50 protein-coding genes and 1 riboswitch (1 of these 51 only partly in view) are annotated in these 57,671 nt (G+C 68.4%); of the genes, 22 read left to right on the top strand and 28 right to left on the bottom strand.

What is annotated here, in order from left to right:
* The 5 genes from P9849_RS15250 to P9849_RS15230 form a co-directional block, all read right to left on the bottom strand.
* Positions 1–708: the beginning of a peptidoglycan DD-metalloendopeptidase family protein gene (locus P9849_RS15250; protein ID WP_278267560.1), read on the bottom strand. It extends 1,170 nt beyond the left edge of the window; only the first 708 of its 1,878 coding nucleotides appear in the window; the start codon lies at positions 706–708; its stop codon lies beyond the left edge, outside the window.
* Between the two features lie 161 nt (positions 709–869).
* A complete protein-coding gene (locus P9849_RS15245; RefSeq protein ID WP_278267559.1) occupies positions 870–1,187 on the bottom strand; it encodes a putative quinol monooxygenase in 318 nt (105 codons plus the stop codon).
* Between the two features lie 122 nt (positions 1,188–1,309).
* Positions 1,310–1,642, bottom strand: a complete 333-nt coding sequence (locus P9849_RS15240) for a CHY zinc finger protein (RefSeq protein ID WP_278267558.1) — start codon at positions 1,640–1,642, stop codon at positions 1,310–1,312.
* A gap of 348 nt (positions 1,643–1,990) precedes the next feature.
* Positions 1,991–2,971 (bottom strand): hypothetical protein, encoded by a 981-nt coding sequence (locus tag P9849_RS15235; protein WP_278267557.1) that lies wholly within the window; start codon positions 2,969–2,971, stop codon positions 1,991–1,993.
* Between the two features lie 151 nt (positions 2,972–3,122).
* Entirely contained in the window at positions 3,123–4,217 is a 1,095-nt protein-coding gene (locus tag P9849_RS15230) for a DNA cytosine methyltransferase (protein WP_278267556.1), read from the bottom strand.
* Positions 4,218–4,380: 163 nt separating this feature from the next.
* Here P9849_RS15230 and P9849_RS15225 point away from each other — a divergent pair, with 163 nt between their 5' ends.
* Genes P9849_RS15225 through P9849_RS15200 form a run of 6 tightly spaced genes read left to right on the top strand, consistent with a single transcriptional unit; the run spans position 4,381 to position 16,562 of the window.
* The gene (locus P9849_RS15225) at positions 4,381–7,203 is read left to right on the top strand and encodes a DUF1156 domain-containing protein (RefSeq protein ID WP_278267555.1); all 2,823 of its coding nucleotides are present in this window, start codon (positions 4,381–4,383) and stop codon (positions 7,201–7,203) included.
* 3 nt (positions 7,204–7,206) lie between these two features.
* Positions 7,207–10,602: a Swt1 family HEPN domain-containing protein gene (locus tag P9849_RS15220; protein ID WP_278267554.1), complete on the top strand. Its 3,396-nt coding sequence runs from the start codon at positions 7,207–7,209 to the stop codon at positions 10,600–10,602.
* 2 nt (positions 10,603–10,604) lie between these two features.
* Complete coding sequence (locus P9849_RS15215) at positions 10,605–12,128, top strand: ATP-binding protein (protein WP_278267553.1); 1,524 nt, start codon at positions 10,605–10,607, stop codon at positions 12,126–12,128.
* The gene (locus P9849_RS15210; RefSeq protein WP_278267552.1) at positions 12,121–13,092 is read left to right on the top strand and encodes a PD-(D/E)XK motif protein; all 972 of its coding nucleotides are present in this window, start codon (positions 12,121–12,123) and stop codon (positions 13,090–13,092) included. Before P9849_RS15215 ends, P9849_RS15210 begins: the two co-directional genes overlap by 8 nt.
* On the top strand, positions 13,089–16,100 hold the full coding sequence (locus P9849_RS15205; protein WP_278267551.1) for a Z1 domain-containing protein: 3,012 nt from the start codon (positions 13,089–13,091) through the stop codon (positions 16,098–16,100). The genes P9849_RS15210 and P9849_RS15205 overlap by 4 nt, the downstream gene beginning before the upstream one ends.
* 15 nt (positions 16,101–16,115) lie before the next feature.
* Positions 16,116–16,562 carry a very short patch repair endonuclease gene (locus P9849_RS15200; RefSeq protein WP_278267550.1) on the top strand — a complete coding sequence of 149 codons (447 nt, stop codon included), beginning with the start codon at positions 16,116–16,118 and terminating at the stop codon, positions 16,560–16,562.
* Between the two features lie 444 nt (positions 16,563–17,006).
* Here the strand turns inward: P9849_RS15200 and P9849_RS15195 are convergent, their stop codons facing one another.
* From P9849_RS15195 to P9849_RS15180, 4 genes are all read right to left on the bottom strand, one after another.
* Complete coding sequence (locus P9849_RS15195) at positions 17,007–17,996, bottom strand: aldo/keto reductase (RefSeq protein WP_278269172.1); 990 nt, start codon at positions 17,994–17,996, stop codon at positions 17,007–17,009.
* A 143-nt stretch (positions 17,997–18,139) separates the two neighbouring features.
* Positions 18,140–18,559, bottom strand: coding sequence for a MerR family transcriptional regulator (locus P9849_RS15190; protein ID WP_278267549.1), 420 nt, complete (start codon positions 18,557–18,559; stop codon positions 18,140–18,142).
* A 176-nt stretch (positions 18,560–18,735) separates the two neighbouring features.
* Entirely contained in the window at positions 18,736–19,530 is a 795-nt protein-coding gene (locus tag P9849_RS15185) for a 3-hydroxyacyl-CoA dehydrogenase NAD-binding domain-containing protein (protein ID WP_278267548.1), read from the bottom strand.
* A gap of 261 nt (positions 19,531–19,791) precedes the next feature.
* On the bottom strand, positions 19,792–20,055 hold the full coding sequence (locus P9849_RS15180) for a hypothetical protein (RefSeq protein WP_278267542.1): 264 nt from the start codon (positions 20,053–20,055) through the stop codon (positions 19,792–19,794).
* A 557-nt stretch (positions 20,056–20,612) separates the two neighbouring features.
* Here P9849_RS15180 and P9849_RS15175 point away from each other — a divergent pair.
* Genes P9849_RS15175 through P9849_RS15165 form a run of 3 tightly spaced genes read left to right on the top strand, consistent with a single transcriptional unit; the run spans position 20,613 to position 24,059 of the window.
* Positions 20,613–22,211, top strand: coding sequence for a circularly permuted type 2 ATP-grasp protein (locus P9849_RS15175; protein ID WP_278267547.1), 1,599 nt, complete (start codon positions 20,613–20,615; stop codon positions 22,209–22,211).
* 55 nt (positions 22,212–22,266) lie between these two features.
* Positions 22,267–23,193 (top strand): alpha-E domain-containing protein, encoded by a 927-nt coding sequence (locus P9849_RS15170; RefSeq protein WP_278267546.1) that lies wholly within the window; start codon positions 22,267–22,269, stop codon positions 23,191–23,193.
* A complete protein-coding gene (locus P9849_RS15165) occupies positions 23,190–24,059 on the top strand; it encodes a transglutaminase family protein (protein WP_278267545.1) in 870 nt (289 codons plus the stop codon). The genes P9849_RS15170 and P9849_RS15165 overlap by 4 nt, the downstream gene beginning before the upstream one ends.
* Before the next feature lie 130 nt (positions 24,060–24,189).
* Here the strand turns inward: P9849_RS15165 and P9849_RS15160 are convergent, their stop codons facing one another.
* From P9849_RS15160 to P9849_RS15125, 8 genes are all read right to left on the bottom strand, one after another.
* Positions 24,190–24,453, bottom strand: coding sequence for a hypothetical protein (locus tag P9849_RS15160; RefSeq protein WP_278267544.1), 264 nt, complete (start codon positions 24,451–24,453; stop codon positions 24,190–24,192).
* Between the two features lie 214 nt (positions 24,454–24,667).
* Positions 24,668–24,889 (bottom strand): hypothetical protein, encoded by a 222-nt coding sequence (locus P9849_RS15155; RefSeq protein ID WP_278267543.1) that lies wholly within the window; start codon positions 24,887–24,889, stop codon positions 24,668–24,670.
* Positions 24,890–25,103: 214 nt separating this feature from the next.
* Positions 25,104–25,367 carry a hypothetical protein gene (locus tag P9849_RS15150; protein ID WP_278267542.1) on the bottom strand — a complete coding sequence of 88 codons (264 nt, stop codon included), beginning with the start codon at positions 25,365–25,367 and terminating at the stop codon, positions 25,104–25,106.
* A gap of 243 nt (positions 25,368–25,610) precedes the next feature.
* Entirely contained in the window at positions 25,611–26,816 is a 1,206-nt protein-coding gene (locus tag P9849_RS15145; RefSeq protein WP_278267541.1) for an O-succinylhomoserine sulfhydrylase, read from the bottom strand.
* Positions 26,817–26,819: 3 nt separating this feature from the next.
* Positions 26,820–27,221 carry a rhodanese-like domain-containing protein gene (locus P9849_RS15140; RefSeq protein WP_278267540.1) on the bottom strand — a complete coding sequence of 134 codons (402 nt, stop codon included), beginning with the start codon at positions 27,219–27,221 and terminating at the stop codon, positions 26,820–26,822.
* The gene (locus P9849_RS15135) at positions 27,218–27,478 is read right to left on the bottom strand and encodes a DUF1737 domain-containing protein (protein ID WP_066216424.1); all 261 of its coding nucleotides are present in this window, start codon (positions 27,476–27,478) and stop codon (positions 27,218–27,220) included. The genes P9849_RS15140 and P9849_RS15135 overlap by 4 nt, the downstream gene beginning before the upstream one ends.
* A 236-nt stretch (positions 27,479–27,714) precedes the next feature.
* Positions 27,715–27,821, bottom strand: a riboswitch (SAM riboswitch).
* A 187-nt stretch (positions 27,822–28,008) separates the two neighbouring features.
* Positions 28,009–29,946, bottom strand: a complete 1,938-nt coding sequence (locus P9849_RS15130) for a prolyl oligopeptidase family serine peptidase (protein ID WP_278267539.1) — start codon at positions 29,944–29,946, stop codon at positions 28,009–28,011.
* On the bottom strand, positions 29,943–31,232 hold the full coding sequence (locus P9849_RS15125) for a hypothetical protein (protein ID WP_278267538.1): 1,290 nt from the start codon (positions 31,230–31,232) through the stop codon (positions 29,943–29,945). The genes P9849_RS15130 and P9849_RS15125 overlap by 4 nt, the downstream gene beginning before the upstream one ends.
* Positions 31,233–31,328: 96 nt before the next feature.
* Here P9849_RS15125 and amiA point away from each other — a divergent pair, with 96 nt between their 5' ends.
* From amiA to P9849_RS15090, 7 genes are all read left to right on the top strand, one after another.
* Positions 31,329–31,430, top strand: coding sequence for a streptamidine family RiPP (amiA, locus tag P9849_RS15120; protein ID WP_243874664.1), 102 nt, complete (start codon positions 31,329–31,331; stop codon positions 31,428–31,430).
* 97 nt (positions 31,431–31,527) lie between these two features.
* Positions 31,528–32,280, top strand: a complete 753-nt coding sequence (locus tag P9849_RS15115; protein WP_278267537.1) for a hypothetical protein — start codon at positions 31,528–31,530, stop codon at positions 32,278–32,280.
* A 20-nt stretch (positions 32,281–32,300) separates the two neighbouring features.
* Positions 32,301–33,341, top strand: a complete 1,041-nt coding sequence (locus P9849_RS15110) for a CocE/NonD family hydrolase (protein ID WP_278267536.1) — start codon at positions 32,301–32,303, stop codon at positions 33,339–33,341.
* Entirely contained in the window at positions 33,338–34,804 is a 1,467-nt protein-coding gene (locus P9849_RS15105) for a YcaO-like family protein (RefSeq protein ID WP_278267535.1), read from the top strand. Before P9849_RS15110 ends, P9849_RS15105 begins: the two co-directional genes overlap by 4 nt.
* Before the next feature lies 1 nt (position 34,805).
* The gene (locus P9849_RS15100; RefSeq protein ID WP_278267534.1) at positions 34,806–36,107 is read left to right on the top strand and encodes a hypothetical protein; all 1,302 of its coding nucleotides are present in this window, start codon (positions 34,806–34,808) and stop codon (positions 36,105–36,107) included.
* A 39-nt stretch (positions 36,108–36,146) separates the two neighbouring features.
* Positions 36,147–37,901: an ATP-binding cassette domain-containing protein gene (locus tag P9849_RS15095; protein ID WP_278267533.1), complete on the top strand. Its 1,755-nt coding sequence runs from the start codon at positions 36,147–36,149 to the stop codon at positions 37,899–37,901.
* Positions 37,898–39,574: an ABC transporter ATP-binding protein gene (locus tag P9849_RS15090; RefSeq protein WP_278267532.1), complete on the top strand. Its 1,677-nt coding sequence runs from the start codon at positions 37,898–37,900 to the stop codon at positions 39,572–39,574. The genes P9849_RS15095 and P9849_RS15090 overlap by 4 nt, the downstream gene beginning before the upstream one ends.
* A 51-nt stretch (positions 39,575–39,625) precedes the next feature.
* Here P9849_RS15090 and P9849_RS15085 read toward each other — a convergent pair whose 3' ends face one another.
* From P9849_RS15085 to P9849_RS15065, 5 genes are all read right to left on the bottom strand, one after another.
* On the bottom strand, positions 39,626–40,537 hold the full coding sequence (locus tag P9849_RS15085) for an NADP-dependent oxidoreductase (protein ID WP_278267531.1): 912 nt from the start codon (positions 40,535–40,537) through the stop codon (positions 39,626–39,628).
* Between the two features lie 261 nt (positions 40,538–40,798).
* The gene (locus tag P9849_RS15080) at positions 40,799–41,839 is read right to left on the bottom strand and encodes an ABC transporter substrate-binding protein (protein ID WP_278267529.1); all 1,041 of its coding nucleotides are present in this window, start codon (positions 41,837–41,839) and stop codon (positions 40,799–40,801) included.
* Positions 41,836–42,648, bottom strand: a complete 813-nt coding sequence (locus P9849_RS15075) for an ABC transporter ATP-binding protein (protein ID WP_278267528.1) — start codon at positions 42,646–42,648, stop codon at positions 41,836–41,838. The genes P9849_RS15080 and P9849_RS15075 overlap by 4 nt, the downstream gene beginning before the upstream one ends.
* On the bottom strand, positions 42,645–43,856 hold the full coding sequence (locus tag P9849_RS15070; protein WP_278267527.1) for an iron ABC transporter permease: 1,212 nt from the start codon (positions 43,854–43,856) through the stop codon (positions 42,645–42,647). Before P9849_RS15070 ends, P9849_RS15075 begins: the two co-directional genes overlap by 4 nt.
* A gap of 91 nt (positions 43,857–43,947) precedes the next feature.
* Entirely contained in the window at positions 43,948–44,481 is a 534-nt protein-coding gene (locus tag P9849_RS15065) for an SRPBCC domain-containing protein (RefSeq protein ID WP_107004254.1), read from the bottom strand.
* A gap of 96 nt (positions 44,482–44,577) precedes the next feature.
* On the opposite strand from P9849_RS15065, the gene P9849_RS15060 reads away from it, so the two are divergent.
* On the top strand, positions 44,578–45,144 hold the full coding sequence (locus P9849_RS15060; RefSeq protein ID WP_278267526.1) for a GNAT family N-acetyltransferase: 567 nt from the start codon (positions 44,578–44,580) through the stop codon (positions 45,142–45,144).
* A 54-nt stretch (positions 45,145–45,198) separates the two neighbouring features.
* Here P9849_RS15060 and P9849_RS15055 read toward each other — a convergent pair whose 3' ends face one another.
* Entirely contained in the window at positions 45,199–46,122 is a 924-nt protein-coding gene (locus P9849_RS15055) for an aminodeoxychorismate lyase (RefSeq protein ID WP_278267525.1), read from the bottom strand.
* 263 nt (positions 46,123–46,385) lie between these two features.
* Here P9849_RS15055 and cls point away from each other — a divergent pair, with 263 nt between their 5' ends.
* Entirely contained in the window at positions 46,386–47,852 is a 1,467-nt protein-coding gene (gene cls / locus P9849_RS15050; RefSeq protein ID WP_278267524.1) for a cardiolipin synthase, read from the top strand.
* A gap of 111 nt (positions 47,853–47,963) precedes the next feature.
* On the opposite strand, the gene P9849_RS15045 is transcribed toward cls, so the two are convergent.
* The gene (locus P9849_RS15045; RefSeq protein WP_278267523.1) at positions 47,964–48,788 is read right to left on the bottom strand and encodes a helix-turn-helix transcriptional regulator; all 825 of its coding nucleotides are present in this window, start codon (positions 48,786–48,788) and stop codon (positions 47,964–47,966) included.
* A gap of 287 nt (positions 48,789–49,075) precedes the next feature.
* On the opposite strand from P9849_RS15045, the gene ilvD reads away from it, so the two are divergent.
* Entirely contained in the window at positions 49,076–50,962 is a 1,887-nt protein-coding gene (ilvD, locus tag P9849_RS15040; protein ID WP_208187063.1) for a dihydroxy-acid dehydratase, read from the top strand.
* Between the two features lie 180 nt (positions 50,963–51,142).
* On the opposite strand, the gene P9849_RS15035 is transcribed toward ilvD, so the two are convergent.
* The 3 genes from P9849_RS15035 to P9849_RS15025 form a co-directional block, all read right to left on the bottom strand.
* On the bottom strand, positions 51,143–53,362 hold the full coding sequence (locus P9849_RS15035; RefSeq protein WP_278267522.1) for a chorismate-binding protein: 2,220 nt from the start codon (positions 53,360–53,362) through the stop codon (positions 51,143–51,145).
* Positions 53,362–53,904 (bottom strand): low molecular weight protein-tyrosine-phosphatase, encoded by a 543-nt coding sequence (locus P9849_RS15030; RefSeq protein WP_278267521.1) that lies wholly within the window; start codon positions 53,902–53,904, stop codon positions 53,362–53,364. Before P9849_RS15030 ends, P9849_RS15035 begins: the two co-directional genes overlap by 1 nt.
* A gap of 88 nt (positions 53,905–53,992) precedes the next feature.
* The gene (locus P9849_RS15025) at positions 53,993–54,616 is read right to left on the bottom strand and encodes a LysE family transporter (RefSeq protein ID WP_278267520.1); all 624 of its coding nucleotides are present in this window, start codon (positions 54,614–54,616) and stop codon (positions 53,993–53,995) included.
* 44 nt (positions 54,617–54,660) lie between these two features.
* Here P9849_RS15025 and P9849_RS15020 point away from each other — a divergent pair, with 44 nt between their 5' ends.
* Together P9849_RS15020 and P9849_RS15015 are read left to right on the top strand one after the other, a co-directional pair.
* Positions 54,661–55,851 (top strand): hypothetical protein, encoded by a 1,191-nt coding sequence (locus tag P9849_RS15020; RefSeq protein ID WP_278267519.1) that lies wholly within the window; start codon positions 54,661–54,663, stop codon positions 55,849–55,851.
* Between the two features lie 95 nt (positions 55,852–55,946).
* On the top strand, positions 55,947–56,309 hold the full coding sequence (locus tag P9849_RS15015; protein WP_243874662.1) for a DUF4190 domain-containing protein: 363 nt from the start codon (positions 55,947–55,949) through the stop codon (positions 56,307–56,309).
* Between the two features lie 68 nt (positions 56,310–56,377).
* On the opposite strand, the gene P9849_RS15010 is transcribed toward P9849_RS15015, so the two are convergent.
* A complete protein-coding gene (locus P9849_RS15010; RefSeq protein WP_144629452.1) occupies positions 56,378–57,193 on the bottom strand; it encodes a class I SAM-dependent methyltransferase in 816 nt (271 codons plus the stop codon).
* A gap of 152 nt (positions 57,194–57,345) precedes the next feature.
* On the opposite strand from P9849_RS15010, the gene P9849_RS15005 reads away from it, so the two are divergent.
* Positions 57,346–57,648: a DUF4193 domain-containing protein gene (locus tag P9849_RS15005; RefSeq protein ID WP_066216141.1), complete on the top strand. Its 303-nt coding sequence runs from the start codon at positions 57,346–57,348 to the stop codon at positions 57,646–57,648.
* Positions 57,649–57,671: the final 23 nt, after the last annotated feature.

Below are 57,671 nucleotides of genomic sequence, written 5' to 3'. Positions count from 1 at the left end.
CCTCGGGTTCCACGCCCCGGGGTTCACGGTGACGGTCTGACCGGGGGCGGGGACGCCCGTGATGACGGGCTGGACCGTGGCGATCGTCCCGCGCTGCAGGGCGGCCGTGGCGCTCGAAGTGCGCGTGGTCGTCGCGAAGCCCGCCCGGGAACCGGTGACGCGGACCGAGACGGTCTTGCCGAGCGCGGTGGCGGGCGGGGTCCAGGTGGATCCGGTAGCCCCGGCGACAGCGGCGCCTGCGAGGAGCCACTGGTACTTGAAGGTGGCGGCCGGGTCCCACGACCCGGGAACGGCGCGGAGTGCCTGGCCGACGGCTGCTGTGCCGGCGATGGTGGGGTTCGGCGCGGCGGTGAAGGGGTCCGTGCACGCAGGGGTCACGGGATCGTTCGAGTTGGTGCTGATGTCCACGTCGGCAACGAAGCCGTTGTCCGACGTCTTGTACCACAGGTCGTCGAGGCCGCCGTTCGGGAGCCAGGGACTGTAGTAGCCCGTGACGGCCTGGCCGCGCGCGTAGCACTTCAGCGTGAGCGACTGCCCGGCGTTGTACCAGCCGAGCTGGGTGCTGTTGAGGGTGGCTTTGGCCATGCGCTGCGTCTTGATCGCGACCTTACCGGTGGGGGTCGCCGCGCCGGCGGGTGCCGGGGCCGCGACGAGGAGGCCCGCGCCGAGCAGGAGGGCGGCAAAGGCCGCGGCCAAACGATTCTTCATGGTCCCTGTTCCTGAATGGGCCGAACGGCCGTGAGGTGAGAGTGAGTTCCCGCCTTCAGGATAGGGCTTCCGGGCCCGGCGCGGGGTTCCTCGAAGTCCTCTATGTGGACAACCTCGAGGAGCCCGGAAACCCCGCGCCGCGCCGGCTGAGGTGCGAAAGGTCAGCGGACGGCGAGTTCGCCGAGCTCGGACCAGCCATCGACCTTCACATTGACGATGTCCGGGGTCCGCGACAGGTACTGCGGAAGCTCAGCCTGCGCCTGCTTGAAGTGAGCGGAGTTCACGTGGGCGGCGCCGGCGTCGTCGTCCTTGAACGCCTCGATCAGCACGTAGGTGCTGGGGTCCGTCAGGGAGCGCGACCATTCGTAGAACAGGCAGCCTTCTTCGGCGCGGGTGGCCTCGGTGAAGGCGCGGGAGATCTCGGGCCAGGCGTCGGCGTGCTCGGGCTTGACCGGGAACTGGGCGGTGATGAAGATCAAGGTTCTCTCCTTCAATGAGGTGGTGCGGTCCTTCCAGCATGCCCGACGACGGCGGCGCGGGGCGCGTGGATGGGAATCCGTGCGGTGTGGCCGCACTCAGTGAGGGTAGGCGAGAGGTGTGATCAGTCGAAGTAAAGATGGGTGTGGAGGCGGCAGCGCTCGTTGAAGAGGCTGTGGCAGGCGGGGCAGCTGTCGGTGGCGAGGTAGGCGTCGATGCTCAGCTCGGTCCGGCAGACCCCGCACAGGATCGCTTTCTCGCCGCGGCGTTCTCGGGGCCACTGGCGTGCGGGGTGGTCAGCGGTTTCCTCGTGGCAGAGGTGGCACGGGTAGTAATTGCCGCAGCAGAAGAACTTGATGGCGATGATGTCGAGGGGCGTGCGGTAGTGAATGCACCGGGTCTCCTCGTCGACCGTGGGGCCGAGGACGGGCGGGGACGGTGTGGACGAGTGGGGCATGGGGGAATTGTGGCACGGGGCGTTTCCTCAAGCTTGCGATGAGCAACGCTTACTACAGAGTCGCGAAGTCCATTCCAAGTCCCTCGCTCGAGCTAGGCTCAGGGATCGAAGGGCGACGGTTCCAAGTGGCTTTAGTATCTCGCTTTGAGCCAGCTCCGAGCGGATGAACCGTGCGCACCATTGACGAAATCGCAAGCGCCTGCGTAGCCCTGAGAGGCCATTAATAAGAACCATTGGGACCACCCAGCCCAGGTGACGAGTATTCAAGTCAATGGTGAGTAGTAGAGGTTTGGTGCCAGTCATTACTGGGCTCCCGTATCCTGCCCGTTCAGTACCTGCGGGCTGTGACTAACGACTTCCAAGGGTAAAACTAATATCGGCAAACCGCAAATTGATGGAAGTTGACTCTTGGCGGGCAAAACGTGTCAGTTCGCTTATTGCGCGAGCGATATCAAATTGTCCGTCGAAATCCCCAATCTCGCCATCGATACGAATGGAATACGAGTTGGACATGGCCGTCAACCGGAAGCTCGCGGCGGGCAATCCGAGGCTCTCCAAACGTTCCTCAAGTTTCGGCGCAAGTCGTCTCAGGCGTGCCCTACTATCCTCGAGGTATGCCCTTCGAGATTCAGAAAGTAGAGAATCCATCTTTTGAGCTGCTTCGACGAAGGAGAGAGCGCCTTTCGCGGAAATTACTTCAGTCTCCAATGATGAATAGATGCGATCCAACCGTCGGGCTGGCTCGCTGGTTTCAATGGGGACTAAACCTCGTTGGGCGATTAGATTCACCATAGATCCCAAGTCTAAATAGGCGTAGCCGCTCACTGAGCCACCAGTATCCTGAAGAAGCCTCCTGGCCCCCAAGCGTAACCGCTGAAAAGCTTCCCTTACCGCTTCTTCCGGGGACGTCAATGCTAGCTGGCGGTAACCCTCATATTGCTTCCTCTTATCGATTGAATATCGATTTCTGTACTCCTCTAGGCGCGTTCCAAGAGAATTTGAGCTCGGGACTTCTGAAGGATATTCCAAATTGCTGAAATTTCTGGCTTCTCTTCTCTCGTCGCCGAATTGGATTGAAGGCTCTTCAGGTGTCTCAGTGCTCGGAAGCTCTGGGCCACAATTCTTCGCGACACCTTTCAAGTTGTCGTAGTCAGAATGGCCGATGGGCGTGACTTCATCAGCTCGATGCTCTACCAGATCGACCTCATCGACTTCGCTGGATGCTTCATCGGCCTCTGCGTCGAGGGACCCTCCCGGAAATCCAACTTTTCTGATCTTGCGGAGAAAGTCGCTGATTGGATTCCTGAACAGTAGCGCGAGTCCGAGCACTAGAGGTGGCCAACTGAATACCACTTTTAGATACTCGAGTACTATCGTTGCGATGTCCAATATGCTCCAATCTGGGATTAGCGGGGGGTTTGGCGCGTGAGGGTCAGTTCATTGCGCTTCGCTTTAAATTCGCAACGGCGGCGCAGATGACCTAGCTGATTGAAACTATTTGACGAGCAATAGCCTTTCCCAGTGGAATCGGTACCGCATTGCCGATTTGTCGAGCGATTGCGGTTTTTGACCCGACGAATTGGTGCGTGTCGGGGAACCCTTGGAGGATTGCCGCCTCGTAATGGGTGATCGCACGGTTCGCAGTGGGGTGGATGTATCGGCCCTTCTCAGGCTTGAAGAACTCAGTGCGGATCGTAACTGACGGCTTATCGTTGTGCAGCCTCCCCATCACATCACCGGATCCGGAGTTATGCGTGCGCCAGCACTTGGCTTTCAGCTCATCGGGCAAGTCGAAGCGGTTTCCTCCCGCTGGGATCGCTGCGAACCGCTTCCTGGACAACTCGGTGTAGTTTCGGCTCCAGTGAAGCTCTCGTGGGGTGAACGTCCCAGCGAACGTCTTGCCGTCACGCTCGTGGGTGCGCTCTTCGAACACCTCGTCCTTATCTGGAGTCATCGGCACTCCGAGCAGTGCCTGCCCGACAGTCCTGTACTGCTCCAAATCATTTGAGCCGTCGGCGTTGTGGGTTGCTGCGGGGAACCCAGGAAAGGCGAGTTCGCGGCGATGACCGATCAGGACGGCCCGCTTGCGAGCCTGTGGGGCGCCATAGTCGGCGGAGTTGAGGATCTTGTGCTGGAAGGTGTAGTCCTCCAGTTTGCCGCCCTTGTCGGTCGCCTTGACGAACTCCTGGAACTGTGGGGACTTGGCGAACGCGGCTACGTTCTCCACCACGAAGTAATTCGGCTTCACAGCAGTCAAGGTATTGGCGTACTGCTCCCAGAGGAAGTTCCGCTCGTCCTGCGCATCCTGCTTTCCGAGCTGAGAGAAGCCTTGGCACGGAGGTCCGCCAACCACCACGTCGATGTTCTCGGGCATCTCAGCGGTCTCGAGCCAGTCTTGGATCGAGCCGGCGTAGACGATCCCTTCGCCGAACGTGGCCTCGTACGATGCAGCCGCCGCTGGGTCCATTTCAACGGCTGTGACTGTCTCGAAGCGCTCCGAGGCAGCATGGAACCCGGCCGTCAGCCCACCGGCGCCGGCGAAGAGGTCCAGGACCCGGATTTTAGCGCTTCCCATGGACATCAATCCTATGGTTCCGGGCTCTGGAATCACGAACCAGAGGCCCACCGTGTTCGGATCGAAATCATGTCTGGCGCCGTCGGTAGACTGGGCCAGACGTGAACTATTGGGGTCGCGGTCCTCCTGTTATCGAGACAGTGGAGCGCTAGGACGGAGTGGAATGAAGAAGAAGCTGATCGAAGTCGCGCTGCCGCTGGAGGCCATCAACGCCCAGTCAGCTCGAGAGAAATCGATCCGCCACGGACATCCCTCCACCTTGCATCTCTGGTGGGCTCGCCGACCGCTTGCTACCGCAAGAGCTGTGCTGTTCGCTCAGCTCGTCGACGACCCGAGTGAGCGGGCGGAGGAGTTCCGTTCTGAAGCCCTGCAGAAGGGAGAGAGCGACGTCGAAGCGTACGTTGAGCAGCGCGTCGACGGCGAGCGGGAACGACTCTTCGGACTGATCACCCGGATGGTCGATTGGGACAACCTCAATGACGAAGCTCTCTTCGAACAGGTTCGCGCGGAGATCATGCGGTCGACCGACGGCAATCCGCCCGCGATCCTCGACCCGTTCGCGGGCGGAGGCACCATCCCGCTTGAAGCGCAGCGCTTGGGCCTTGAAGCTCACGCGAGCGACTTGAACCCGGTCGCCGTGCTCATCAACAAGGCGCTCATCGAGATCCCGCCGAAGTTCGCGAATCAGGCTCCTGTGTACCCGAAGGCGGCTGACCAGCGCCACTGGTGGCCGAAGGCGACAGGCTTGGCAGAGGACGTGCGCCGGTACGGTTCCTGGATGCGCGACGAAGCGGAACGGCGCATCGGCCACCTCTATCCGAAGGCGACCCTGAGCGATGGCTCGGAAGCCACGGTTATCGCATGGATCTGGGCACGGACCGTGACCTGTCCCAACCCTGCCTGCGGCATCGAGATGCCCCTGGTGCGCTCCTGGTGGCTCGGGAAGAAGAAGGGCAAAGAGGCCTACATCGTCCCGACGGTGGTGGACGGAAAGGTCGAGTATTCGGTCGGCCATGATGTGCAGTCAGCACCGACGAAGGAAGCCGACGGCACCATGTCGGGGCGGCGGGGTGCGACGTGCGTCTCATGCGGTGCCGCAGTCCCTGTCGAATTCATCAAGTCCGAAGGCCTGGCCGGTCGACTGGGCGCCACGCTGATGGCGACGGTGGCAGAAGGAAACCGTCAGCGGATCTACCTGGCGCCAACTGCAGAGCACCGAGCTGCGGCCGAAGTAGGTACGCCTAGCGATATCCCCATGCAGAAGCTCGGGATTGATCCCAGGAACATCTGGACCCCGTCGTATGGGCTTGACTCGTTTGCTTCCCTGTTCACCAACCGGCAGCTCACGGCGTTGACAACGTTCAGCGACCTCGTCGGTGAAGCGCGGGAGCGCGCACTTCAGGACGCACTTGCGGCCGACATGCCCGAAGGTGAACCTCTGGAACTGGGAGGAGCCGGCGCTGCCGCATACGCTGACGCGATTGCTTCGTACTTGGGCCTGTGCGCCTCCAAGATGGCTATGTTCCACTGCACGCTCGCGCGCTGGCGCTCCGACGCTGACAAAACAGCTCCGGCCTTTGGCCGTCAAGCAATCGCGATGGTTTGGGACTATGCGGAGGCACAACCGTTCGTGCGCGCTGGTGGGGAGTGGCTGGGCGTAGTAGAGGGGGCCGCTAGGACGCTCGAGAAGTTGGTGGCTTTGCCGGTAGCTCATGCCCAGCAAGATAGTGCTGCTTCCTTGACTGTTGGAAATCGACTTATCTCAACCGATCCTCCGTATTACGACAACATCAGCTACGCCGATCTCTCGGACTACTTTTATGTTTGGCTCCGCAAGTCCCTAAAGCGCGAGTATCCAGACTTGCTTTCCACGATGCTCGTCCCTAAAGCTGAAGAGCTAATCGCAAACCCATACCGACAAGGCGGAGATCGGCAAGCGCAAGACTACTTCAAGAGTGGCTTCGAGTCGGTGTTTGCTACGGCAAGGAAATCGGCAGTTGATGCATATCCGATAACCGTCTATTACGCATTCAAACAGACCGAGGAAGATGCAGACGGTGTTTCCTCGACTGGATGGGAAACGGTTCTCAGCGCCATGATCTCAGCCGGTTGGTCTGTTACCGCGACTTGGCCAATGCGTACCGAAAACGCCACCCGGCTGATCGGCCGAGGTTCTAATGCCCTTGCCTCTTCGGTCGTTCTCGCGCTCCGTCCACGTCCGGAGGATGCGCCGGTCATCGACCGCCGTGGTCTGCTGGCGGAGCTCCGTGCGACTCTGCCCGAGGCACTGCGGAATCTGCAAAAAGGCGGTATCGCTCCTGTCGATATGGCACAAGCCGCCATCGGCCCCGGCATGGCCGTGTTCTCGCAGTATTCGCGCGTCATTGAACCTTCCGGAGATCCGATGAGTGTTCGCGACGCTCTTCGCGCGATCAACGCCATCCTGGACGAGGTGCTCTCCCAGCAAGAGGGTGATTTCGATGACGACACCCGATGGTGCGTGACGTGGTTCGAGACCCATGGGTTCGACGTCGCCGCATACGGCGAAGCTGAAACGCTCGCCAGCGCCAAGAATTCGTCCGTTGCAGGTTTGGCACAGTCGGGCGTGATCTCCAGCGGCGCCGGCAAGGTCAAACTGCTCTCGCAGGAGGAGCTGCCTGGCGGATACGATCCTCGGGCCGACGACCGGATCTCGCTTTGGGAGGTCGTGCTGCACATGGCGCGTGCCCTGGAGAACGAAGGGCTGGATGCAGCGGGTCGAATCCTCGATGGAGCCGATGAGCGAGGCCTTGATATGACGGCGGCCAATGAACTCGCCTATCTCCTCTACTCGATCGCCGAGAAGCGAGGACTGACGAAGGCGGGCATCGCCTTCAACACATTGGGCTCATCGTGGGCGGACGTGAAGGCCGCAGCAGCGGCACTCGATAAAGCGGATGCCACATGGGCGACTCCGACCTTGGATTTCGACGGACTGGGGGAATGATCCGTGGCCATCTCCAACATCGACCGCATCGGGAACGCTCTCGACCTTCTCGCAGCTGAGCTCGGGCCGTTCATCGCCCGAGTCCTGGTACCTCAGCTGCCGGCCGGCGTGACGGACTGGACTCGCATCCTCGCGGCCAAGGACGGCATCGCCGGAAAGGAGTACCTGAGCAACGATCCACAGGTTCAGCTCCGAGTCCTCACGGAGCCTCTCGGCGCGCTGAAATATCCCTTCAACGGGCACCTTTCCCGAGCTGAACAGAACCTGGCCAGTGAATTGCGGGCAGTGCGGGACTCCTGGGCACACCGAAAGCCGTTCAGCGCTGACGACACCTACCGTGCCCTGGACACCACTGAACGTCTTCTCCGGGCGATCGGAGCAGCGGGCTCCGCGGACGCCGTACGCAAAGCGAAGGCCGACGTGCAGCGGTCCGCCTACGCCGAGGAGACCCGGCGCGACACTCGAGCCATCGCGGAGATGCCGGCTCTCGCGTCGACGGACCTGGCGCCGTGGCGTGAAGTGCTCCAACCGCATTCCGACATCGCAGCCAACGACTTCGCGCGAGCCGAGTTCGCGGCCGACCTCCACCAGGTGGCCACCGGTGCCGAGTCCTCCGTCGACTACAACGACCCGGTGGAGTTCTTCCACCGGACCTTCCTGACGGAAGGCCTCAAGACGTTGCTCGGTATCGCCGCCCGGCGTATCTCCGGAGACATGAACGCGGCACCCGTCGTGAACCTCCAGACAGCGTTCGGCGGTGGGAAGACCCATTCCATGCTCGCGGTGTGGCATCTGTTCAGCGGTCGACAGCTCTCGGAGTTCCCGCAGGGCGTCCAGGATCTGGTGAACGGACTGGGCCTCGACACCTCAGTGGTCGCCACCGAGGTGAAGAAGGTGGCGATCGTCGGCAATGAGCTCTCGCCGGGGCAGCCGTGGGAGAAACCGGATGGAACGGTGATCCGGACCATCTGGGGTGAACTCGCTTGGCAACTCGGCGGCCCCGACGGCTACGCCATCGTCGCCGAAGCCGACCGCACGGGCACCAACCCTGGCGCATCATTGCGTACCTTGATCGAGCGTCACGCCCCTGCCGTCATCCTCATCGACGAATGGGTCGCCTACGCCCGAGGTCTGTACGGCCAGGACGGCCTCGCCGGCGGCAGTTTCGAGTCGCAATTCACCTTCGCCCAGCAGCTCACCGAGGTGGTGAAGTCCGTCCCCGGAGCGCTCCTCCTCGTCTCCATCCCCGCTTCCGACGTCAGGCGCGACGATACGGACCCCGTCGCGTCCGATCTGGAAGTCGGCGGTGCGCACGGACGGGCCGCGCTGGAGCGCCTGCAGAACGTCGTCTCCCGTGTCGCCCAACCGTGGACCCCGGCGTCGAGCACCGAGTCATTCGAGATCGTCCGCCGTCGTCTCTTCCGGGAACCGGACGCGGAGGCGCGCCGGAAGATCGACGCCACAGCGCGCGCCTTCGTGGACTACTACCGGAAAAATGCCGGAGAGCTTCCGCCCGAAACCCGTGATCCGGGATACGAAGGGAGAATTCGGGAGGCATATCCGATCCATCCGGAGCTCTTCGCGCGCCTCTACAACGACTGGTCCACTCTGGAGAAGTTCCAACGGACCCGCGGTGTCCTTCGGCTCATGAGCGCGGTGGTCCACGCCCTGAATGCGGCGGGCGACGCGTCCCCACTCATCATGCCCGGATCCATCCCCCTGGACTCCGCCGCCGTGCGGGACGAGCTCACGGGATATCTCGATGAAGGAGACCGCTGGAAGACCATCGTGGAGGGCGATGTCGACAGCATCAACGCGGCAGCCGTACGGATCGACCAGGATCGGCCGCTGTTCAAGGCCCGTTCCCTCACCCGCCGCATCGCCCGGGCGACCTTCATGGGATCCGCGGCGACACTGCGGTCCAGCCACAAGGGGATCGAACGCAAGCAGGTGTTCCTCGGTGTCGCCATGCCCGGGGACACCATCGGTAATTTCGGCAGCTCACTCCAGCTGCTGAGCGAGCGCGCCAACTACCTCTACCTCGAAAGTGATCGTTACTGGTTCGATCTTCAGGTCTCGCTGAACCGTACCGTCGCCGATCGTGCCCAATCGCTCGGCGCAGCGGATGTGGAGGCATTCGTCGTCGAGAGGCTTCGGCTCCACGCGAAGCATCCGGCCGTGTTCGCCGACGTGGTCTACGCTCCAGAGGACTCCTCCGATGTGCTGGAATCCGATCAGGTTCGCTTGGTCATCGCCGGGCCCCAGCACACCCACGATGGCAAGAACTCCGACAGTAAGGCCCATGCGTTCACGCGGTTGATCGCCTCGACGCGCGGTACGGCACCTCGGCTGGGGGTCAACACCATCACGGTGCTGGCGCCGGATCAGACGAGGTGGGCCAACCTGGAAGAAGCCACCCGGCAGTATCTCGCGTGGAAAGCCGTCCTGGCCGATAAGAAGATCATGGACCTCACGCAGGGGCAGGTGGAGACCGCGCAGCAGCGCGTCGCGTCCCTGAACGACACCGTCGATCAGCGGATCCGGGAGACGTGGATCTGGGCGATGGTTCCCCAGCAGTCCTCCGGGTCCTCCCCGTGGACCACTTCCCAGATCAAAGCGGACGGCGCCCGTGATTCCGTGATCCGGGCGGCCGGCGAAAAGCTGGAGAAGACCGACGCGGTGATCACCCACTTCTCCATGCAGTCGATCGGCATCGAGCTTCAGAACCACCTGCGAAGCAGGTGGAACGACGGCCGGATCACCGTCGGAGAGCTCTGGGACTACCACGTGAGATACCCCTACCTGGCGAGGCTGCGCGACAAGCAGGTCCTGCTCACCGCCGTGGCCGGAGCCATGTCCGACCCTGCCTGGGCCCAGATCGGGTTCGCGCTGGCGGATGCCTACGACGCGGAGAGCGGAGACTTCATCGGACTGAGAATCCCGCTTGAGGACGCTGAACCGCCCGTCATCCTCGACTCGACCCTCCTGGTCCGTCCTGCGCTCGCTCGGGCTCAACGCGACCGGGAGGACCTCCGGCGGGCCCAGGAAGCGCCCACTGTAGCCGAAGCGACATTGACGACGGTTCTTGAAAGGGGAGGCGGGTCCTCGCAGTCGCAGGCCTCCGACCGCGGTCCCGTCGCCCCGGCGGTGGACAGTGTTCAGAACGCCCGTTACCGGGGAGCCGTCGACATCAAGCCGACCGGAGACCTGAGCGCACAACTTCGGCAGATCGCCGAAGAGCTGCTGATCCACTTGAAATCGTCTGATCCTGACACCTTCGAGATCCGACTGACCGTCGATGCGGACAAGCGTTCAGGATTCCCGGACGCCGTGGTCCGAACCGTCCGTGAGAACGGAGTGCAACTCGGATTCAGCCGGAACCGATTCGAGGAACTGTGACCATGGACAACGGCCCCAAGATCACCCGAACCCGTGACGTGCCACCGGACCCCTCCATCGCACAGGCTGTCGGACGACACCATTCGTTCGAGACCGCGATCGCGGACTTGGTGGACAACAGCATCGATGCGGGCGCGAAGAACATCCTCGTGAGATTCCTCGAGGAGGACGGTGCGGTCGTAGGTCTGCGGCTCATCGACGACGGCCGCGGCATGGATGACGGCAGCATCGACGACGCCATGACCTTCGCCCGGAAACGCGACTACCAAGTTGGCGACCTCGGGCATTTCGGGCTTGGGTTGAAGGCCGCTTCCCTCAGCCAGGCGGACATTCTCCGGGTGTATTCGCGACGCAACGGTGCCCCTTCGACGGGCCGCATGATCGAAGCCTCGGAACCGACCAAAGTCTCGGATCTCGACACGGACGAAGTGGACGACATTCTGGGGCGCCTCAGGGTTGATTTCGCCTTCCCCAACGGAACTGTTGTCGAGTGGTCTCAACCTCGAACTTTTCTGAGCAGCGAAGACGGTTCTGACAGAGCCCGATGGCTGGACGCGCGGATCAACTCCGTGACGTCTCACCTTGGGGTGGTGTTCCACCGGCTGCTCGCGTCAGGCGCCGTGCGGATCGGCGTGGAGGTCTTTGACGTTGAGTATTCCGAGTCCGGTGTGCCGCGACAGGTGCAGCCGATCGATCCGTTCGGATATTCTCGACTGCCGAACGATGATTACCCGGCGAGAATACAGGTGTCACTTGACGGAACCACGGTGGAAGGCCGGGCGCACATCTGGCCGGCCGCCCAGTCTGGTCGGCCAGAATTCCGGCTTGGTGGGAAGCCAGGAGCACTCGCTCAGGGGTTCTACTTCTATCGCGCGGACCGGTTGCTTCAGATCGGCGGATGGAACACGTTGACGGTCAATCGCCCAGAGCTTGAGTATGCCCGGATCGAGCTGGATATCGCTGAGCCGCTCGGAGCGCATATCACCATCAACCCGGAGAAGGCCGGTCTCGAACTCGACTCTGACCTTCGGCATGCCCTCCGGCATGCCGTGGTGGGGGCCCAGGGGATGGCGTTCTCAGAATTCCTTGAAGCGGCTGCCGGTTCGCGCGCAGAGGCCAGAAAGTACACGAAGCGCCCGGTCGAACTCGTTGAACCGGGCCGGGGTTTCGGGGCTGATCTCATCGACGCCTTCGAGTCCAGCGTGGAACGCGTCGCGGCGGACCCGGTCGACATCCGCTGGCAAGTGGAACTGACCGAGGCTCCGATTCGTGTCGACTTGGACCGCCGGACGATCTGGCTCAACGAACAGTACCGTGACGTCATCGCGGGTCCGAACAGTATGGACGCCGCCGACGCCCCTTTTGTGAAGACGCTTCTGATGATCGTGTACTCGAAGTACTTCGAGGGGTCGCACCTGGGACCTCGCGAAAAGGCCGAAATCTCGGCATGGGAGCAGCTTCTGACCGCAGCGTTGAGGGAAGAGTTGTCGCAGCAGTCACGGAAATTGGGGGAGAACGATGAGTGAGCGGGACCTTTCGCCGGACACCGTGGAGGAATACTTCAGCGCGGGCGTTGAGGCGGCATTCACGCTGAGCGAATCAACTGACTCAGTGTTGGAGATCGATCCGTCGCGGCAAGAACTGCGCTTGATCAGCCCTGCTCTGGGTGGTGATCCTGACGTTGCAAGCTACGAACACATCCGTGTTGAACGGATCAACGTGATCGGGAAGCAGGGCGACTGGTTCCGGCTGACAGTGAACGCGACGTACTTGCATTACGAGGCTTATGTTCTGATCGTGTCCATCGTAGACCAGCTCGAAAGCGGTGCGTCCTTCCGGCACGCGGTCTCCGAATCGCTTGCAGGCCTCAAGGGGCTGCTCAGCAGCAGGCGCAAGATGAGCGACGAAAAGGAAGCCGGTCTCCTCGGTGAGTTGATCGTCCTTGGCCATGCCATCGATCGGCTGGGGGAAGACCAAGCCATGCAGGCTTGGTTGGGACCCTATTCTGAAGAACATGACTTCGGATTCGAGGACTTCGACGTCGAAGTGAAGACGACGCGCTCGGAGTCCCGCGTCCACGTCATCGGAACCGAATCACAGCTGCAGCCTGCTGGCGACCGGACCCTCTATCTGCTCTCGCTCCAAGTCACGCTTGCAGGCGCATCCGGTGACGGTTTCACGCTCGCGGAGCTGATCACCTCCATCCGGCGACGGATCGACCGTGCGCGGAGAACCTTCGATACCGCGCTCCAGGGGCTTGGCTGGGCCGACGAAGCTGCGGATCTCTACGTTACGAGGTTTCAGGTCCGATCGACTCCGCGGGCCTACTTTGTGGACGACCAGTTCCCCGCGATCACTGCCCCGAGACTCGACCAGGTGGTGCCTCAGCGAATTCTTGTCAGTGCCGTCTCGTATCGTGTCGACGTAAGTCATTTGAATTTCGTGGTGCCGCCCGCGCCACTTGAGGATTTCTGTGAGGAGCCCGCATGACCGACGCAGTTTCTGAGCTGGTTACCGCTATCCAGGTCGTCTTCAATGGCATGCGGGAGGTTGGACCGCGACCTCTGATCAAGAGGGTCAACAATGAGTTGGAGGATCTCGGTTTGGAATCGGCCGAGGCCGAGATCATCGACGCGATTATCGGAGGCGACGGCAATTCGACGGCTCAGAAGGCCGCGCACATGTGTCTTGCGAAGTGGGATGCACAGACCGATGCCGAATGGGCCGGCGATACTGAGCGGCACAGCCGGGAGCGTCGGGATCTGGTCTTCGAAAAGCTGGGTATCAGTTCAGACTCCCGGGAACGCCTGGACGTGAAGTTCCCTACGGTGGCCCAGCGCGACACCGTCATCTCAAATCCGGGACCATGGGACCCGTGGTACACCTCCGACAGGAGGGCCGCACACGATTTTTATTGGAACGCATACAAAGGCGTCCTCGAGAGAGGTGGCTGGACTCCGGAAGCGATCGCTGGCCTTGACGAGTCCACTACGGACATCGTCGGACGCCTGGCCGATCCCGCGGGCGAGAGCTCATACCAGTCCAAGGGACTCGTTGTCGGTTATGTTCAGAGTGGGAAGACCGCGAACTTCACAGGAATCACCGCGAAAGCGATCGATGCCGGCTATCGACTCGTGGTTGTTCTGACAGGAACCATCGAATTGCTGCGTGGCCAGACCCAACGTCGCCTTGACCGCGAGCTGGTGGGTGAGGAGAACATCCTCGGTGGTCGTGACCCTGAGGATCCAGCCGCAGTGCGTGGTGTCGACTACATCGGAGACGGCGATACGGATTGGCTTGCTGGTAAGTTCCTCAAGCACGGCATCGATATCAATTCCGCCCCCGACATTCCTGCGATCAAACGGTTGACCACGGCCTCGGGAGACTACAAAGCGCTGAAGGCAGGCCTCGATGCGCTGGACTACAGGCGGACCGGTGAGCTGAGGGATCCGAAGAAGCCTCTGTACGATCCATTCAATTTGTTCGGAACGGATGTCCGCTTGGCGGTCGTCAAGAAGAACAAGGTGGTGCTCGAGAAGCTCCTTCGAGATCTCCGGGACATTCACGCGTCGCTCAAAGAGATTCCTGTCCTCGTGATCGATGACGAGGCGGATCAGGCGTCGGTCAACACCACCAACCCGAACCGGGCGAAAACCACCGAGGCGAAGGAACGAACCGCGATCAATGGACTGATCTCTCGGATCCTCTCGGAGATGCCTCGCGCCCAATATGTCGGCTACACTGCGACGCCGTTCGCCAACGTCTTCGTCTCACCAGAGGATTCGGTTGATATCTTTCCCACTGATTTCATCGTCGCTCTGGATCCGCCGCCGGCGTACATGGGAGGAAAGCAGTTCCATGATTTGGAACCGCTGCCTGACGACGAAGCGATTGATGCGTCAAATTCGAACGAGAAGGCATTCGTCCGTAACTTGTATGCTGCTTCACCGGAGAAGGAACGTGAGGAACTCAGGAAGGCCCTCGACTCTTTCGTGCTGAGTGGAGCCATCAAGCTCTGGCGTAGTGAACAGGATCCGGAGCTCAACTTCCGGCACCACACGATGTTGGTCCACCAGTCAGTGAAGCAGGACGAACACAAGGAGCTCAAAGATCTCATTCTCGATGTCTGGAACACTTCGGACTTCAACAGACCAGCCGGCCTGGCGAGGCTGAGGCAGCTTTTCGAATCGGATTTCCGGGTTGTCCACGAGTCGCGGGACGACTGGGACGCTGCGCTGCCGGGGACATTCGACGAACTGAAGCGGCACATCGGTCAGGCGCTGGACCTCATGCTTGTCAAGGGCGATCCGGTGGTCATCGTCAACGGCTCCAAGGAGAGCGACTACAAGGCCATGGACTTCGCCACCGGACGGTATTGGCGTGTGATGGTCGGCGGGACGAAGCTGAGCCGAGGGTTCACGGTTGAGGGCCTGACGGTTTCCTATTATCGGCGCAAGGCCAACGCGGCGGACACGTTGATGCAAATGGGCCGATGGTTCGGATATCGCCCCGGTTACCGAGACCTCGTTCGGCTGTTCATCGCACGCGATGTGACCGATGCCCGAGGAAAGACCTTCGATCTATACGACGCGTTTACTGCGATCATTCAGGATGAAGAGGCCTTCCGCGCTCAACTCAAGCGATTCGCGAAACTGGGAGAAGACGGACGCCCTGAGGTCCGTCCAATCGATGTGCCCCCACTGGTATTCCAGCAATTGCCTTGGCTGAAGCCGACCGGCGTCAACAAAATGTACAACGCGGAACTTGACTTCGAAGGTGATGGAGGTCAACTCAAGGACTTCCCGCGCCAAGCTGACAGGGGGGATGGCTCGAACAACGCGACTCACTTCTCGGTGGTTCGCGGCTGGCTGGATGACCTTGGCGAGCTTACCGAGTTCGAATATGTGGAAGGCTCCAGAGCCCAGGACCCGAAGACGAAGACGTTTGAGGCGCGAGTAGCGATCGTTGACGCGGAGTCGGTTTACCAGGCGCTGAAGCAGTTCTCGTGGACCGAAGGCTTTTCCTTCGCGCCGACGTTGCGATTCATGCGGCAGGCAATCGACAAGGGTCTTCTCAAGGACTGGGCCATCGTGGTACCCGACTTGAAGAAGATCCCGTACCGAGACGTAGAGGGTGTTTCGGTGCAGCTCCTGAACCGGGCGCGGCGAGGTGATCGTGGCGGTTTCTCCGGTAGCTCCTTCCGACAGCGTGCCGCCATTGAGCGGATCGCCGGAAACAGTGCCGCCCCGGGCGGCGCAGAAGCTGCCAAACTCAGCGAACCCACACGAGGGGCCATGCTTCTGACGTTTGCCGCAGACCCGGAATCTCTGGACAAAGCCGATCGGGATCCGGATCTTCTGGCGGATCCCGTCCACGTCGAGGACGTTGCAACGCTGTTCTCGCTGGCGATGCCGTACGCATCCGCTCCCCGTGGTCGCATCGGGTTCCGCGTGATCGACAAGTCGAAGGAGGACCAGGCGATCATCGACGCGGTGTAGGAGCACACTTGGCCTATGGAATCTGACGCGTCTTGGGCTTCGTCGAGCGGCGTCCGGCGGTCGATGCAATCCAACCGCGGCCGGGACACCGGTCTCGAGCTGGCGGTCCGGAAGCGTCTGCATGCCAATGGGCTCCGGTATCGGGTCGATTTCGCCCCGGTTCCGGGGTTTCGACGCCGAGCCGATCTCGTCTTCACCAGGCTGAAGCTCGCAGTATTCCTCGATGGGTGCTTCTGGCACGGGTGTCCTCTGCATTCGCAGGTAGTCCAACACAATGCGACGTTCTGGGCCGGCAAACTCGCTCGCAACGTCGAACGGGATCTGGAAACCACACGTGTCCTGGCGGAGAACGGCTGGACCGTGCTCCGCTATTGGGAGCACCAGCCTGTCGAGTCCATCGTGGAACACATCGAAACCGCTGTCAGCCTCGCTCGTGCCCGGGAGGGGGAAGAACCAAAATAGCACGTCCGTGCTGTTTTGGTTCGCGGAGGCCGGGGAGCCCCTTCGTCGCCCTCCCGCGGCTCTATACTCGCGGTAGGAGGTCGTCGTGGCCGCAGATCGCAACACCATGTACGGGGAATCGAGGCGGCCCCGGGGTCGTCGCTGGCCTTGGGTGCTCGGACTGCTTGCCCTGGCCGCACTGAACCTTTATGTCCAGAGTTTCGGTGGTGGGGTGTGCATCGACTACGTGGATCGGCCGGGCGTCTGTTACTCATGGAGTGGTTTCGGCTCGCCCGGGAACGAAATCCTGTGGGGCTTCTCCGTCGCCGTCGCGGTCCTGTTGCTCATCGGTCTTGTCCGTGTCGGCCGCCGTCGGAGATCTCAGGGCCCGGGTGCGTAAGCCGGGGCCGTTGCATGACCGCGTGCGAGTGAGAGTACGTCAACCGCCCCTGACCGCGACCGGAACTACCCGTCGATCGAGCTCATATCCCCGTACCGCTCGCCCACCACGGCCCCACGCGGCACGGCTTCTTCCAGCGCCTCCAGTTCTGCCGGGCTGAGTTTCAGCGACGCGGCGACCACGTTCTCCTCGAGGTACTTCACGCGGCGGGTGCCCGGGATCGGGACGATGTCCTCGCCCTGGGCCAGCAGCCACGCGAGGGCGAGCTGGCTCGGCGTGCAGCCGCGAGCCTCGGCCAGCTCCGTCACCCTCGCGGCCAGCTTGAGGTTGGCCTCCAGTGCCTCGCCCTGGAATCGCGGGAAGTAGGCGGACGACCGGGCGTCGCCGTCGCCGGCCACCGACTCGGCCGTCATGGTGCCCGTCAGGATGCCGCGGCCCAGCGGCGAGTACGGCACCAGGCCGATCCCCAGCTCGCGTAGCGCGGGCAGGACCGAGTCCTCCACATCGCGGGAGAACAGGGAGTACTCCGTCTCGACGGCGGTGATCGGGTGCACGGCGTGGGCGCGGCGGATCGTCGCGGCCGAGGCCTCCGACAGCCCCAGGTGCCGCACCTTGCCGGCCGTCACAAGCTCCGCCATGGCGCCGACGGTTTCCTCGATGGGGACGTTCGGGTCCACGCGGTGCTGGTAGTACAGGTCGATGTGGTCGACGCCGAGCCGCTGCAGCGAGGCGTCGCACGCGGACCGCACATACTCGGGCCGGCCGTTGATGCCGAGCCGCTCGCCGTTCGGGCCACGCATGTTGCCGAACTTCGTGGCGAGCTGGACCTCGTCGCGGCGGCCGGCGATCGCCCGCCCGACCAGTTCCTCGTTCGTGAACGGCCCGTACATGTCGGCGGTGTCGAGGAAGGTGACGCCGAGGTCGAGCGCCCGGTGGATGGTGGCGAGGCCGGCCTCCGGGTCCGGCGTTCCGTAGAACTCGGACATGCCCATGCAGCCGAGGCCCAGGGCGGAGACGGTGAGGGAGGAATCAGTGCCGAGAGTTCGTGTGGAGATCGTCATAAGACCAGCAAACTCCTTCGAGCGCACTCTAAGTCAAGGGCCCCGTCTGAAGTGCTGGTCCAAGGCCCGGCTGAGCTCGATGTTTCAGGTTCGAACTCGCTGCGCCGGGTAGCGAGGTGAGCCTCAGGCCAGCGAGGTCAGCGCGCGGCGAGGGGCTCCGCTGCCGCCCCGCTCCGGGCCGGGCACGCGAACGCCTCCGCCGTCGTCGCACGGTAGATGTCGATCTTGGTGTCGATCGCGGCGAGGTTCTCCTCGACTTGGCGCAGCTGTGCTATCACGTGCTCGCGGTGCTCGAGCAGGAGGCTCAGTCGCGCGGGAACGGAGGCGTCGCCGTCGCGCACCAGCCGCGCGTACCGTCGGATGTCGGCGATCGGCATGCCGGTGGCCCGCAGCCGGGCGATCATGATGATGCCGTTCACGTCCTGCTCGGTATAGGCGCGACGGCCCGACGACGCGCGGCCCACCTCGCGCGGGAGGAGCCCGTCGCGCTCGTAATACCTAAGGGTGTGCTGGCTCAGGCCGGTGCGCTCGGCGACCTCCGCGATGGTGAAGCTCATGCCTCCAGTGTGCACCCGCCCGCCCTGAATGAGCCGCGAGAGAACAGGTGATGCCCCGAAACGTGCGGTTTCAGGGCACCAAATGTTCCTTCGCGGTGAGGCGCGAGGCGCGAGGCGCGAGACGCGAGAGGCGGCGTGGACTGCCGGCCCTCAGCCCTCGCCCGCCAGCGCGTGTCTCAGCCCTCGTCCGCCAGCGCGTGCGACACCGCGCGGGTCCGGGCGTCACGGCGGGCGGCGAGCCGTTCGTAATTCTCCGGCCCGGTGCCGTAGGCGGCCTCGACGTGCTCCACGAGGTGCCGCATGCCGCCTGGCCCGCCGCCCAGGTGGTTGCTCTCGAACGGCCCGACCGTCGCCCAGCGCAGGCCGAGCGACGCCTTGACCAGCTCGTCGAGATCGCCCGCGGAGACCACGCCCTGCTGGACGAGATACACGCACTCGTCCAGAAAGACCTTCTGGAGCCGATTGCCGACGAACGCGGGGATCTCCTTCTGCAGCGTGATGGGCTGCTTCCCGATCTCCGCGTACACCTCCGTCGCCCGGTCCACGGCCCACTGCTCCGTGGCCGGGCCTGGCACCACCTCGACCAGCGGGATCAGCTGCGGCGGATTGAACGGATGGCCTACCAGGATGCGGTCCGCCGCGGGATTGCCCTCCGAGATCGCCGAGGGGACCAGCGAAGACGTCGACGAAGCGAGCACGACGTCGGGGCGCGTGCGGGCGGCGAACGTCGCGTAGAGCTCGTGCTTGAGGTCGAGCCGCTCGGGACCCGCTTCCTGGACGAAATCGGCGCCGTCGAGAGCCGCTTCGAGAGTGGCCGCCGCCCGGACGGGAAGGCCGCCGAAGGACTCGTCGATGATCTTCTGGAGGTCGGGCCGCGGATCGCTGATCTCGACCGACCAGCCCTTCTCCGCGAAGAGCCGCGCCCAGGACAGGCCGATCACTCCCGCTCCCACGATGGCGACTTTCTGCATGATGACCTCCCGGATCCTCGGTGTTGGTTCCGGTTCTCACTGTACGCCGATGTTGCGTAATGCAACAATCGAGCGGAGGTGCCGCGAGGGAGCAGTTGGTGCCCTTTTGGCGGGGTTTTGGGGGCGTGAGCTGTTCTCTCGCGGCAGGGCGCGGGGCGGGGCGGGAGTGGTGCTCTAAATGCCCGACGGCGGGCGCCCCGTGTGTGGGGTGCCCGCCGTGGGTGTGGGTCCAGGTTCCCCACCAGGGGTGGGGTGGGCCGCTTAGTGGGAAGCGGTTTCCTGTTCCTGGGCGTTCTTGGCCGCGCTCTTGCCGGCGGTGCGCAGTGCTTCGGCGACCTTGTTCAGGGCCGGCACGTGCTGGGACTGCCATTCGTTCTTGAACTTGTCCGCGTCCGGGCCCATCCACTGGACGCCGTTGAGTGCGCTGGTGAGCTGGTTACGCTGCTCATCGATGGCCTGTGCGCCTGCTTCGAGCTTCTTACCCAGTGCGCGAAGCTGCTGGACGTCTGCACCCCAAACTGCCATTTTCCTACTCCTTTGTTGTGATGGATCCGAACTGTGCCGGGTTCCCATGTCAGTGGTATTCCGTTGTGGGCTCCCGGCTCACCTCCCTGGCGGGTGGTGGTTCGTTTCCGTGAACCTCTGAGAACAAACTATCCAATGATTGGACGAGCCGTCGATGGGGAGTGCTCCCCATGAACCTCTCCCCCATGCCGAAAACCATGGGATTCCGGTGTTTTCCGGCGTGATTCGATGTTGTCACGGGCTGAAAACAGCCCGCCATGACGGCGGTGCTCCCCACAGGAGGAGGCGTCGCGCGGTCCGGCGCCCCGGCGTCGTGCGTTCCCTGCCCAGGACGGCTGGGAGGCTCCGTCCCGCGTCACATTCCCGCGAATAAGCCGGCGGTCCCGTGGTGCGCGCCCGGCGCCACGGGACCGGGCGCCGCCGCCCCGGTGCGCTGACCGGCCAGGACACCCGCCGGAAACACCCTGGACATCGTGGGGTGACTGCTGGAAATCCGCCTGACACATCCCGGTGGGAAGCTCTGTTTCCTCAGCTTCACCGCGGTCTTTGGAGGGGTCATGCCGGCATCATCATCGGATCTGTTCGCCAGCTATTCGGGGGCCTTGGCCGGCTCGAAAGCCTTCGACGAAATGTTCATCGCGGCTGCGGCCGGCGGAGGTGCGGAGGCTGCGGGTCTCACAGCACGGGGCTCCTACCGCCAGCTGACGTCGGTCCTCGCGGGGCTCACCCCGGACGACATCGCCGCCCGGGCGGAGGCCATGGCCCGCACCTTCCTGGACCGCGGCGTCACCTTCGACTTCGCCGGCGAGGAACGGCCGTTTCCCCTGGACATCGTCCCGCGCGTCATCGACGCCCAGGAATGGCAGGGCTTGGAACGAGGCGTGGCCCAGCGGGTCCGGGCCCTGGAGGCCTTCCTGAACGACGTCTACGGCGCACAGGATGCCGTGCGCGACGGCGTCCTGCCGCGCAGGCTCATCACGTCCAGCAAGCACTTCCACCGCCAGGTCCACGGCTTCCGTCCGGCGGGCGGCGTCCGGGTGCACGTGTCCGGGATCGACATCGTCCGCGACGGCGAGGGCACGCTGCGCGTGCTCGAGGACAATGTGCGCGTCCCGTCGGGCGTCAGCTACGTCCTGGAGAACCGGAGGGCCATGGCGAAGGCGCTGCCGGAGGTCTTCAGCCAGCAGTCCATCCGCCCGGTGGAGGAGTACCCCCGCCGCCTGCTCTCGGCCCTGCGGAAGACCGCCCCGGAAGGCGTGGAGGACCCGACGGTCGTGGTCCTGACCCCGGGCATCTTCAACTCGGCGTACTTCGAGCACACCCTCCTGGCAGGGCTGATGGGCGTGGAACTCGTGGAGGGCCGGGACCTCACGTGCCGCGGCAATCAGGTCTTCATGCGGACCACCTCGGGGGAGCAGCGCGTGGACGTGATCTACAAGCGCCTCGACGACGAGTTCCTGGATCCCCTGCAGTTCCGTGCGGATTCCATGCTGGGCTGCCCCGGCCTGGTCAACGCGGCGCGGGCGGGCGGGGTGACGATCGCGAACGCCGTGGGAAACGGGGTGGCCGACGACAAGCTCATCTACTCCTATGTCCCGGACCTCATCAGGTACTACCTGGGCGAGGAGCCGATCCTGGCCAATGTGGACACCTTCCGGCTCGAGGAGGACGCGGCCCGCGAGGAGGTCCTGGACCGGCTGCCCGAACTCGTGGTGAAACCCGTGGACGGTTCGGGCGGCAAGGGTCTGGTGATCGGCCCCGACGCCACCCGGGAGGAGCTCGACACCCTTCGCCGGCAGCTCCTCGAAGACCCCCGCGGCTGGATCGCCCAGCCCGTGCTCCAGCTGAGCACCGTCCCCACCCTGCACCGCGAGCGGTTCAGCCCCCGTCACGTGGACCTGCGGCCCTTCGCGGTCAATGACGGCGAGGACGTCTGGGTGCTGCCGGGCGGCCTCACGCGGGTGGCGCTCAAGGAGGGCAGCCTCGTGGTCAACTCCAGCCAGGGCGGCGGGTCCAAGGACACGTGGGTGCTGGGGGAGGAGACGGGTGCGGCGGACCCCGGGCCGTCACGGCGGCGGTTCGGCCACAGCGCACGCACGAGCGTGTGGCCCGTGGAGACCAGCTGGCGCGATTCCCAGGCGGGGCAGCAGCAATGAGTGCCGCGCGCCGTCGTCGTCAATCCCATCCCGCACCGTACGTCAGGAGGACATCATGCTGAGCCGGATCGCCGAGTCCCTGTTCTGGATCGGACGCTATGTGGAACGCGCGGACGGCACCGCGCGCATCCTCGATGTGCACCTGGAACGCCTCAATCATCTGCCGCCGGAGCAGCAGCAACAGGTGGCCCGGGACCTGCTGCAGGTCATGGGGTCGCCCCTGGACCGTCAGGACATCACCTTGCCGGAGCTGCTGCGCGTCCTCGCCTATGACCGGTCGAGCCCGACGTCGATCGCCGGAGCCCTCGGAGCCGCGCGGGAGAACGCCCGGCGGGCCCGGGAGACCGTCTCCACAAGCCTGTGGGAATGCCTGAACACGACGTACTTCGGGCTCAGCCGGCACCGCGAGGACGTGGCGGGGACGTACCGCTTCTGCCAGTGGGTGATCGAGCGGGCGGCCACCACGAGCGGCCTGACGGACAGCACCATGAGCCACGACGACAGTTGGCTGTTCATGGTCCTGGGCCGGTCCCTGGAGCGTGCCGACATGACCGCCCGGATGCTCGCCACGTGCGACGCCAACCCCGCGGGCGTGTCCTGGGTGAACATGCTGCGCTGCGCCGGGGCGTACGAGTCGTTCCTGCGCACGCGCCGCGCCGCGTTCGATGACCGCAACGCCGCCGAGTTCCTGCTCATGGACCGGCAGTTCCCGCGGTCGATCGTCTACTCGCTCAAGAACGCTGACGAGGCCCTCGCCCTGCTGGAGCCCAGCGACCAGCGCTCCGGGATGTTCAACGACGCCCGGCGCATCGTGGGCCAGGCCAGGACGTTCCTGGAGTTCCACCGCAGCGAGAACCTCATGGACGAATTGCCGGAACACATGGAACGCATCCAGCGATCCGTGGCGCGGGCCTCGGAGGAGATCGCCCGCAGGTACTACAGCGCCCGCGAAGAGCAGGCCTGGGTGGGAGAACTGTCATGACACGTCTGAAGATCGTGCACCGCACCGGATACCACTACAACAAGCCGGTCCTGGTCAGCTACAACGAAGCACGGATGACGCCGCCCACGGAGCCCGGGCAGACGGTGCTCGGCTCGCGCATCACGGTCGAACGGCCCGGCGCCACCCAGGCCCGGTACGCCGACTACTGGGGCACCCAGGTCACCACGTTCGAAGTCCACGAGCCCCACGAGTGGCTCGAAGTGGTGGCCACCGCCACGGTGGACGTGAACCGCGAACAGGCTCCGGCGCCCGACGGCGAACCGCTCGGCTGGGCTGAGCTGTCCAGCCGAGCGGTGCAGGACGAGTTCAGCGACCATCTGCCCCAGACGCGCCTGTCCGCGCCGGGCGAGGAGGCGACGGAACTGGTGGCGGCGCTCGCCGGACGGCCGACGCCGAAGGCCGCCGCGGAGGAGGTGTTCTCGAGGCTGCGGGGCGAGATGACGTACATGCCCGGCAGCACCGGCGTGCACACCGACGCGGCGCAGGCGTGGGCGCAGCGACAGGGGGTCTGCCAGGACCTCGCGCACCTGGCCATCGGCTGCCTCAGAAGTCTCGGGATCCCCGCCCGGTACGTCTCGGGCTACTTGCACCCGCGGGCGGAGGCCGACCCGGGCCAGACCGTGGCCGGGCAGTCCCACGCGTGGCTCGAATGGTGGGACGGCGCCTGGCACAGCTGGGATCCGACCAATCACAAGGCCGCCGGGGACTTCCACGTGGTGGTGGCCCGCGGCCGGGACTACCGCGACGTGGCGCCGCTCAAGGGCATCCTGTCCGGCGGCGGGGGCTCACGGCTGGAGGTCTCGGTGGATATGACCTGGCTGACCTGGGACTCCGTGCGGGCGTAGGGGGGGCGGCGGTGCGCACCCGCCGTCGTCGTACGTCCGTGTCGCGAGGGAACAGTTGGCGCCCTCTCCGCGTCGTTTTGCGGGCGCGAGCTGTTCCCTCGCGGTGGCCTGTCAGGGCACCGCCATCGGTTCAGTGCGAGGCCTGCTCCTGCTCGTTGGCATTGCGGGCGGCGGCGGTGCCCGCAACGCTCAGGGCGTGGGCCGCGTTCGACAGCGCCGGGGCGTGGGTGGAATCCCACTCGGTCCGGAACTTCTCCGCGTCCGGACCCATCCACCGCGTGCTGTTCAGGGTGGAGGAGAGGGCGGTGCGCTGGTCGTTCAGCACGTCGGCGCCCTTCTGCATCCTCTTGCCCAGGGTCCTGAGCTGCTCGACGTTCGCGCCCCATACGGCCATGACATCCTCCTCGGTGTTCTGCCCGGGGGCTGTCGCGGCCGGGGATCCTGCGATCACCGTACGCAGCCCCTGCCCCCGAGTCGATGGGCAGCGCTCCCCATGCTGGCGAGTTCGCGTCCCCACTCCGCGAGGGAGCAGTTGGCGCCCTCATGGGAGGGTTTTGGGGGCGTGAGCTGTTCTCTCGCGGCGAGGGGCGGGCGGGGGTGCCCGGAAGTCACCGCTGAGCGTCTTCGCGCATCCAGCCGCGGGTCAGGACGACGTCCGTGATCAGCTCCGCGCCCGCGACCACCCAGAACAGCCACGCGGGGATCACGCCGAGGATCGCGCAGACCGCCAGGCCGAGGATCATCGCCCCGATGGCGTACCCGACGACGCGTCGCGCGGCCGTCGCCGAGTGGGTTTCCGAGTACTCCCGCAGGAAATGCTGAATAGTCATCAAGAGCCGACCCTATCGCCTCAGCAGCCCGCCCCCCACTCCGCGAGGGAGCAGTTGGTGCCCTTTCAGCGGGGTTTTGGGGGCGTGAGCTGTTCTCTCGCGGCAGGGTGCGGGGCGGGGCTGTGTTTTAAATGCCCGACGGCGGGCGCCCCGTGTGTGGGGTGCCCGCCGTGGGTGTGGGTCCAGGTTCCCCGCCGTGGGTGGGGTGGGCCGCTTAGTGGGAAGCGGTTTCCTGTTCCTGGGCGTTCTTGGCCGCGCTCTTGCCGGCGGTGCGCAGTGCTTCGGCGACCTTGTTCAGGGCCGGCACGTGCTGGGACTGCCATTCGTTCTTGAACTTGTCCGCGTCCGGGCCCATCCACTGGACGCCGTTGAGTGCGCTGGTGAGCTGGTTACGCTGCTCATCGATGGCCTGTGCGCCTGCTTCGAGCTTCTTACCCAGTGCGCGAAGCTGCTGGACGTCTGCACCCCAAACTGCCATTTTCCTACTCCTTGCTCGTGGTGAACCCGGCCTGCCCGGTTTCTGTTGACTCAAAACTATCCGGACCGCGCACGAACCGTCGATGGGTAGGGGTACCCATGGAGTGCTCCCCATGGTCGGGGTTGTTATAGCACGCGTGGGCTACAAGGCGAGGCGAGACCCGGCCCGGACGTGATGCGGGGTCAGTTGATGCCCCATGATCACCGATCACGCGGCATCGACTGACCTCACATTCCAGGGGCGCTAGCCTGCCAGCGCCTGCTCGAAGTCGCGGATCAGGTCGTCCACGTCCTCCAGCCCGACCGACAGGCGCACCACGCCGTCACCCAGCCCGATCGAGGCCCGGCCTTCCGGGCCCATGGCGCGGTGCGTCGTCGTCGCGGGATGGGTGATGAGGCTCTTGGAGTCGCCCAGGTTGTTCGAGATGTCCACGACCTTCAGGCCGTTGAGCAGCGTGAACGCCGCGTCCTTGGCCGTGCCGCCCGGCAGTGGCGCGAGCTCGAGGGTCAGGACCGTGCCGCCGGCGCTCATCTGCCGCTTCGCCAGTTCGAACTGCGGGTGCGACGGAAGCAGCGGGTACTTCACCCAGGTCACCTGCGGCTGCTGCTCGAGCCACTCGGCGAGCTTCAGGGCGGAGGCGGATGAGTGCCGCACGCGCATGTCCAGCGTCTCCAGACCCTTCGTGAGCACCCAGGCGTTGAAACTCGACAGCGACGGCCCCGTGTGCCGCATGAGGTTCTTCACCGGCCCGTCGATGAACTCCTTCGTCCCGAGGATCGCGCCGCCCATGACGCGCCCTTGGCCGTCGATGTGCTTGGTCCCGGAGTACACGACGACGTCGGCCCCCAGATCCGTGCAGCGCTGCAGCATGGGGGTGGCGAAGACGTTGTCGGCCACCACGGTGGCGCCCGCGGCGTGCGCGAGCTCGCTGACCGCGGCGATGTCCACGATCTCCTGCATCGGGTTCGACGGCGATTCGAAGAACACCGCCTGCGTCGGCACGGACAGGGCTTCGCGCCACTGATCCAGATCGGGCCCGTCGACGAACACGGTCTCCACGCCCCAGCGCGGCAGGATCTCGTTCAGGATCACGAAGCAGGACCCGAACAGCGACCGTGCAGCGACCACGCGGTCCCCGGCGGCGAGCAGCGCGCCGAGAGCAGTGAACACCGCGGACATGCCGGACGCTGTGGCGAAGCACGCCTCGGTGCCTTCGAGCAGCCGCAGCCGTTCCTGGAAGGTGGCGACGGTCGGATTGCCGTACCGCGAGTAGACGAAGCGTTCGTCCTCACCGGTGAAGGCGCGTTCGGCGGCCTCGGCCGAGTCGTAGACGAAGCCCGAATTCAGGAACAGCGCCTCGGAGGTCTCATAGAAGCCCGTGCGGTCCAGCCCGCCACGCACCGCCTGAGTGGCCGGCGACCAGGAAGCGGCCTCAGGATTGAACGCCATGCCTCACGCTCCGATGGTGGTCGGCAGGCCGCTGTTCTTCCAGCCGTTCACGGTGCGCTCCCCGAAACGGTCCGGGACGCCCTCGAAGCCTTCCAGGACGTTGTACGCGGACCAGCCCGCCGCCGTCGCGGCTTCCGCCGCCGCGATGGACCGCTGCCCGGAACGGCACAGGAACACGAGGTCCGCGGTGCCCGCCTCCGGCGCCTGCTCGGCGAGCTCCGTGAGGAACCCCTGGTTCGGCACGCCGCCGGCAAGGTTCCACTGGATGAACAAGGGATCGCCGGACGGGGCCTTCGGGCGGCCGATGTGTGCCCACTCCGCTTCGGTGCGCACGTCCACGAGGATGGCGCCGTCCTTGAGCTTGTCCCAGGCCTGCTGCGGCGTCAGGTCACCCGCGTAGCTCACAGGGCACCGCCGTAGGGGGCGAAGCCGGTGGCGGGGACGGCGTACGGGTCGACCACGGGGGCCGGCGGCGCGGGCGGCGCGTACGGCAGGACGACGGCCTGGGCCGCGATCACCGTCTCCCCGTTGAAGGTCACGGACGGGCTCCCGTAGAGGATGTACCCATCGGCCAGGGCGGCGGAGACCCGCTCGCAGAACTCGCGGGTGTCCGGGCCGGTCAAGAGGCGGTAGGGCAGGCGGGCGGGCGCTTCGGCCGTCACGTCCTGGGGCGCGACGGCGGGCACGGCCACAGTGGTCTGCTCGGCGGCGGGGGCGGTCGCCGTCGTCGTGGCGGCCTTCGCGGAGGAGGCCTTGGCGGCTGCCGGCTTGGCGGCCGCAGCCTTCGTGGTGCGCGGAGCCCGGGTGGCAGGCTTGGCCGTGGTGCTCCGGGGAGTCGTGGCCTTGGCGGTTCCGGCAGGGGCGGACGTGGGTTCTTTGCGGGCAGGCAAGTGGGGCTCCTTCGCGCTTGCAGTTGACACATGCCGAGTAGTCACCTGAGGCACCCCGCCGCGTGTGGAGGGTTGCCGACCGGTCAGTCAGGGCTTGTCACCGGTGCTCGTTACTCTGCAAAAAATCTAGCACCAGCCCCCGGGGAGAAGTGTGACGGGAGGCTTCATCTTGTGTCATGAAACCGGGAGGAAACGGCGGCGGAAACCGCGACGCAATCGTCGACGGAAACCGCACCCCCGGAAACGTGGTTCACCCCCGGAAATTTCAGGGGGTGAACCACGTTTCCGTGGGTGAAGGCGCGTCAGTCGCACCGGTCCGCGACGGCCCGGGCGAACGCGAGCACCGTGGCCGAGAAATCGAGGACCTCCGTGGCCCGCCGCTGGCCGTGCCCGGAGCCCTCCTCTTCGCGGAGCCAGGCGAGGCCGCCCCGGTCCCGGTACAGCCGGACGAACTCGCGAGCCGCCTCGTTGTCGACGCGTTCGTCCCGCCCCATGACGCAGCACAGCAGGGCCGGGGCCTTGTCCAAGTGTCCGGTCCCGCGGAGCACGTGGAGAGGCGACGCCGCGGCGCGCTCCTCCGGCGGCCATTCCCCGTCCGCCCCGAATTCGTGGCGCCACTGCCCTCCCAGGCCGTGCCGGTCCAGGTCCACGATGTCCAGCAGCGGGGCCACGGCGATCACGCCGCCGAAGGCGGATGGTTCCCGGAGCGCCGCGGCCGTCACGACGAAGCCGCCGTGCGAAGCCCCCACCGCGACCGTCTGACGCGGGGTGGTCCAGCCTTCCGCGGCGAGGAAGCGCGCGACGTCGAGCAGGTCCCGGACCGTCCGCGTCTTGCCGGAGCCTCGGCCGGCTTCGTGCCACGAGGGCCCCAGCTCGCCGCCGCCGCGCAGCTGGGCGGCGGCGTGAACGCCACCGCTCTCGAGCCACGCGGGCACACTCGGTTCGGCCTCGGGGTGGTGGCGGACCCCGAAGCCGCCATAACAGCTCAGCAGGAGCGGCGCTGGACTCCGGGGCAGGCCGCCCGGCCCGAGCGCGTCCGCCCGGATGGAGACGACGACGGGCACGGGTGTCCCGTCGTCCGCCGTGCCCAGGAGCCGCCGATGGACGATGTCCTCCGGGCCGCCGGTTCGGTGCGGCGTGGAGGACGGTTCCCCAGGCCGATGCGTGAGGGGCAGACACGCGACGGCGGACGGTCGTTCGGGGGATGCGGTGCGGATCCACAGCGTCCCGTCCGGAGGGTCACCGGCCGCGGTCCGGCTCAGGGACAGCTCCTGGAGTCGCTCGGCCGGGGCCAGCCGCACCAGGTCCGATCCGTCGAGGTCCAGGGTGGTGATGCCCTCGCGTTCCACCGCGCGGAGGGTCCCGGCGGGTGTGTCGAGCCGGGCCAGCACGCGCTCGGGCGCCGGACGCGCCTGGCCCGGGCGGTCCGGGCGCGGGGTCGCTCCCGGACGCGCAGGCGCCGGAGCCGACCCTGACCCCGACGGCCCTGACCTCGACGACTCCGACCCTGACGGCCCAGGCCGCTGGGCGCCAGAATCAGGGCCGCCGGCCGGGCCCGGGGGTTTCAGCGGGACCCAGGCGTCGCCGTCGTGCGTCCACTGCTGCTCGGGGCGCCCGGGAGCCCGGGAGCGCAGGGTGAGGGCGTCCCCGTCGGCTCCGAGGGTGAGGCGCCGCCCTTGGAGGTCGTCCACCAGGCTGTCCGGGAACGGCAGGACGGAGGGCCGCCCGGACGGTGGGGTTCCGTCGTCGGCGTCGCTCAGGAACCAGCCCACGAGGCGCTGCGCGCCGGGCTTGCCGTCCAGCATCCACAGCCGTTCCCCGCCGTGGGTCCACACGGGGACGGCGTGCCAGGAGTGGGCGCCGCGCAGGGGACGGGCGGGACGGCCAGGGGTCAGGAGCCAGACCTGGGCGAGTTCGTCGCCGTCGCCGCTGAGGAGAGCCGCCACCTGCGCCCCGTCCGGGGCGAGGGCGAATCCCCGCACCAGCAGTCCGTCCGGAGCGGGCAACGGTGTCCCCGGAGACGTCCCCGGGGGCGGTCCGGAGCGCAGGTCCCACGCTTTCCGGAGCGCGGTCGCGGAGGCGACGTGCAACGCGGAGTGGGCGTCGTCACGGCCGCGCCAGAGGAACGCCGCCACGTCCCCCGAGAGCTGGGGGATCCCCTGCCGCGGACTGGTGTCCCAGCGCCGCAAGAGCCGCCGGAAATGCTCCTGACCTGGGCCGGAACCGGGGATGCCGTTCACCGGCCCACCGTGTCCCGGGGTCCGTCGGTCGAGTCTGAAATCCAGGCCAGGTGGCCGCCGTCGCGGAGCGGGCCTTCCATCCGGATCGTGCGCCACGTCGTCCCCGGGGCGGCGGTGTCCACCAGGTGCAGCTCGCCGTGGCCGCCGCGGGTGACGGCCACGAGCTCGGAGGAGGGGGAGGCGGCGATGGCCCGCCGGTCGGCGTCGTCCCAGGGCTCGTGCCCAGGACGCGGGGCGTGGTCCATGGCGGGCAGGTCCCAGCGGCCACGGACCGGCAGACCGGCCGGGCTGTCCGGCTCGGCCGCGCCGCCCGTAGCCCCCGGGCTGTCCGGAACGCCCGCCACGCCCAGGTCGAGGACGGTCAGCCGGTCCCCGTCCGGGTGCACCGACGCGACGGCGACCCCCGTCGCGGTCAGTGCGAAGCGGAAGATCAGGCCGTCGTTGAGCGGCGCTATCCGGGTGTGGCCGGAGCCCAGGTCATGGACCCACAGGCGGTTGGTCCAGGACGTCCACTCGCGAGGATTCCCGCCGCCCTCCCGCAGCACGGCCACCAGGAGACGCCGTTCCGGGTCGAACCGCAGGAAGTACGCGCGGCCCGGCGCGATCCACGGCAGAACCTCCCGCGTACGCGGCTCCGGACCGTTGACGTCCACCTGTTCGAGGCCGCGTCCGGTCGCGACGTACAGCGTCCCGGTGGCGGGGTCGTAGGCATCGCCGTGACCGTCGGCCGGGAAGCCGTCCAGGATCTCTCCGCGCAGCGGAGGGCAGTGAACCCCCTGCTCCAGCACGGCGTGGAACGGCAGGGATTCGATCGCCCCGGGTTCGCGGTGCCGGAGGACGACGCGCGGCTCCCCGCGTCCGCCGGTGACCACGACTCCCGGCTCCCCGGCCCGGGTGCGGATGCGGCGGGAGCGCGGGCCGCCGTCGGCGTCGCGGTCGATCACGGTGAGCAGATCGCTCCACGGTTCCCAGGCGGCGCCGAGGCCGGTGGTGACGGCGAGGTACCGCCCCGTGGGGTCGCAGGCGAGGTGTTCTCCCGGGATGGCCACCGGGATCCGCTGCACCCCGTCGCCTGCCGCGGCGCCGTGACGGAACGGGTCGACCACCAGGACGGCTCCGCCGCCGTCGTCCACGAAGGCGCAGCGTCCGCCGCCCAGACCCAGCACCCCGGCGTGCTCGGCCAGCACCACATGGTCCAGCCGGGACACCTCGGCGCCGGCTCCCGGATCGAGGAAGTGGACGGTGCCGGCGTGCTGGTCGGCGACGAGAAGAAGCTCTGAAGACATGGCGATTCCTTCCGATTTTGAGAATGATTCTCATTAACGATAGCCTGTCGATGTTGCCGCACGGCAGCGCTCACCCACACCGAAAGGAGACCAGCCATGGAGAACACCAAGGTCCTGGTTGATGTTGAAGAGACCGAACAGCTCGCGCACCTCTCCGCGACGCACTCGAACGCTCTGGTCGAGAACCCGTTCGACTGAGCGCCGACTGAGCATTGACCGGGGGCGGGCGGCCGGCAGCCCGCCCCCGGGAGCACAGCCCGCCGGACCCGGAAACCACCATGCGCGAAGAGGGACCATGCCCACGATCCACACCGTCGACGCCTTCGAAGTCCAGGGGCGGACCACCGTGCGCACCGAGGACGGGACCTTTCTGCGCCTGGCGGAGCAGCGCGACGGGATCGCCGCCCTCGGCCCGGCGCTCGAAGCGCGCATCCGCGGCGAGCTGGAGGACCGCCGTCGCGTCCGTACAGCCCCCAGGGCCGGCCGCGCGGACGTCGGAATCCTGGCCCCTGCGGCTTTCATCCGCGAGCTGGAGACCCGGCTTCCGGGCTCAGCCCTCCGGCTCCGCACCGTCACACCCCAGGCCGTGACCTCCGGCGGACACCTGCCGGGAATTCTGCTGCACGTTGCGGAGACCCCCGGTGAGCGGAGTCTGGCCGACCGGCTCCCGGCGGCGGGAACCGCCGTGCTGCGCTGCTACCGCGAGGGCGGTCTGCTGTTCATCGACCCCTTGCGACTGCACGACGGCGACCCCGACTCCCGCCAGGTCCTGCGCCGCAGACTCGCTGCGTCGTCCGCCCCTGCCGAGCTGGAGGCCTGGCTCGACCGCCAGCAGCCCGGCGGCTTCCTCGACGGACTGCCGGCTGCGGCCCACACCCTTTTCTTCGCACGGCTCCTGACCGTGCTGACCGACTGGCAGCACCACACACCCGCCCTCGACGAGCACCGCCGCACCCTCTGGCGCCTGGACACCACCACTCTTGTCGCCACGGGGCATCCCGTCCTCGCCTATCCCGAACCGGCGCCCCATCCGGGGAGGCGGCGGTGACGGGCGCCTCTCCTCGCACGGTGAGCGTCACGCTCGCCGACGGCTGCCGTCTGCTCGCCGACCACTACCCGGCGTCCGGCTCCGGCACGTCAGCGCCGAGCCGCGGAACCGTCCTCCTCCGGACCCCCTATGGCCGCTCTCAGCACCGTGCGCAGGCCGCCTCCTGGAACCGCGCCGGATTCGACGTGGTGGTCCAGGACGTCCGGGGCCGGTACGGCTCCGAGGGCGACTGGCGCCCCTATCGTTCCGAGGGCGACGACGGCGCCGCCACCGTCCGCAGTCTGGCGTCACAGGGCGTGCTGCGCGGCCAGGTTCTGCTCGCCGGTGCGTCTTACGACGCCCATTGCGCGCTGGAAGCCGCCCGGACGCTCGAGCTGGGGGACCCCGGCGACTCTGGTCCGGGACGGCATGAACCCGCCGTCGCCGTCGTGGCGATGGTGCCGGCACTCGGTCTGTTCGAGACCGCCCACGATCCCCAGGGGCGCCCGCGCCTGAGGGACCGGATCGGCTGGTGGCATCAGCACGGCTTCGCCCGGGAATCCGGTCCGCCGCTCCCGGACGATGCGCTGGACCGGCTCCATGAGCAGGCCGGGCGGCACGGGGTGCTGAGTGTCGTCGAGGACGGTGTCCACGGTCCAGGCGCCTCCGCGGCCTGGCGGCGGCTCTGGAAGGCGAGGCCCCTCGATCTCACCGCCCGCTACGGCTCGCTCCGGACGCCTCTCCTGGTGATCGGCGGCAGCCGGGACTTCTTCGCCGCGGAGACGCTCCGCCTCGCCGGGGCCTGGAAGCAGGGGCGCACGGAACTGCTCTGGGGGCCGTGGGGACACCGGCTCGCAGCAGATCTGGAACCGCGCCAGCATGCCGCGCTGCGGGCGGCGGGTGGCCTGCTCCACCGGATCCGCACCTGGTCGGAGGGCCCACCGGGTCACGCCCGCACCTGGGTGTTTGGCGCCCGGGACACCGATCAACCCGCCTGGACCCCCGCGGTCCGTGACGAGCTCCTGGCCGTCCCGTCCTCGTCGCCGCTTCACCGATCACAGCAGAGAGCCCGAACCCCATGAACCTCGCCGCCCCACCCGCCAGCCCGTTGCCGTTGCAGGCCCTGGTCGATGAACAGACCGGGATCATCCGCAGGGTCCGTTCCGTGCTCACGCCCGAGCACGCCCCTCCGGCGTACACCTCCATGACCGCTGAGGTCTCCGACGCCCGCTGGCTGGGCGACTGGCCCGCCGACCGCGTCTCGCTCGGCACCACCTTCGGGGACGAGCGCCAGGCCTGGATCGCCGCCGTCGCAGAGGGCATGGAGCGGTATTGCGGCAACTTCATCCCGGCCGATCTCGACGACGGCGACCACCTCGTCGCGACCGCGGCCGAACTCCGCGCGCGGGGCCTCCGCCCCGCGCCCTTGGACACGCTGCCCCGCTTCGCGCCCTGGCAGGAGGGGCGGGCCGGCTTCCCCTACCGCAACCTCGAGGACGACGTCCGCACCCTGTGGGTCCGCTGCACGACCGCGGAGCCGGACGGCGTCCCGCAGCCCGCGGCGCCCGCCGCCGGGCCAGCCACCGCGGCGGACGGCGCCGCGGCAGGTTCCGGCTCCACCGACTGCTGGCTTCCCGCGAGCCTCGTGTACCTGAACTGGCGGCAGCGCCGGTTCCGTGAGCTGCCACGCGTACACCACCTCAACTACGCCGGGATCGCGACCGGCCAGGGTTTCCAGGACGCCGCCGACCGGGCGGTGCTCGAAGTCATCGAACGGGACGCCCTGGAACTGTGGTGGCACCTCGGCGGCCCCGTGCGGGGGATCCGGCCCGCGTCGGTCCCGGGACTCGTCGAGGACATGGCCGGCTGCCGGTTGGAGTACTGGGTGGTGGAGATGCCCAGCGAATTCGCGCCGTGCGTCGCCGCCCTGGTGCACGACCCGGACACCGGCCTGTACGCGGCCGGGTTCGCGTGCCGCACCGACCCAGCGGAGGCCGCCCGGAAAGCGGTCCTCGAAGCGGTCCACACCTGGATCTACACGCAGGGCTGCCAGGACGCCGACGGCTGGGTCTTCCAGGCGGTGGAGGCCGGGCTCATGGCCCGCGGTCTCTATCTGGACCATCGCGAGGACCGGGCCTACCTGGACGACGCCGGCGAGCACTTCTCCGCGGTCCGGGACCTCGGCGCCCACGTGCAGCTGTGGCTGGATCCCCGGGTGCACCACCTCGCGTCCCGGTTCATGGCGCCCGAGCTCGGCCTCGTGGACATCGACGCCGTGGCAGGCGTCCCCCTGCCGGACGTGTATGCGCGTCTGCGGGAGGCCGGGCACCCGGTCCACCTTCGGGATCTGACCACCGCGGACGTCGCGCAGACCGGCTTGAGGGTGGTGCGCGCCGTCGTCGGGGGACTGGTGCCGAATGCTCCGGCGGCGTTCGCCTACCTGGGCTGCCCGCGCTTCGCCCAGGCGGCGCTGGACCGTGGCTGGCGGGACGCGGCTCCGCACCGACCCGAAGACTTCACCCTCGTCCCGCCGCCCCACATGTGACATGACGACTTCTCCCGTCGACCCGCTGCTCCGGGCGTTCTCCCCGGAGATCCCCGGACCTCCCGAACCTCCGGGACCGCGGGTGAACCAGTGGCCGGGGCGGATCCAGCGGGCCCTCCCCGGGATGGCCCGCGTGCCCGTGCTGTCCCTGGTCCGCACCCTGTTCTGGGGGTCTGAGCTGCACCCCGACCCGGCGACGGGACGCCCGGGCACGATCCGCCGTCGCGCCGTGCCGTCCGCGGGAGCGTGCTATCCGGTCCAGGTCCACCTGGTGTGCGGCGCCGGGTGCGACGTCCCTCCCGGACGTTACGCTTTCGATGCCGAGCAGGGGATCCTGCTGCGCCGCAGCGGTCCTCCGGGAGGGGCCGTCGGCCGGGGTGCCGTCGTCGTGTTCACCGTGCTGCCGCAGCGGACCGCCGCCCGCTACCACCACCGCGCCCTGCCGCTGCTGCTCTCCGACACGGCCTATGCGGCGGCCGCGCTGGCGCATCATGCGGCATGGCACGGGGTGACGGCGGCGCAGGTGCGGTCCGAGCCGGGGACGCTGGCCGCTCTGGCGGATCTGCCCGGGTACGGCGAGTGGAAGGAACAGTGGCCCGCCACCGGGCCGGAACTCGCCCTCGCCGCCGTGTCCCTGGAGGGGTTCTTGCCCGGTGTCGCGACCCCGTCGGCCGGACCCGGGCCGCTGCCCGTTCCCGAGCGCAGGCCGCGTCTGCTGCCGGAGATCGCCGACTGGGCCGCTGCGCATCGCCCCGCCCCCGCAGTGCTGCCGTACCAGGGCCTGCCGGGAACGGGTCCCGCGGCGCTGCGGGAGCGCCGGAGCGCGGCCCTGGACACTGTACCGCCCGACGACGGCGACGGCGCCGCGGCGGAGGCCGCCGTCGCCGCGGTGCGGGACCTCCTGACCACGGCGCGGCGGACGCTGCCCGGGCAGCAGCCCGCGGGATGCCGGATCACCCTCCTGAGCAGGACCGATGATGTGGGCCGGGCCGCCTTGCAGGACCCAGGCCTCGCGGAGCGCGCGGCCTGTCAGCGCTGGCTGTCCACCCTGGACGGGCTGGTCCTGTTCGAGACCGACGGTGTGCCGGACGCGCGGGACGTGTGGTGGGCGGCATCGCTGGCCGCCCACATCCTGTACGCCTCTCTTGCGGACGGCCCCCAGGACGCGGGCCCGCGGCTCGCCTTCCGTCCGGTGAGCGGATGGACCGGCGGCGTCCCGGGCCGCCCGACTCTCCACGGCCTCGGGTTCAGAGGGCGGGGCTTCAGAACCCAGGTCAACAGAACCCAGGGCGCCGGACGATGACCCGCCGACAACACCGTCCCTCCCGGAAAGGACACCGGAATGCTCGTTGACAAGAGGCTCCTGGCGCTGAGCCTGGGGCACCGGGGCCGTCTGACGGCCGTCACCGCGGTCCTCTGCCTGAGCACCATGAGCTACTGGGCGCAGGCCTGGTTCCTCGCTCAGGCGCTCGCGGCTCTGGCCGCGCCGTCGCGGGGCGAGGCGCTCGCGGCGCATCCCGCGATCGCCCCGCTCGGGGCCGTCCTGCTCTGCGGACTGCTCCGCTGCGCGCTCCTCCAGCTGCACAGCCGCCTCGCCGTCTCGCTGGGCGCCGCGGTCCGCCGGGACCTCCGGAAGAACCTGCTGGACCGTCTGTTGCAACCGGACCGCCTGCACGACACCTCCGAACGTACGGGCGCGCGCCGCCTGGCCCTCACGGAAGGGGTGGACGGCGTGGACCTGTACCTGAGCCAGTACATCCCGCACGCCCTGCAACTGCAGATCCTCTGCCCTGTCCTGCTCGTCGGCATCGCCTTCCTGAACCCCTGGCTGGCGCTGGTGCTCGTGGCCGCCGTGCTCGTGGCGGTCGGGGCGCCCCGGCTCTGGGGACGGCTGCTCACACGCCGCGGACGACAGCATTGGGACAGCTATGAGGAACTGAGCGCCGACTTCCTGGAAGCGCTGCAGGGCATGCGCACCCTGAAGATCCTCCACGCGGTCCCCGGTGTCCGGGCCAGGCTGGACGACCGTTCGGACCAGCTCCATCGCGCGACCGTCGCCACCATGCGCGTCTCCCTCGCGGACACCGCCCTCACGGACCTCGGCATCCAGGCCGGGCTGCTCGCCGCAGCAGCGCTGGCCTCCTTCAGCGCTCTCGGAGCCGGGCCGCCGGCGGGCGTCGCGGGGGCCGCCGTCGTGTACTTCATGCTGCTCCTCTCCTCCGAGGTCTTCCGTCCGGTGCGCGACCTCGCCCGTCAGTGGCACGCGGGGTACCTCGGGTTGTCGGCGCTCGGCAGCATCGACGCGGCCGGCGGCGGATCGGTCACGCAGGCGACTTCCGCCGGACCGCCCGACGCCGGGCCCTCGGGGTCCGGCGCACGGCCCGGCCCCGGCGTCACCGCCGTCGCCCCTGTCAGCCCCGCCGGGGGCCGTCTGGTCCTGGACGGGCTCTCCTTCCGCTATTCCGCGGAGGCGCCCTGGGTCCTCCGCGACGCCCAGGCGGAACTCCGCCCCGGGGGCATCACCGCTCTGGCCGGAGCCTCGGGCGCGGGCAAGAGCACCCTCTTCGATCTCCTCCTCGGATTCCTCCCGGCCGCGGAGGGGCGGATCCTCCTGGACGGGAGGCCCCTGCTCCGGAGCGAGCTGGGCGTGGTCTCCCAGCGCAGCTACCTCTTCCCGGGCACCCTCCGGGAGAACCTGACCGCGGTGAATCCCGCGGCCACGGACGAGGACCTGCTCCGCGTCCTGCGGCAGGCCGGTCTCGCCGGAGAGCTGGACACGTGGGCCGACGGGCTGGACACCGTGCTGTCCGAGGCCGGGGGGTCGGTGTCGGGAGGGCAGTTGCAGCGGCTCGCGATCGCCCGCGCACTCCTGGCGGACCGCCCCGTCCTCCTGCTCGACGAGCCCACCTCGGCTCTCAACCCCGAACTGGCCGAGGAGGTCCTCGCGGGGCTGCGGGACCACGCCCGCGAGCGGACGGTCCTGATGATCGCGCACCGGCCCGAGGCGATCGCCGCCGCGGACACGGTGCTCCATCTGTCCGACGCCGCCCTCCACCAGACCACCCGTTCCTCCGAACCGCAAGGAGCCCAGCGATGAGCGCCTCGTCTGATCGCGGGTCGCGCCGCCCGCTCCTCGCCCTGATCCCGCACCTGACCGGCGAATGGCCCGGGATGGTGTGGACCGCCGTCGTCGGGCTCCTGAACAACCTGGCCCTGGTGACGCTCGCGGTGACGGGCTCGACCGTGGTGGCGCTCGCCGTCCTGCGGCACGAACCCGCCGCGCCCGGGTGGTGGCTGGCCGGCGTCTCCGCCGTGGTGCTGCGCGCCGTCCTCACGTGGCACGAGATGGACGTGTCGCACAGCATCGCGTACCGGATCCTCGCCGCCCTGCGGATGGCCCTGTTCGACGGCTTCACCCGCGGGGAGCCGTCCCGTCGACGGGGCCAGCACACCGGGAAGCTCGCGGCCACCGCGATGGGCGATGTCGAGAAGCTGGAGTTCTTCTACGCCCACACGATCGCCCAGCTGGCGGGGGCCGTGGTGCTGCTCGGGCTGGGCTTCGGTCTCCTGGTCGCGCAGGCGCCCGGCGTCGCCCTCTCGCTGCTCGGAGGGACCCTCGCGCTCGGTCTGGTCACGGTTCTGGGCGCCCGGCGCACCACCGCGCTTGGTGAAGCGGTGCAGGATGCCCGGGCGGACGTCTCCGCCACCGTGGTGGATCTGCTCGGCGGAACGCGCGAGATCCTGGGGTTCGGCCTTCAGGACCGCGTGCAGGCCCAGCTCGCGCGGAAGGCCGCAGCAGTGGACGCCGTGCAAGGGCGGCTCGCCGCCGCGCTGGCGCTCGCGGGATCGGTCCGGGAACTCTGTGTGCTCCTGACGGTCGTGTCCGTGTTCCTCGCCGCTCTCGGCCAAGGGACGGATCCCGTGTGGGTACCCGCCCTGGTGGCGGGATCGCTCACGCTGCTCGCCCCGGTCGCCGATGCCGCGGCGACCGTGACCCAGCTCCAGCCGCACCGGGCCAGTGCCCGCCGCGTCCTCGACGGCATCGGCCTGGCATCCGAAGAGCCTCCGCTCACGGAGCCGGTCGGCTTCCACCCGGCCGGGCCGCTGGGGCTCACCGTGCGGGATGTCCGTTTCCGGCACGACGACGGCTCGCCGCCTCTCGGGCCCTTCACCCTGACCGTGCAGCCGGGTGAGCTGCTGGGACTCCGGGGGCGCTCCGGCGCCGGGAAGACCACGCTGGCACGCCTGATCGTGCGCCTGTGGTCCCCGGATTCCGGGGCGATCACCCTCAATGGCACGGACGGAAGCCGTGCCGGGCTTCGGGAAATCCCCGAGCCCGAGTTCCGGAGGATGGTGACGATGGTCGAGCAGGACACCCCGGTCTTCCACGGGACGGTCCTGGACAATCTCCGGCTCGCGGTCCCGGACGTGGACCGCGCGGATGCCGAGGTCATGCTGCGGCGAGTGGGTCTGCCGCTGGAGGGTCCGCGCTGGAGCGGTGGGCTGGACACCGTCCTGGGGGAGCGCGGCACGAGCCTCTCCGGTGGGGAGAGGGCCCGCTTCTGCCTGGCGCGGGCCCTGCTCCTGAAACCGGGGCTGCTGGTGCTCGATGAGACCACCGCCAGCCTGGACGGCCCCTCCGAGGAGGGCGTCCTGGACGTCATCCGCGGTCTGAGGGAGGAGACGACCGTTCTGGTGGTCTCCCACCGGGACAGCACGCTGGCCGTCTGTGACCGGACGGTCACCCTCGAGCCGGCCGCCGTCCGGTAGGAGGTCCGTAGGAGGCCCGGCCCGTCACGACCCGGACCTCCGCCGCTCCCCTCAGCTGAGCGTGACGACGACCTTGCCGCGGACGTGCCCGTCCTCCAGGAGCCGGTACGCGTCGGCGACCTCCTCCACCGGGTGGCTCGCCTCGAGCGGCAGGACGAGGCTCCCTTCGGCGAGACCGGAGGCGATCCGTCCGAGGGCGCCTGGTGTGGCGTCGCCGCCGCCCGTGGCCGTGAAGCCTTCAGGCCCATGGCCGTGGGCGGCGATGGCCGTGATCCGTTCGGCGGGCACGCCGAACGCCTGCGCGACGTCGATCACCTCGGTCCCGTTCAGATCCGCGGCCGCGGTCGGGGTCCCGAGGGCGCGCACCCGCTCCTCCAGCCCCTCGCCGTACACGACGGGGATCGCACCGAGCTCCCGCAGGAACTCGTGGTTCCGCTCGGAGGCCGTGCCGATGACCGTGGCTCCCGCGGCCACTGCGAGCTGGGTGGCCAGCACGCCGACGCCTCCCGCCGCTCCGCCGATCAGGACGGTGTCCCCGGGGCTGAGGTTCAGCTGGTCGATGGCCGCCGCCGCGGTCCGTCCGGCGATGTCCAGGGTCGCCGCGACCTCGTCCGGGAGCCGTTCGGGTGTCCGCTGCAGGGATTCCGGGGTGGTGACGATGAAGTCGGCGATCGCCTCGTGGCGCTTCCCGCCGAAGACGCGGTCCCCGGCGGCCCAGCCGGTCACGCCGTCGCCGAGCTCGTCGATGACGCCCGCAAAGTCGTTGCCCACCCCGGAGCCGGGCGCCCCGCCGAAGGCCTCGGCGACCGGGCCACCGTGGAAGATCTTGAAGTCCACGGGGTTCAGGCCGGCGGCCGTCACGCGGACGCGGACCTCGCCGGGGCCGGGATGCGGCTCCGGAACCTCGACCAGGTCCAGGACCTCGGGTCCACCGAACCGTTCGTACCGTACTGCACGTGCCATGGTGACTCCTCGCTCAGCGATCGACGCGCCGTGGTCCGGCGCTGCGAAGGCGATGCCGCGGGTGGCGGGCCATCGCCGGTGATGTCCCGTGCAACGGGTCCGGCTCCGCGTCCATTCCGGCCGTTTCGGCGCATGACGCCGGATGACGTGCAGCGTCCTCCGGCGCACGGCGAAGCCCCGCAGGAACCGCGGATCGCGGTCCCGGCGGGGCTTCTGAAGGGTCTCCGGAGACGGCTCCCGGTGGAGTTGCCGACGGATGGCTCAGAACGCGTCGGGGTGGAGCCCCTTGGCGATCTCCTGCACGGCCCGGATGTTGCCCCAGGTCCCCGGCATGACCTCATCGGAATCGATCGCCACCAGACGGTTGTCCTTGACGGCGGGCACGTTCGGGAACTTCTGTCGCAGGAAGGCGCGGGTGGCGTCCTCGTGCTCCCTGTTCAGGGTGGTGAAGACGATGACCTCGGGGTTCTTCTGCACCAGGGTCTCCGGGGAGATCACGGCCGAGAAGAAGGAGCTGAACGCCGGGTCCTTGGGGGAGAACACGTTCTCCCCGCCGGCCTGACGGATCATGTCGTATTCGAGGCCCGCGCCGATCGCGGAGACGGTGCTGCCCTCCACGAAGACCTCGAGGACGCGGGGCTTCGCGCGCCCTGAGACGGCCTTCCCGACGTCGTCCAGTGCCTGGCGGGCCTCCTGGCGGACGGTGGCTGCCCGGTCCTTGATCCCGAACAGGCCGCCGAGGTTGTCGATGTCCGTCAGGAGGTCGGTGACCTCGGCGGAGCTGCGCCGCTGAAGGCAGCCTGCGGTGGCGATGTAGGACTCGGCGCCGGCCTTCTTCAGCTGGTCGATGCTCGCGAAGCCCTGTTCCGCCGTGAACTCATACCCCGTGGGGGAGTAGACGAAGTCGGGAGCGACCCCCAGCAGCGACTCGCGCGCCGGAGGAGCCTTCTCGCTGAGCTGACGCACCTTGCCGGGCGCCTTGAGTTCGGCCGGCAGCTCCCGGCCCTTGGTCTGGGCCTCGCCGACCACGGAGTCGGCGAGGCCGAGCTTGACGAGCAGATCGGACTGGCCCGGGGTCATCGTGACCACGCGCTGCGGGACCGCGGTGAGATCCAGCGTCCGTCCGCAATTGGTGACCTTCCCGGCGGGGGTGGCCGGTGTTCCGGAGGCCGGCGCCGGGCCGGCCTGGCTGACGCCCTGGCCGCAGCCGGTCAGTGCCAGCAGGCCCAGAGCCAGGGCGGACGCCTGGATCCTGCGGCTGCGGAAGATCGCCCGTGCCGGGCTGAGAGGGGGATGCGTCATGGTGTTCCTTCATTTTCGGGGGACTGCCCTGGGGCAGAGGACGACGACGGCGCAGCCACCGCGATCAGCGGCCGGCCGGTGAGGGGGTGCCGCAGCCGGCGGGACTCGACCGAGAACGCCTCGCGGATGAGCCCCTCGTCGAGGACGTCGGCGGGAGCTCCTGCCGCGAGGAGCCGGCCCCGGCTGAGGACGGCCACCTGGTCGCAGTGGTCGGCGGCGAGGTTCATGTCGTGCAGCGCGGCGAGCACCGTGAGTCCGCGCCCGGTGACCAGGTGCATCAGTTCGAGCTGGAAGGAGATGTCCAGGTGGTTGGTGGGCTCGTCGAGCACCAGCACCGGGGCCTGCTGCACGAGCGCGCGGGCCAGCAGGACGCGCTGCTTCTCCCCGCCGGAGAGCTCCGCGAAGTTGCGGTGCGCCAGGGCGGAGGCCCCGACGTCGTGCAGGGCTTCATCGGCCAGGGCGCGTTCCTGCGCGGTGTCGGCGCCGAAGCCGCGCTGGTGAGGGACTCTGCCGAGGAGGGTCACTTCGAGCGCTGTGAGGGGGAAGTCGAGGCCACTCTCCTGGGCCATCACGGCGATCCGGCGGGCCGCCTCCCGGGGGCTGAGGCGCTGCACGTCCTCGCCGTCGACGCGGACGGTGCCCGCGCTCGGCCGGTGGACCCGGTACAGCGTGCGGAGCAGCGTCGATTTCCCGCAGCCGTTGGGGCCCAGGATGCCGAGGACCTGGCCGGAGGGGACGTCGAGGCTGATGCCGTGGACGATCTCCCGCCGCCCCAGGGTGACGTGGACGTCGTCGAAGGAGATGTTCACCGGTCCACCCCCGCGGCTCCGGCGCCCTTGCCGCGGAGCAGCCAGAGGAAGAACGGGGCGCCGATCACGGCCGTGAGGATGCCGAGTGGGATCTCCGCGGGTGGCGCGATGGTGCGGGCGAGGAGATCGGCCAGCATCAGGAAGAGCGCTCCGCCGAGGATCGTCACGGGCAGCATCCGCCGGTGGTCGGACCCGACGAGCAGCCGGGCCGCATGGGGGATCACGAGCCCCACGAAGCCGATCCCTCCGCTGACGGCCACCGTCGTCGCGGTCAGCAGTGCGGTGGCGAGCAGCAGGAGGCGGCGCAGGGACCGGACGTCGACGCCGAGCGCCGTGGCCGTCTCATCCCCGGCGAGCAGGGCGTTCAGGGAGCGCGAGCGCAGCAGGGCGAACACCGAGACGGCCGCGAGGCTGAGGGCCGGAAGGATCAGCTGCGGATAGTCGGCGGCGGAGACGCTGCCGAGCAGGAAGAACAGCACGCTGTAGACGTTCTGGGCCTCGGTGGTGATCGTGAGGAAGTTGGTGATGGCGGACAGCAGCGCGCCGAGGGCTACGCCCGCGAGGATGAGCCGGGACGGCGCGATCACGCCGCCCTGCCGCGCCAGCAGGTACACGAGGGCGGTGGTGATGGTGGCGCCGATGAAGGCCGCGGCGTTCAGTCCGAGACCGGCGATGGCGGTGGAACCTGCGACGATCGCCGTCACGGCTCCCACCCCGGCGCCCGCCGACACTCCCAGGATGTACGGCTCGGCCAGAGGGTTGCGGACGTTGGCCTGGAGGAGGGCCCCGGCCAGGGAGAGGCTCGCCCCCGCGATGCCCGCCAGGAGCGCGCGGGGCAGCCGGAAGCTCCACACGGCCTGGTCCTGGGCGGCACTGAGGGAGCCGTCCGTCATCCACGGCATGCCCGGCAGGAGGTGGCCGGTGATGAGCTGGAGGGCCTGCCACGGTGTGGTCGCGAGCGGTCCGGCCGTCGCCGAGAGGACGAGGACCGCGACGATCCCCAGCGCCAGGGCCGGTGCCAGGAGCCGGAGGAGCGCCGAGCGGAGCCGATGACGCCGTGACGCAGAGGGTTGCTCGCGCGCGGCGGGCCGGTCGGGCGCCGTGGGCGTGCCCGACGCCGCGGGGCCGGAGGGCGTCGAAGAGGACGAGGGCGGGGACGTGGCAGGGGCGGGAAGCCGCGTCGGGGACGAGGTGGTGGAGCCGATCACCCTCGCATCTTACTTTAAATGAGAATCATTAGCATTAACGAAGCCGACGAAGCCCTGGGAGAGGCGTGCGGGGTGAGAGGACGGGGTGACCCTACTGCGGCAGCGGGGTGGAGAAGGCGCCCAGCTCGGAGAGGAGGTCGGTCAGGCGGGCCAGGCCGCCGTCGTCGTCCGAGCCGCCGACCTCTTCGCGAGCTGCGGGCGAGGTGAACATGGCGATGGCCTCGAGGCGGCAGCCGCCGCCGGGCAGTTCGAGGAAGTCGAGGACTTCGAGGACGGGGCCGTGCGAGTCGGCCTCCGCCTCCACCGTCTGCACGATGCGCCACGGCTCGGAGACCTCGTGGAAGGAGCCGTAGAAGGTCCAGTCGTCACCGCCGGCGCCCACGGAGTAGCTCCAGGATCCGCCCGTGCGGGCATCCCAGCGGCGGAACCGCAGCTCGACACCCTCCGGCACCAGCCAGCGGGCCAGCCAGAGCGGGTCGGTGTGCGCGCGGAACACGGTCTCGACGGGCGCGTCGAACTCCCAGACCCTGTTGATGCCACGCAGGCCCTGCCATTCTTCGAGCTGCCGGATGCTCTCCACCTGTTCGTCCTCCTTGTTCTCCTGGAAGTCTGCGGCGGCCGTCATCCAAGGTCAACGAGAGCACTCATCGCGCGGCACAATTCGTCACCGGCGTTCATCCCGGGTCATGCGGCGCAATCCGGGGAATGGTTGACTGGAGTGATGATCCGCGCCATGGCCCCCGCCGATTTCCGTGCCGTCCAGGACCTGGAACGTGCCGCCGGAGAGCTCTTCCGGCAGGCCGGGATGGCCTCGATCGCCGACGACGAACCCTTCAGTGACGCCGAACTGGCCGCCTTCGCGGCGTCCGGCTGGGCGTGGGTGCTGACCGTGCCGGTCGGCGGCTCGGCGCTGGTCCCCGGCGCGGAGGACGCCGCCTCGGACGCCGCCTCGGATCCCGCCACCGAGGTGGCGGGCTACGCCGTCGGCGAGGTGGTGGACGGGGCCGCACACCTGGAACAGCTCAGCGTCGACCCGCGGCACGGCCGGCAGGGACTGGGCGCGAGGCTTCTGGAGCACTTCCGTGCCGAGGCCCGGGATCGCGGGATGCGCCGAGTGACCCTGACGACCTTCAGCGAGATCCCCTGGAACGCGGCCTACTACGCCCGGCTCGGATTCGACGTGCTGCCGCAGGCGGAGTGGGGGCCGGAGCTTCGCGCCAAAGTCGCCGAGGAGGCCGCCCACGGCCTGGACCGCTGGCCGCGCGTGGCCATGGCGGCGGAGCTGTAGGGCGGGATGCCGGCCGCGGGCGCGGACCCCGCCCCCTAGGCCCCGCGGCCCCGCCTACTCGATGCCGGCGAACAGCCGGTTCAGCTCCTCGGTGAGTTCCGCGGCCACGGCCGGGTCGGAGCCGATGGTCTTGCCGTCGAGGTGCTTCACCGGTGCGATCAGCCGGATCGAGGAGATCAGCCACACGGCGTCGGCGTCGAACAGGTCCTCCGGCTCGAGCGGCCCGTAGCCGAGTTCCCAGCCCGCCTCCTTCGCCGCGGTGAACAGGGCGCCCTGCGAGGTGCCCGGGAGGATCCCGGAGTCCAGCTGCGGCGTGACGAGGCGCTTGGTGACCGAGCCGTCGTCGTTCACGTCGCGGTGCGCGAGCAGCACGGTGGACGTCGGGCCTTCGAGCACCCGGCCATCCGCGGACGTGAAGATCACGTCATCCGCGCCGAGCGAGTGCGCGTGCCGCAGCGCCGCCATGTTCACGGCGTAGCTGAGGGTCTTCGCTCCGAGCAGGAGCCACGGGGCGCGCTCGGCCAGATCGCTGTCGTAACCGCGGTCCAGCAGCACGACATCGATCCCCTCCACGCGCTGCTTCTTCCCCAGGGCGGGGGCCGGGCTGGCCTGCACCCACTCGGTGGGGGCGTCCGCACCCTCCACACCGCGCGTGACCAGCAGCTTCACCACGAATTCGTCCACGCCGGGGTGCGATTCGAGGTACTCGTCCACGGCCGTGCCGATCGCCGCGCGCCACACGTCCGCATCGCTGATCGTGAGGTCCAGTGCCGCAGCGGACCCGGCCAGGCGGGCGAGGTGCGCGGGAAGCTTGCGGAGCTTGCCGTCGAGCACCAGGAGCGATTCGAAGACGCCGTCACCACGGGTCGCGCCCAGGTCCGTGGCCATCAGCTGGGGCACGGAGGCATCCGCCACGCGGCCCTGCGGGAAGGCGGGATCGAGGAACACGAGCACGGTGCTGGGGGACGTCGAAGTCATGGGTCCAGCTTAGAGCCGCATCCCCCGGCAGGCCGCGCGCGTCCCGTTGGTGTCCGCTCAGTGTTGCGTGCTCAGTTGTTGCGGGTATTCCGGCCGAACACCCGCAACAACTGAGCACGCAACGTGGACGGAGGCGAGCTTCGCGCAGGGCCGCGCGGGGGACGCCCGCCCTGGAAACGCCCGGGGGCGGATATTCTCAGGGGAGACCGTGGCCGCCCGGAATCATCCGGGACGGGACCACGAACACGACAAGGGGGAGATGCATGCTGCCGTTCAGCCTGCCGGATAACTGGAGCTGGCTGCTCTCCGTCTGGTTGGTCGTCGACATCGTGCTGCGTGTGGTGCTGCTCGGGGTCGTGCCGGGGAACCGCCGGCCGAACACGGCCATGGCCTGGCTCCTGGCGATCTTCCTGGTCCCGTCCGTGGGCCTGCTCCTGTTCCTCCTCTTCGGCACGTTCCGGCTCAGTGGGCGTCGCGTCCGTAAGCTCGAGGACGTCAACCGCCGCGTGCGGGACTCCAGCACCCTCGTGGCGGCCGCCCCGGAAGTGGTGCACCTGCCGCCGTGGCTCGCGTCCGCCGTCGAGCTCAACCGGAACCTGGGGGCCCAGCCGCTCACGGCGGGCAACCGCGTGCAGCTCATCCCGGGCTATCAGGAGTCCCTGGACGCCATGACCGACGCCGTCCGTCAGGCCCGGGACTACGTGAATGTCGAGTTCTACATCATGGCCTATGACGAGGTCACCAAACCCCTCTTCACCGCGCTGGAAGAAGCGGCCGAACGCGGGGTCGAGGTCCGGCTCCTGTTCGACCACATCGGCACCCTGCGCGTGCGCGGCTACCGCCGCCTGCTGAAGATGCTGCGGGGTTCGCAGATCCGCTGGCAGCGCATGCTCCCGCTCCTGCCGCTGGCCGGTCAGTGGCGCCGCCCGGACCTGCGCAATCACCGCAAGATCATGGTGGTCGACGGCGAGGTCGCGTTCACCGGGTCGCAGAACCTCACGGAGCCCTCCTACAACAATCCCAAGCACCGCAAGGCGGGACGGCACTGGGTGGAACTCATGGCCCGGGTGGAGGGTCCCGTGGTGGCAGGGCTCAACGTCGTGTTCGCCACGGACTGGCTGAGCGAGACGGACGAGTCCCTCGAAGCACAGATGCGGTTCCCGGAGCCGGTCCAGGGCGACATCCCGGCGCAGGTGGTGCCGAGCGGCCCGGGCTTCTCCCAGGAGAACAACCTCCGGCTCTTCAACGCGCTCATCTACTCGGCGCAGGAGCGGATCTCCATCTGCAGCCCGTACTTCGTCCCGGACGACTCCCTCCTGTACGCGATCACGACGGCCGTGCAGCGCGGCGTCAAGGTGGACCTGTTCGTCTCCGAGCAGGGCGATCAGTTCCTGGTGCATCACGCCCAGCGGTCCTACTACCAGGCGCTCCTGGAGGCCGGGGTGCGCATCTTCCTTTACCGGGCCCCTGCGGTCCTGCATGCGAAGCACTTCACGGTGGATGACGAGGTGGCGGTGCTCGGATCCAGCAACATGGACATGCGGTCCTTCTCGCTGAACTTCGAGGTCTCGCTCATGATGGTGGGCCCGGAGATCGTGGCGGCGCTGCGCGAGGTGCAGGAGGAGTACCGGAGGAAGTCGCGCGAGCTGTCGCCCGAGGAGTGGCAGGAGCGGTCCGTGCTCTCGAAGTACGTGGACAACGTGTGCCGGCTCTCCGCAGCGCTGCAGTAGCTCCGGCGCTCCGACCCACGGTTTTGTGGTTGACCCACTGAAATGTCCGTGGGTGGACCACGAAAGCGTGGGCGACGCCGGCTGACCCGGACGGCGCCGGGCCGGGAGCGGTCAGCGGGAGGCGGCGCCGTCGTCGTCCGTCGCGGGGTCCGGCGCCGGCGTGTAGACGATCAGCTTCAGCGCCGGGGCGTCCGCGAGCGTGAGCTGGTGGTGCTCGTAGGTGACGGTGCTGCCGTCGAGGTGGTTGAAGCTGCGGGTCCGGGGCGTGAACCCGCGGATGCCGTGCGCCTCCCACTGGGCGCGGAACTCCGGGCTCGACTGCAGGAGCCCCGCCACCAGACTGGCCTTCCGGGCATCCTCGATCCGTGACCCCGTCTCGGCCCGGAACTCGGCGAGGAACTGCGCGCTCGTCTGGTCCCAGTCGGGCAGCAGGGCCCGCACGGCCGGATCCGTGAAGACGAGCCGCAGCAGATTCCGGTCCGGTCCGGAGACCTCCAGGACACGCGGGAACAGGGCACTGTAGGCGTCGTTCCAGGCCACGATGTCCCAATTGCCCTCGAGCGCCAGGGCCGGGTTCGGGTCGATCGCGTCGAGGAGCCGCTGCACGTGCGCGGTCGTCTCCGCGGTGCCGAGGCTGGGCGCAGGAGCGGCATAGCCGAAGGGGGTGAACAGGTAGCGTTCCTCCGCGGGATCCAGCCGGAGCACCGTCGCCAGCGAGGTGAGCACCTCCCGCGACGGGTTGACCTTCCGGCCCTGCTCCAGCCACGTGTACCAGGTCACCGAGATGGCGGAGAGGAACGCGACCTCCTCGCGCCGCAGCCCGACGTCCTTGCCGCGCCCGGCCTGCGGGAGGCCGTAATCGCTGCGCACCGCACGACGACGCCGCGCGGCCAGGAATCCGCCGAGTTCCTTCCGCCAGGCTTCGGCTTCGGTCATGGTGGTCGCCTTTCGGTGGGTCGGCCGGCTCCCGGCTGAGCTTCCTGGTCGAGACAGTGAGTTTCCGCCGAAGCAGTGAGCAGAAGACACTGTTTCGGCGGAAACTCACTGTCTCAGCGGGGTAGAGCCGCGAGGGCCGGTCCGCGAGTTTGGGTCCGTGAGGTTGGCGGCAGGGAGCCCGCTGCCGGTTCGCCGCAGCCTCAGCCATCGAGTACTGATTCTAGTACTCCCACTACCAGAAGCAGCGCCGTCTTGGTGCTGGTCGTTCCAGACGGAAGACTGGGACCATGCCTGCATATCGTTCCCGCACTGTCACCCACGGCCGCAACATGGCCGGCGCCCGCGCACTGCTGCGTGCCTCCGGCGTCGCCAACTCGGACATTGGCAAGCCGATCATCGCCGTGGCGAACTCCTTCACCGAATTCGTCCCCGGCCACACCCACCTCGCGCCGGTGGGCCGGATCGTCTCCGAAGCCATCCACGCCGCGGGCGCCGTCGCCCGTGAGTTCAACACCATCGCCGTGGATGACGGTATCGCCATGGGCCACGGCGGCATGCTGTACTCGCTCCCGTCCCGCGACCTCATCGCCGACTCGGTGGAGTACATGGTCAACGCGCACTGCGCCGACGCCCTGGTCTGCATCTCCAACTGCGACAAGATCACCCCCGGCATGCTTATGGCCGCCCTGCGCCTGAACATCCCCACGGTGTTCGTCTCCGGTGGCCCTATGGAGGCCGGCCGCGTGACTCTGACCGACGGTTCGGTGCGCTCGCTGGACCTGGTCAACGCGATCGCGGACGCCGTGGACGAGTCCATCTCGGACGAGGACATCAACCTCATCGAAGAGAACGCGTGTCCCACCTGCGGCTCCTGCTCCGGCATGTTCACGGCCAACTCGATGAACTGCCTGACCGAGGCGATCGGCCTCTCCTTGCCGGGCAACGGCTCCGTGCTCGCCACGCACACCGCCCGCAAGGCCCTCTACGAGAAGGCCGGCGCCACGGTGGTGGACCTGGTCAAGCGCTACTACGACGGCGACGACGCCTCCGTGCTGCCCCGCTCCATCGCGACGGCCAAGGCCTTCGACAACGCCATGGCCCTCGACATCTCCATGGGCGGCTCCACCAACACGATCCTGCACCTGCTCGCCGCCGCCCAGGAGGCCGGCGTCGACTACGGGCTGGCCGAGATGGACGCCAAGTCCCGCCAGGTGCCCTGCCTGGCCAAGGTGGCGCCGAACGTCGCCAAGGACAAGACCTACTACATGGAGGACGTGCACCGCGCCGGCGGCATCCCCGCCCTGCTCGGGGAGCTGAACCGCGGCGGCCTGCTCCACCAGGACGTCCACTCGGTGCACTCCACGGACCTCAACGGCTGGCTGGACGACTGGGACATCCGCGGTGGCAAGGCCACCCAGGAGGCCCAGGACCTTTGGCACGCCGCCCCCGGCGGCGTCCGCTCCTCCACGGCGTTCTCCCAGTCGAACGTCTGGACCTCCCTGGACACCGACGCCGAGGGCGGCTGCATCCGCGCCGTCGAGCACGCGTACTCCAAGGACGGCGGCCTGGCCGTGCTGCGCGGCAACATCGCCGTCGACGGCGCCGTGGTGAAGACCGCGGGCGTGGACGAGTCGATCTGGACCTTCGAGGGGCCCGCCGTGGTCTGCGAATCCCAGGACGAGGCCGTGGAGAAAATCCTCAACAAGACCGTCAAGGAGGGCGACGTGGTGGTCATCCGCTACGAAGGCCCCAAGGGCGGTCCGGGCATGCAGGAGATGCTGTACCCCACGTCGTTCCTCAAGGGCCGTGGCCTCGGCAAGAAGTGCGCCCTGATCACGGACGGCCGCTTCTCCGGCGGCACCTCGGGGCTCTCGATCGGCCACATCTCGCCGGAGGCCGCCTCCGGCGGCACCATCGCCCTCGTGGAGGACGGCGACCGCATCCGCATCGACATCCCCACCCGCTCCCTGGAGCTGCTGGTGGACCCGGCCGAGCTGGAAGCCCGTCGCGACCGCCTCGAGGCCACGACCGGCTACCACCCGGTGGGCCGTGAACGTCAGGTCTCCGCCGCGCTGCGGGCCTACGCGGCCATGGCGACCTCCGCGGACAAGGGTGCCGTGCGCGACGTCGACGCCCTGTACCGCATGACCTCGCCTCAGCCGGTGGCGCAGTAGTCTCACACCCCTCAGGGCCGGTCGCCCGGCTCCCGAGGTGCTGAGTCCGCTCTGAAGTCCGTGAGTCCGCTGCATCGTGTAGCGGACTCACGGCGTTTCCAGCGGACTCAGCCTGGGGGCCGTGGGTGGTGTGGGGTGCGGAACCGGGCCCGGGGAGCCGGGCGCCGAGGACCGCTGCGCCTACTCCGGGTACTCGGCGCCGAGGGTGCTGAGCACCCCGTAGGCCTTCGTCCGGATCTCCTGGTACTCGTCCTCGGGCACGGAATCCGCCGTGACCGCTCCGCCGACGCCGAGACTCAGCCGCGTGTCCTCGCCGGCGCCGGAGGCGACCAGGGTCCGGATGACGACCGAGAGGTCCACTGACCCGTCGAGCGAGAAGTACCCGAGCGCGCCCGAGTAGATCCCACGGGGCCCGCCCTCCAGACCGTCCAGGATCGCCATGGTGCTGATCTTCGGGGCTCCCGTCATGGACCCGGCCGGGAACGCCGCGGCGACGGCCTCCACGCGGGACGCCCCGGGCCTGAGCCGTGCCCGGATGCTGCTCACCATCTGGTGCACCGTCGCGTAGCTTTCGATGGCGCAGAGCCGGCTCACCGTCACGGACCCGGGTTCGGCGAAGTGGCTGAGGTCGTTGCGGAGCAGATCCACGATCATGATGTTCTCCGCCCGGTCCTTCAGGCTCGTGGAGAGGTCTTCGCGGAGCGCCGCGTCCTCCGCGGCGTCGGCGGAACGACGGCGCGTGCCCTTGATGGGCTCGGCCAGCAGTCCCCCGCCCGCGTCGATCGAGAGGAACCGTTCCGGCGACGTGCTCGCGAGGCTCACGTCCCCGAAGCGCAGCAAGGCCGCGAAGGGCGCCGGGTTCCGCCGCCGCAGGGCCTGGTACGCGGCGGCGACGTCGAAGCCGGGGGCGTCCGCGGTGAGGGTGGTCGTCAGGCAGACCTCGTAGCTGTTGCCCTCGCGGATCTCGTCCTGGCTGGCCAGCACCTTCGCGAGGTAGTCCCGGTGCGTGTCGCGGGCGGTGAAGCGTGGGGCGGGCGACGGTGCGGAGGGGGATGACGGCGTGGATGGTGCGGAGGCCGCGGGCGACGCCGGCGCGGCAGTGGCGGCGGCGGCCGCTGCGGTGCCGGGCGCGGTGTCCGTGGGCGTCCTGGCGGTCTCCAGTGCGCGGGCGACGACGGCCGCCCAGCCTTCACGACCGACCGGACCCGCGCCGGAGGAGGCCGGGGCGGGGGCGGCGCCGTCGTCGGGCTCGGTGCCGGCCAGCTCCAACGCCCAGGCGAGGCCTTCCTGATGGTCCAGGACCACGGCGTGATCCGCGAAGAGCAGGCCCGCGTCCGGCACGGCCGTGCCGGAGGTGTCCTGATCCGAGCCGCCGGTCTCGCGCTTGAGCTCGTACCCGAGCCAGCCGAGCCATCCGAGGCGGAACGGGCAGTCGTACCCGGCGGGGGCGGCCGGCAGGGTCTGAGGCGTCCAGGCGGTGGCGAGCCAGCGGAAGAACGGCAGCGGCAGGCGTGCGGACGAGGTGCCGCGGCGGAGTTCCGTGACCCCGCAGCGATGGCTCATGGAGAGTCCGGCGCCCGGGTTGCCCGCCATGATGCTGAAGCGGTTCCGGGTGGCCCCGGGAAGTCCCGCGTCCGAGGAGTCGAGCCAGACGGCGTGGGCGTCGTTCCCGAAGAGTTCCGCGAAGAGGGCCCCGGCGTCCGGTGCCGTGCCTTTTTCGGAGGCCAGAGGTCCGGCCGCGGTGATGCGCAGGGGCCGGGAGGTCAGCGCGCTGCGTTCCGGGGCGAGTTCCGCGTGGAGTGCGGGGTGGTGGCCCAGGAGTTCGAGGACCTCGTCGACGGCGTCGCCGGCCCCGCCCGTCCCGGAACTTCCCGGGCCGCCTCCGCCCGCCGTGTCCCGGACGGTGACATCCACGGACTCCGGCACGGGATCCGTGGCCAGCCAGCGTTCCTCCTGTTCCGCCCAGGTGTCCCAGAAGGGCACGTAGCTCTCGCCGTCGCGGGCCAGGGCGCGGGACTTCCGCTCGTCGTCCGCGCCGGAGACCCAGAGCGTCGCGTCGAGCAGTTCCCGGGCGCCCTCGGCGCAGGCCCCCACACCTTCGATCACGACGATCTCCGCGGCCGGCGTCGTGCGGAGCGGACCGTCCGTGCCGGCGGCCCAGTCCCAGGTGGTCCACTCGGCGTCGTGGCCTGTGGAGAGGGGCGCGAGGACGGTGTCCAGATAGCGCTGGATGCCCTGCTCGAGGCCCTGCCAGCCAGGGTAGATGTCCTCGAGGTGGAACAGGGAGACGGTGCGGTGCTGCCGCAGGCGGGCGCACAGTTCGACGGCGAGGGTGGTCTTCCCGGCGCCGGACCGGCCGTCGATGCCGATCAGCAGGGGCGCCGTGCGAGGTGCGGCCATCACTCGGGCTGGGCCCCGTGCGCCGCCGCGGCCCGGATGTACTCCACGAGCGGTTCCAGCGAGCCGGAGATCATGTCCGCGCACTCGACGAAGTCCCGCTGGTCGCCGTACCAGGGGTCGTAGATGCCGAGTTCGGCCGTGCTCCTGTCGGCCATCGACGGGTCGAAGGACCGGAACATGCGGATCCGGGCGCGGCTCTGCTCGTCCGGCGCCCAGCGCCGCAGCGCCCGGTAGTGGTTCTCGTCCATGGCCAGGATGAGGTCGCGCTCGCGGAACCAGGCGTTGTCCCATTCGCGGGCCACATGCCCGGCGGGGTCGATCCCCAGCGCGCGCAGCTGAGTGGCGGCGCGGTGGTCCATCGAGCGGCCCACCTCTTCGTCGCTGATCCCGGCCGAATCGACGACGACGGCGGCCAGGAACCCGTCCTCGGGGTGCTGCTGCGCGGCCTCCGCCAGAGCGCGGCGCAGCAGGTATTCAGCCATGGGTGAGCGGCAGATGTTGCCCGTGCACACCGTGATCACCCGGAAAGGTTTTTCAGCCATGCTCCAACGGTAGCCGCTCCGCCCGCGACGGCGGGGGCCGGGTGCCGGACGAGGCCCGCGTGACGGCCCCGGACCCTGCCCGGAGCGCTCAGTGCAGGAGCGCCAGCCCCACGCCGAGCAGGACGAAGAGCACCCCGAAGCTCCGATTGAGCACCAGCTGCCCGCGCGCCGAACGGGTGAAGCTGCGCACCGACTTCGCGGCCAGGGCGAAGAAGAACCACATGACCAGGATGTCGATCACCACCACCGTCACCGCGACCACCGCGTACTGCGTGAGCAACGGCTGATCGGCCTTGATGAACTGCGGCAGGAAGGCCAGGAAGAAGACGATCGCCTTGGGGTTCAGCAGGTTCACCCAGAGGCCACGGCGGAACATGCTCCACGCGGGTTCGCCCGCGAGTGCCGCCTGCGCCTCCGCGGTGTGCACCGGCTTGGCCAGGAACTGCCGGATGCCCAGATACACCAGGTAAGCGGCGCCCGCGTACCGGATCACGTTGAACAGGACGGGCGACTGCGAGACCAGCACGCCCAGTCCCAGGGCGACCACCACCACGTGGATCACCAGGGCCGCCTGCTGTCCCAGAATCCCCCAGATCGAGCGGGTGAATCCGACGTTGAGGGCGTTGCTCATGGTGTTGACGGCACCCGCGCCGGGGGTGAGGCTGATGAGCAGCGCTGCGGTGGCGAGAGCCAGCCAAAGGGAGAGTTCCACCCGACAAGAGTAGGGGAGCGCCGGCGACTGGGCAGAATAGAGACATGTCACTGCCGCCCCTGAGAACCAGCAACCCTGCCTCCACTCCCAGGAAGACCGCCGAAGAGCGTGCTCTGCAGGCCGGTGGTGGCGCCCTGATCGTCGGGTTCCTCGCCGGTTTCATCATCTTCTTCGGCGCGCATCCGCCGCTCTCCGGCAGTGGCTCGATCGGTGTCGCAGCAGCGGTGCTCAGCGCCGTCGTCGCGCTCGCGGCCTTCGGCTTCGTGGTGGGAGGCCGCGTGGTCCAGCGGGTGCGCACCGCGGGCCGTCCGCCGTGGCTCTATCTGCTCGACGTCGTCGCGCTGGCCCTCTCCCATGCCGCCCTCGCGTACATGGGGGCCGTGGCGTTGTTCGCGCTGTTCCAGCAGGCGTTCATCGGCCTGACCCTGGACGCGTTCGCCGCCGCGCTGCTCCTGGCCATGACGGCCGGCGCCGCCGCGTATCTGACCGCGGTGAACGCCCAGAACCTGACGACCGAACGCGTCGCCACGCTGCTCGGCGCCTTCCTGGTCATGGGGGTGCTGAACGCCATGATGACCACCCAGCAGGCGGACTGGTGGCAGTCCAACATCAGCGCCCTCGGCACCGCGCACTCCGGGACCGCCTACACCTTCAACATCACCCTGCTCGTGGCGGGCGCCCTGATCGTCACGCTGGCGCACTTCATCCTGGCGGATCTGCAGCACTTCTCGGAGTCCGACGCCGGGGCGGTCGCCTTCACCCAGATCCAGGCCCTGCGACAGCAGGCGGGACAGCGCTGGCTGCGCTTCTTCGGCGCGCGCGGCTGGGCGAAGAACGTGGGACGCGAACGCTATCTGCACCCGAAGCTGCGGCCCGTCTACGGCTGCCTGGTGCTCATGGGGGTCGGGCTCGCGCTCGCGGGCCTGGTGCCCGTGGACGAATCCGAGCTCCTGCACAACACCGGCGCGACCGGCATGGTCGTGGCGTGGGGCGTGCTGGTCATCGCGCTGCCGTGGTGGATCCCCGGACTCGGCTTCACCTTCCACGTGGCCAGCGGCGTCTTCGTGACCGGTGTGGTCGTCTCCGTGGTCCTGTACCTGCCGCTCGGCTATTACAACCTCACGGGCATGGAGCTGATCGCGTTCGCCCTGATCTTCACGTGGCTCATCCTCTTCATCCGCCAGGTGGCCAGTGTGCCGGCCCGGAGCACCGTGCCGGAGCCGACGGCGGTCTGACCCCAGGACCCCGGCCCGCGGTCTGACAGAATGCCGGGAGGAACGACAGGGCGGTGACGGAGCAATCCGGACCGCCGGAAACAAGGAGTTGAGCAGTGTCCCAGGTGCCCCCGAACTATCCGCCGGACTACCCGCCCACCGGCCCCGGGCCCTACGGTTCGCAGCCGGCCCCGGTCTACCTGACCTTCCCCGCGCCGCAGCCCAAGGGGAACTCGATCGCGTCCCTGGTCCTGGGTCTGAGCAGCATGTTCTTCGGCTGGACCTTCCTCGTGCCGATCGTCGGGCTCGTGCTCGGCATCGTCGGCTCGCGGAAGGAGCCCGCGGGCAAGGGGATCGCAGTCGCGGGCATCATCATCAACAGCATCATGCTGGTGGGCTGGGCGATCGTGCTGTTCTTCATGATCGGGATCTTCACCCTGATGTTCACCGCCGGGGCCTCCGGCTTGCAGAGCCAGTAGCGCCGCGGCCTGGCCGCGGCGCCAGGCTCCCCGGCAGGGCGCGGCCCGCGCCGTGGCGCGCCGCGCGGTCAGGCCCTCAGCAGCACCTCGCCGTTCGGCATGACGAGCCAGCCGTCGCTCGTCTCGCCCCAGCGGTGCCAGCCCGCGGCGATCCGCTCCAGACCGGTCTGCGTGGCATAGCCGTAGGAGAGGGCCTGCTCCCCGAGAGAGGAGTGCACCACCCGCTCCGCCCAGACGCGGGCCAGCCAGCGGCGCTGCTGAGCGGTGGCGTAGGTCCAGTTGCTGCTGCTCGGGGCGACGTCCGTGAAGCCGGCCGCCTGAGCCCAGGACACCAGGTGCCGTCCGCCGTCCGGTTCGGCCTGATTGTGCCGGGCCACCTTCTGGTACATCTCCATCCATTCGTCCAGCTCCGGGATCTCGGGGTACCAGAAGATGCCATGGAAGTCGGCGTCCCGCACGGCCACGAGGCCGCCGGGCTTGGCCACGCGGCGCATCTCCCGCAGGGCGGCCACGGGATCCGTGAGGTGCTGGAGCACCTGGTGGGCGTGGACCACGTCGAAGGTGTCGTCCGGGAAGTCCAGCGCGTAGATGTTGCCGGAGACGAAGGCGACGTTCTCCACGCCACGGGTGCGGGCGAGTTCCGCGGCCTGTTCCACCACCTCCGGCGCGCGGTCCAGTCCGGTGACCACGGCGGGGGCGACCAGCTCCGCGAAGTCGCACGTGATGCTGCCGGGGCCGCAGCCGACGTCGAGCATGGTCACGCCGGGGGTGAGGTGCTCCAGAAGGTAGCCCGCGCACTCCCGCGCGGTCCTGCTGGCATGGGCCCGGACCACGGAGGCGTGGTGGCCGTGAGTGTAGACGTCGTCCTGTTCCTGCGCGCTCATGCAGACACCGTACTCCCGGGGGTGACGAGGGGGAATGGGTGTCCGGTGGAAGGAATTCCGGAAGCGATTGGCTATGTGGTCATGGGTGCCTTATGATGCATTGCCGTGACGTCCCACCAGGCGTCCGCTAGGCGAGGAGAGGCAGGCCACACATGGCAACCGACTACGATGCAGTGCGCTCTGATGTTGCGGAGATCCAGAACGAGTCCCTTGAGGCGCTGAAGACCGTCAACTCGGGCGATGCCCGCAGCGTGGTGCGTGAGCTCGACGAGGCGGACACCTCTGATGGTGTGGATGTCCCTGATGTGGACCTCAGCAATGAGGAACTCACCGTGGTGGTCATCCCGGAGCGTGCGGATGAATTCACCTGCGCCTCCTGTTTCCTGGTCCGGCACCGCTCGCAGATCGCACGAGAGAAGAATGGCCTCGTGTACTGCGTCGAGTGCGAAGGCTGATCGACTTCCCAGCGCCCGTGCCG

The organism is Arthrobacter sp. Y-9 (assembly GCF_029690065.1).
Taxonomy (GTDB): Bacteria; Actinomycetota; Actinomycetes; order Actinomycetales; family Micrococcaceae; genus Arthrobacter_E.
This window is presented reverse-complemented; position numbering and strand designations above follow the sequence as displayed.

Coding starts and splice junctions, on each gene's coding strand:
- P9849_RS15240 (WP_278267558.1), bottom strand. CDS start 1,642: ATGCCCCACTCGTCCACACCGTCCCCGCCCGTCCTCGGCCCCACGGTC.
- P9849_RS15230 (WP_278267556.1), bottom strand. CDS start 4,217: ATGGGAAGCGCTAAAATCCGGGTCCTGGACCTCTTCGCCGGCGCCGGT.
- P9849_RS15225 (WP_278267555.1), top strand. CDS start 4,381: ATGAAGAAGAAGCTGATCGAAGTCGCGCTGCCGCTGGAGGCCATCAAC.
- P9849_RS15215 (WP_278267553.1), top strand. CDS start 10,605: ATGGACAACGGCCCCAAGATCACCCGAACCCGTGACGTGCCACCGGAC.
- P9849_RS15210 (WP_278267552.1), top strand. CDS start 12,121: ATGAGTGAGCGGGACCTTTCGCCGGACACCGTGGAGGAATACTTCAGC.
- P9849_RS15205 (WP_278267551.1), top strand. CDS start 13,089: ATGACCGACGCAGTTTCTGAGCTGGTTACCGCTATCCAGGTCGTCTTC.
- P9849_RS15200 (WP_278267550.1), top strand. CDS start 16,116: ATGGAATCTGACGCGTCTTGGGCTTCGTCGAGCGGCGTCCGGCGGTCG.
- P9849_RS15190 (WP_278267549.1), bottom strand. CDS start 18,559: ATGAGCTTCACCATCGCGGAGGTCGCCGAGCGCACCGGCCTGAGCCAG.
- P9849_RS15185 (WP_278267548.1), bottom strand. CDS start 19,530: ATGCAGAAAGTCGCCATCGTGGGAGCGGGAGTGATCGGCCTGTCCTGG.
- P9849_RS15180 (WP_278267542.1), bottom strand. CDS start 20,055: ATGGCAGTTTGGGGTGCAGACGTCCAGCAGCTTCGCGCACTGGGTAAG.
- P9849_RS15175 (WP_278267547.1), top strand. CDS start 20,613: ATGCCGGCATCATCATCGGATCTGTTCGCCAGCTATTCGGGGGCCTTG.
- P9849_RS15170 (WP_278267546.1), top strand. CDS start 22,267: ATGCTGAGCCGGATCGCCGAGTCCCTGTTCTGGATCGGACGCTATGTG.
- P9849_RS15165 (WP_278267545.1), top strand. CDS start 23,190: ATGACACGTCTGAAGATCGTGCACCGCACCGGATACCACTACAACAAG.
- P9849_RS15160 (WP_278267544.1), bottom strand. CDS start 24,453: ATGGCCGTATGGGGCGCGAACGTCGAGCAGCTCAGGACCCTGGGCAAG.
- P9849_RS15155 (WP_278267543.1), bottom strand. CDS start 24,889: ATGACTATTCAGCATTTCCTGCGGGAGTACTCGGAAACCCACTCGGCG.
- P9849_RS15150 (WP_278267542.1), bottom strand. CDS start 25,367: ATGGCAGTTTGGGGTGCAGACGTCCAGCAGCTTCGCGCACTGGGTAAG.
- P9849_RS15145 (WP_278267541.1), bottom strand. CDS start 26,816: ATGGCGTTCAATCCTGAGGCCGCTTCCTGGTCGCCGGCCACTCAGGCG.
- P9849_RS15125 (WP_278267538.1), bottom strand. CDS start 31,232: ATGTCTTCAGAGCTTCTTCTCGTCGCCGACCAGCACGCCGGCACCGTC.
- amiA (WP_243874664.1), top strand. CDS start 31,329: ATGGAGAACACCAAGGTCCTGGTTGATGTTGAAGAGACCGAACAGCTC.
- P9849_RS15115 (WP_278267537.1), top strand. CDS start 31,528: ATGCCCACGATCCACACCGTCGACGCCTTCGAAGTCCAGGGGCGGACC.
- P9849_RS15105 (WP_278267535.1), top strand. CDS start 33,338: ATGAACCTCGCCGCCCCACCCGCCAGCCCGTTGCCGTTGCAGGCCCTG.
- P9849_RS15100 (WP_278267534.1), top strand. CDS start 34,806: ATGACGACTTCTCCCGTCGACCCGCTGCTCCGGGCGTTCTCCCCGGAG.
- P9849_RS15095 (WP_278267533.1), top strand. CDS start 36,147: ATGCTCGTTGACAAGAGGCTCCTGGCGCTGAGCCTGGGGCACCGGGGC.
- P9849_RS15090 (WP_278267532.1), top strand. CDS start 37,898: ATGAGCGCCTCGTCTGATCGCGGGTCGCGCCGCCCGCTCCTCGCCCTG.
- P9849_RS15085 (WP_278267531.1), bottom strand. CDS start 40,537: ATGGCACGTGCAGTACGGTACGAACGGTTCGGTGGACCCGAGGTCCTG.
- P9849_RS15080 (WP_278267529.1), bottom strand. CDS start 41,839: ATGACGCATCCCCCTCTCAGCCCGGCACGGGCGATCTTCCGCAGCCGC.
- P9849_RS15065 (WP_107004254.1), bottom strand. CDS start 44,481: ATGACGGCCGCCGCAGACTTCCAGGAGAACAAGGAGGACGAACAGGTG.
- P9849_RS15060 (WP_278267526.1), top strand. CDS start 44,578: ATGATCCGCGCCATGGCCCCCGCCGATTTCCGTGCCGTCCAGGACCTG.
- P9849_RS15055 (WP_278267525.1), bottom strand. CDS start 46,122: ATGACTTCGACGTCCCCCAGCACCGTGCTCGTGTTCCTCGATCCCGCC.
- cls (WP_278267524.1), top strand. CDS start 46,386: ATGCTGCCGTTCAGCCTGCCGGATAACTGGAGCTGGCTGCTCTCCGTC.
- P9849_RS15045 (WP_278267523.1), bottom strand. CDS start 48,788: ATGACCGAAGCCGAAGCCTGGCGGAAGGAACTCGGCGGATTCCTGGCC.
- ilvD (WP_208187063.1), top strand. CDS start 49,076: ATGCCTGCATATCGTTCCCGCACTGTCACCCACGGCCGCAACATGGCC.
- P9849_RS15035 (WP_278267522.1), bottom strand. CDS start 53,362: ATGGCCGCACCTCGCACGGCGCCCCTGCTGATCGGCATCGACGGCCGG.
- P9849_RS15030 (WP_278267521.1), bottom strand. CDS start 53,904: ATGGCTGAAAAACCTTTCCGGGTGATCACGGTGTGCACGGGCAACATC.
- P9849_RS15020 (WP_278267519.1), top strand. CDS start 54,661: ATGTCACTGCCGCCCCTGAGAACCAGCAACCCTGCCTCCACTCCCAGG.
- P9849_RS15010 (WP_144629452.1), bottom strand. CDS start 57,193: ATGAGCGCGCAGGAACAGGACGACGTCTACACTCACGGCCACCACGCC.
- P9849_RS15005 (WP_066216141.1), top strand. CDS start 57,346: ATGGCAACCGACTACGATGCAGTGCGCTCTGATGTTGCGGAGATCCAG.